General features: G+C 45.8%; 43 protein-coding genes and 1 riboswitch (1 of these 44 running past the window's edge). Of the genes, 10 read left to right on the top strand and 33 right to left on the bottom strand.

Features of this window, described 5'->3' with window-relative positions; translation table 11 throughout:
- Nucleotides 1-271: 271 nt before the first annotated feature.
- The 6 genes from SPL68_RS17200 to SPL68_RS17225 form a co-directional block, all read right to left on the bottom strand.
- Nucleotides 272-766, bottom strand: coding sequence for a hypothetical protein (locus tag SPL68_RS17200; protein WP_323816405.1), 495 nt, complete (start codon nucleotides 764-766; stop codon nucleotides 272-274).
- Nucleotides 767-2,946: 2,180 nt separating this feature from the next.
- Nucleotides 2,947-3,153 (bottom strand): hypothetical protein, encoded by a 207-nt coding sequence (locus SPL68_RS17205; RefSeq protein ID WP_323816406.1) that lies wholly within the window; start codon nucleotides 3,151-3,153, stop codon nucleotides 2,947-2,949.
- A gap of 187 nt (nucleotides 3,154-3,340) precedes the next feature.
- On the bottom strand, nucleotides 3,341-3,766 hold the full coding sequence (locus tag SPL68_RS17210; RefSeq protein ID WP_323816407.1) for a hypothetical protein: 426 nt from the start codon (nucleotides 3,764-3,766) through the stop codon (nucleotides 3,341-3,343).
- A gap of 141 nt (nucleotides 3,767-3,907) precedes the next feature.
- On the bottom strand, nucleotides 3,908-4,333 hold the full coding sequence (locus SPL68_RS17215) for a DUF4160 domain-containing protein (RefSeq protein ID WP_323816408.1): 426 nt from the start codon (nucleotides 4,331-4,333) through the stop codon (nucleotides 3,908-3,910).
- A gap of 165 nt (nucleotides 4,334-4,498) precedes the next feature.
- Nucleotides 4,499-5,164, bottom strand: a complete 666-nt coding sequence (locus SPL68_RS17220) for a hypothetical protein (protein WP_323816409.1) — start codon at nucleotides 5,162-5,164, stop codon at nucleotides 4,499-4,501.
- 168 nt (nucleotides 5,165-5,332) lie between these two features.
- Nucleotides 5,333-5,923: a metal-dependent hydrolase gene (locus SPL68_RS17225; protein ID WP_323816491.1), complete on the bottom strand. Its 591-nt coding sequence runs from the start codon at nucleotides 5,921-5,923 to the stop codon at nucleotides 5,333-5,335.
- A 296-nt stretch (nucleotides 5,924-6,219) separates the two neighbouring features.
- Between SPL68_RS17225 and SPL68_RS17230 the strand changes: the two genes are divergently transcribed.
- The gene (locus SPL68_RS17230) at nucleotides 6,220-7,206 is read left to right on the top strand and encodes an integron integrase (RefSeq protein WP_323816410.1); all 987 of its coding nucleotides are present in this window, start codon (nucleotides 6,220-6,222) and stop codon (nucleotides 7,204-7,206) included.
- A 73-nt stretch (nucleotides 7,207-7,279) separates the two neighbouring features.
- Here the strand turns inward: SPL68_RS17230 and SPL68_RS17235 are convergent, their stop codons facing one another.
- The 17 genes from SPL68_RS17235 to nhaD all read right to left on the bottom strand — a co-directional run bounded on the left by SPL68_RS17235 (nucleotide 7,280) and on the right by nhaD (nucleotide 31,006).
- Nucleotides 7,280-8,851 (bottom strand): aldehyde dehydrogenase (NADP(+)), encoded by a 1,572-nt coding sequence (locus SPL68_RS17235; protein ID WP_323816411.1) that lies wholly within the window; start codon nucleotides 8,849-8,851, stop codon nucleotides 7,280-7,282.
- A gap of 57 nt (nucleotides 8,852-8,908) precedes the next feature.
- Entirely contained in the window at nucleotides 8,909-9,826 is a 918-nt protein-coding gene (gene kdgD / locus SPL68_RS17240; RefSeq protein ID WP_323816412.1) for a 5-dehydro-4-deoxyglucarate dehydratase, read from the bottom strand.
- Between the two features lie 189 nt (nucleotides 9,827-10,015).
- A complete protein-coding gene (gene garD / locus SPL68_RS17245) occupies nucleotides 10,016-11,563 on the bottom strand; it encodes a galactarate dehydratase (protein WP_323816413.1) in 1,548 nt (515 codons plus the stop codon).
- Between the two features lie 17 nt (nucleotides 11,564-11,580).
- Nucleotides 11,581-12,951, bottom strand: coding sequence for an MFS transporter (locus SPL68_RS17250; protein WP_323816414.1), 1,371 nt, complete (start codon nucleotides 12,949-12,951; stop codon nucleotides 11,581-11,583).
- A 222-nt stretch (nucleotides 12,952-13,173) separates the two neighbouring features.
- A complete protein-coding gene (locus tag SPL68_RS17255) occupies nucleotides 13,174-14,508 on the bottom strand; it encodes a glycoside hydrolase family 28 protein (RefSeq protein ID WP_323816415.1) in 1,335 nt (444 codons plus the stop codon).
- A gap of 121 nt (nucleotides 14,509-14,629) precedes the next feature.
- The gene (locus SPL68_RS17260; protein WP_323816416.1) at nucleotides 14,630-15,832 is read right to left on the bottom strand and encodes a glycoside hydrolase family 88/105 protein; all 1,203 of its coding nucleotides are present in this window, start codon (nucleotides 15,830-15,832) and stop codon (nucleotides 14,630-14,632) included.
- A gap of 76 nt (nucleotides 15,833-15,908) precedes the next feature.
- Complete coding sequence (locus SPL68_RS17265) at nucleotides 15,909-18,821, bottom strand: TonB-dependent receptor (RefSeq protein WP_323816417.1); 2,913 nt, start codon at nucleotides 18,819-18,821, stop codon at nucleotides 15,909-15,911.
- 526 nt (nucleotides 18,822-19,347) lie between these two features.
- Nucleotides 19,348-20,250, bottom strand: a complete 903-nt coding sequence (locus SPL68_RS17270; protein ID WP_323816418.1) for a LysR family transcriptional regulator — start codon at nucleotides 20,248-20,250, stop codon at nucleotides 19,348-19,350.
- Between the two features lie 123 nt (nucleotides 20,251-20,373).
- Entirely contained in the window at nucleotides 20,374-22,257 is a 1,884-nt protein-coding gene (parE, locus tag SPL68_RS17275) for a DNA topoisomerase IV subunit B (RefSeq protein WP_323816419.1), read from the bottom strand.
- Between the two features lies 1 nt (nucleotide 22,258).
- Nucleotides 22,259-22,846, bottom strand: coding sequence for a YqiA/YcfP family alpha/beta fold hydrolase (locus SPL68_RS17280; RefSeq protein WP_323816420.1), 588 nt, complete (start codon nucleotides 22,844-22,846; stop codon nucleotides 22,259-22,261).
- Nucleotides 22,847-22,852: 6 nt separating this feature from the next.
- The gene (gene cpdA / locus SPL68_RS17285; protein ID WP_323816421.1) at nucleotides 22,853-23,635 is read right to left on the bottom strand and encodes a 3',5'-cyclic-AMP phosphodiesterase; all 783 of its coding nucleotides are present in this window, start codon (nucleotides 23,633-23,635) and stop codon (nucleotides 22,853-22,855) included.
- A gap of 290 nt (nucleotides 23,636-23,925) precedes the next feature.
- On the bottom strand, nucleotides 23,926-24,435 hold the full coding sequence (locus SPL68_RS17290; protein WP_323816422.1) for a DUF1249 domain-containing protein: 510 nt from the start codon (nucleotides 24,433-24,435) through the stop codon (nucleotides 23,926-23,928).
- Nucleotides 24,436-24,571: 136 nt separating this feature from the next.
- Nucleotides 24,572-25,198 carry an NUDIX domain-containing protein gene (locus SPL68_RS17295; protein WP_323816423.1) on the bottom strand — a complete coding sequence of 209 codons (627 nt, stop codon included), beginning with the start codon at nucleotides 25,196-25,198 and terminating at the stop codon, nucleotides 24,572-24,574.
- 63 nt (nucleotides 25,199-25,261) lie between these two features.
- On the bottom strand, nucleotides 25,262-27,172 hold the full coding sequence (gene thiC, locus SPL68_RS17300; RefSeq protein ID WP_323816424.1) for a phosphomethylpyrimidine synthase ThiC: 1,911 nt from the start codon (nucleotides 27,170-27,172) through the stop codon (nucleotides 25,262-25,264).
- A gap of 39 nt (nucleotides 27,173-27,211) precedes the next feature.
- Complete coding sequence (gene thiD, locus SPL68_RS17305; protein WP_323816425.1) at nucleotides 27,212-28,027, bottom strand: bifunctional hydroxymethylpyrimidine kinase/phosphomethylpyrimidine kinase; 816 nt, start codon at nucleotides 28,025-28,027, stop codon at nucleotides 27,212-27,214.
- A gap of 77 nt (nucleotides 28,028-28,104) precedes the next feature.
- Nucleotides 28,105-28,201: riboswitch (TPP riboswitch) on the bottom strand.
- A 124-nt stretch (nucleotides 28,202-28,325) separates the two neighbouring features.
- Nucleotides 28,326-29,567, bottom strand: a complete 1,242-nt coding sequence (locus SPL68_RS17310) for a cation:proton antiporter (RefSeq protein WP_323816426.1) — start codon at nucleotides 29,565-29,567, stop codon at nucleotides 28,326-28,328.
- A 182-nt stretch (nucleotides 29,568-29,749) separates the two neighbouring features.
- The gene (gene nhaD / locus SPL68_RS17315; RefSeq protein ID WP_323816427.1) at nucleotides 29,750-31,006 is read right to left on the bottom strand and encodes a sodium:proton antiporter NhaD; all 1,257 of its coding nucleotides are present in this window, start codon (nucleotides 31,004-31,006) and stop codon (nucleotides 29,750-29,752) included.
- A 627-nt stretch (nucleotides 31,007-31,633) separates the two neighbouring features.
- On the opposite strand from nhaD, the gene SPL68_RS17320 reads away from it, so the two are divergent.
- Complete coding sequence (locus tag SPL68_RS17320; protein WP_323816428.1) at nucleotides 31,634-33,001, top strand: TolC family outer membrane protein; 1,368 nt, start codon at nucleotides 31,634-31,636, stop codon at nucleotides 32,999-33,001.
- A 326-nt stretch (nucleotides 33,002-33,327) separates the two neighbouring features.
- On the top strand, nucleotides 33,328-34,557 hold the full coding sequence (locus SPL68_RS17325) for a pectate lyase (RefSeq protein WP_323816429.1): 1,230 nt from the start codon (nucleotides 33,328-33,330) through the stop codon (nucleotides 34,555-34,557).
- 77 nt (nucleotides 34,558-34,634) lie between these two features.
- On the opposite strand, the gene waaA is transcribed toward SPL68_RS17325, so the two are convergent.
- The 3 genes from waaA to SPL68_RS17340 all read right to left on the bottom strand — a co-directional run bounded on the left by waaA (nucleotide 34,635) and on the right by SPL68_RS17340 (nucleotide 39,500).
- The gene (waaA, locus tag SPL68_RS17330; RefSeq protein ID WP_323816430.1) at nucleotides 34,635-35,909 is read right to left on the bottom strand and encodes a lipid IV(A) 3-deoxy-D-manno-octulosonic acid transferase; all 1,275 of its coding nucleotides are present in this window, start codon (nucleotides 35,907-35,909) and stop codon (nucleotides 34,635-34,637) included.
- 139 nt (nucleotides 35,910-36,048) lie between these two features.
- Nucleotides 36,049-36,474 (bottom strand): GFA family protein, encoded by a 426-nt coding sequence (locus SPL68_RS17335; protein WP_323816431.1) that lies wholly within the window; start codon nucleotides 36,472-36,474, stop codon nucleotides 36,049-36,051.
- A 365-nt stretch (nucleotides 36,475-36,839) separates the two neighbouring features.
- Nucleotides 36,840-39,500, bottom strand: a complete 2,661-nt coding sequence (locus SPL68_RS17340) for a choice-of-anchor I family protein (RefSeq protein WP_323816432.1) — start codon at nucleotides 39,498-39,500, stop codon at nucleotides 36,840-36,842.
- A gap of 396 nt (nucleotides 39,501-39,896) precedes the next feature.
- Between SPL68_RS17340 and SPL68_RS17345 the strand changes: the two genes are divergently transcribed.
- Nucleotides 39,897-42,041: a methyl-accepting chemotaxis protein gene (locus SPL68_RS17345; RefSeq protein ID WP_323816433.1), complete on the top strand. Its 2,145-nt coding sequence runs from the start codon at nucleotides 39,897-39,899 to the stop codon at nucleotides 42,039-42,041.
- A gap of 90 nt (nucleotides 42,042-42,131) precedes the next feature.
- On the opposite strand, the gene SPL68_RS17350 is transcribed toward SPL68_RS17345, so the two are convergent.
- The 3 genes from SPL68_RS17350 to SPL68_RS17360 all read right to left on the bottom strand — a co-directional run bounded on the left by SPL68_RS17350 (nucleotide 42,132) and on the right by SPL68_RS17360 (nucleotide 47,368).
- Nucleotides 42,132-43,649: a family 16 glycosylhydrolase gene (locus tag SPL68_RS17350; RefSeq protein ID WP_323816434.1), complete on the bottom strand. Its 1,518-nt coding sequence runs from the start codon at nucleotides 43,647-43,649 to the stop codon at nucleotides 42,132-42,134.
- Nucleotides 43,650-44,404: 755 nt separating this feature from the next.
- Nucleotides 44,405-46,567: a TonB-dependent receptor gene (locus SPL68_RS17355; RefSeq protein ID WP_323816435.1), complete on the bottom strand. Its 2,163-nt coding sequence runs from the start codon at nucleotides 46,565-46,567 to the stop codon at nucleotides 44,405-44,407.
- Between the two features lie 63 nt (nucleotides 46,568-46,630).
- Nucleotides 46,631-47,368: a response regulator gene (locus SPL68_RS17360; RefSeq protein WP_323816436.1), complete on the bottom strand. Its 738-nt coding sequence runs from the start codon at nucleotides 47,366-47,368 to the stop codon at nucleotides 46,631-46,633.
- 367 nt (nucleotides 47,369-47,735) lie between these two features.
- On the opposite strand from SPL68_RS17360, the gene SPL68_RS17365 reads away from it, so the two are divergent.
- The 3 genes from SPL68_RS17365 (at nucleotide 47,736) to SPL68_RS17375 (ending at nucleotide 51,619) form a co-directional block, all read left to right on the top strand.
- The gene (locus SPL68_RS17365) at nucleotides 47,736-48,389 is read left to right on the top strand and encodes a GNAT family N-acetyltransferase (protein ID WP_323816437.1); all 654 of its coding nucleotides are present in this window, start codon (nucleotides 47,736-47,738) and stop codon (nucleotides 48,387-48,389) included.
- Nucleotides 48,358-50,436: an ATP-binding protein gene (locus tag SPL68_RS17370; RefSeq protein ID WP_323816438.1), complete on the top strand. Its 2,079-nt coding sequence runs from the start codon at nucleotides 48,358-48,360 to the stop codon at nucleotides 50,434-50,436. The genes SPL68_RS17365 and SPL68_RS17370 overlap by 32 nt, the downstream gene beginning before the upstream one ends.
- Nucleotides 50,437-50,644: 208 nt before the next feature.
- Nucleotides 50,645-51,619 (top strand): response regulator, encoded by a 975-nt coding sequence (locus SPL68_RS17375; protein ID WP_323816439.1) that lies wholly within the window; start codon nucleotides 50,645-50,647, stop codon nucleotides 51,617-51,619.
- Nucleotides 51,620-51,670: 51 nt separating this feature from the next.
- Here the strand turns inward: SPL68_RS17375 and SPL68_RS17380 are convergent, their stop codons facing one another.
- From SPL68_RS17380 to SPL68_RS17395, 4 genes are all read right to left on the bottom strand, one after another.
- Nucleotides 51,671-52,120, bottom strand: coding sequence for a helix-turn-helix domain-containing protein (locus SPL68_RS17380; RefSeq protein ID WP_323816440.1), 450 nt, complete (start codon nucleotides 52,118-52,120; stop codon nucleotides 51,671-51,673).
- A 287-nt stretch (nucleotides 52,121-52,407) separates the two neighbouring features.
- On the bottom strand, nucleotides 52,408-52,596 hold the full coding sequence (locus SPL68_RS17385) for a DUF4177 domain-containing protein (protein WP_323816441.1): 189 nt from the start codon (nucleotides 52,594-52,596) through the stop codon (nucleotides 52,408-52,410).
- Nucleotides 52,596-52,808: a type II toxin-antitoxin system antitoxin gene (locus tag SPL68_RS17390; protein ID WP_323816442.1), complete on the bottom strand. Its 213-nt coding sequence runs from the start codon at nucleotides 52,806-52,808 to the stop codon at nucleotides 52,596-52,598. The genes SPL68_RS17385 and SPL68_RS17390 overlap by 1 nt, the downstream gene beginning before the upstream one ends.
- A gap of 38 nt (nucleotides 52,809-52,846) precedes the next feature.
- Nucleotides 52,847-53,707 (bottom strand): SPFH domain-containing protein, encoded by an 861-nt coding sequence (locus SPL68_RS17395; protein ID WP_323816443.1) that lies wholly within the window; start codon nucleotides 53,705-53,707, stop codon nucleotides 52,847-52,849.
- Between the two features lie 236 nt (nucleotides 53,708-53,943).
- Between SPL68_RS17395 and SPL68_RS17400 the strand changes: the two genes are divergently transcribed.
- The 3 genes in view from SPL68_RS17400 to SPL68_RS17410 are tightly spaced (at most 30 nt apart) and all read left to right on the top strand, a layout consistent with a single transcriptional unit that may run on beyond the window.
- On the top strand, nucleotides 53,944-55,935 hold the full coding sequence (locus tag SPL68_RS17400) for a BCCT family transporter (protein WP_323816444.1): 1,992 nt from the start codon (nucleotides 53,944-53,946) through the stop codon (nucleotides 55,933-55,935).
- A 30-nt stretch (nucleotides 55,936-55,965) separates the two neighbouring features.
- Complete coding sequence (locus tag SPL68_RS17405; RefSeq protein ID WP_323816445.1) at nucleotides 55,966-56,955, top strand: HlyD family secretion protein; 990 nt, start codon at nucleotides 55,966-55,968, stop codon at nucleotides 56,953-56,955.
- 8 nt (nucleotides 56,956-56,963) lie between these two features.
- Nucleotides 56,964-57,671, top strand: the beginning of a protein-coding gene (locus tag SPL68_RS17410; RefSeq protein ID WP_323816446.1) for an ATP-binding cassette domain-containing protein. Its footprint extends 1,062 nt past the window's final position; the window shows 708 of its 1,770 coding nt (coding positions 1-708); it begins with the start codon at nucleotides 56,964-56,966; its stop codon lies beyond the right edge, outside the window.

The raw sequence follows: 57,671 nt of genomic DNA on the forward strand, positions 1-57,671 counted from the left end.
CTGCGCGTTTAACGGCTTCGCGACGAAACTCTTCGGTATAAGCCTGTGTTTTTTTACGTGCCATAGTGAGCACCTCCATATAGGATTTTCAACTATACAGGGTGTCTACAATTGGTGGGTAACTCGGACAACTAACGCCGAGCTAAGCGGCAGTTTTTAAGTTGCAGTTTTGTGGAATACTTTTGCGCAGCAAAACCACAAAACTGCGACTTAAAAACTGTCCAGCACACAAAGTGTGCGATGCTTGAGCGATTTGTTATAGGCCTTTTGATTACTCTAAAATATACCCTGATTTAATTGTAATAGGTATGTCAGTTCTATTTTTAAAGGTTTTATAAGACGCTCTCGGATTGCTTATAGTAATGTGATTTATGACCCCATTCTTTGCCACCAGCGTACAATTGAGTACTTCGCGATCTACTTCGATTTGAAAGTGAACGAGTTTTTCTCTTTCTCTTTCGTGATTGAAGTATAACTCCCCTTGAAATTCAAACCTTTTGGAAAAAGGCGTCCATTGTAAGAAGTATATTTCAATATCATGCTGGTCAAAACGCCTTACTATATTGAAGCAAGAGAATTGAGCTTCATATGTGCCCAAATATTTAGGCGAAATGGCATTCCTTATTTTATTTAAAACATGGTGCTCAAATTTCGAATATGGATCAAAAAATCGATTTACGGTAGAAGCTGCTAGCCAGCAAAGCCAATCAAGAGATTCAATAAACAACATAAAGATGCTCTCTTGACGATCTTGAATCTTATTCATATATTTTTTCATGGCACCCTATAACGCCGCGTACAACGGCAGTTTGTAAGTTGTAGTTTTGTGGGTTACTTTTGCGCAGCAAAACCACAAAACTGCGAATTACAAGCTGTCCAGCGCACGAAGTGCGCGTGTTGATACGCCTTGTTATGCAATACAACATTAATTCGATGCCGCACAACAAACCATTATTATTTCTGTGCACTGTATAAACAGCAAAAACTCTCCGCAGGCACTTCCTAAAACTTTACTTTCACAGAGCGAGACTTGCCAGTAAAGATTAAGTTTCAGTTCTGCTGCAAACCAATTTTAAAACACGTTTTCACAAAACCAAAAAGCGGCACCGACAACCAATAACTAAGCAAGCCACGGCGCTAATTTTCACCAACATTGAAACACTGCTTGAAAGCTTTCAATTTGCATAACGCCGCGTACAGCGGCAGTTTGTAAGTTGTGGCTTTGTGGATAATCTTTTGCGCAGCAAAACCACAAAGCCGCGACTTACAAACTGTCCAGCACACGAAGTGTGCGAGCTGCTACGCTTTGTTATGCAATACAACATTAATTCGGTGCTGCACAATAAACCATTCTAATTTTTGTGCGATGTATAAATAGCACAAACTTTCCTCACGCACTTCCTAAAACCTACCTTTCACAGAGCGAGACTTGCCAGTAAAGATTACGTTTCAGGTCTGCGGAAAAACCAATTTAAAAACGCGTTTTCACAAAACCAACAAGCAGCACCGACAACCAAGAACTAAACAAGCACAGGAGAAAATTTTACCCGTTTTAAAACACCGCTTGTAATGCCCTAAATTTGCATAACGCCGCGTACAACGGCAGTTTGTAAGTTGTGGTTTTGTGGAATGCTTTTGCGCAGCAAAACCACAAAACTGCGACTTACAAACTGTCCAGCCGCGCAGCGGCGTGTTGCTACGCTTTGTTATAGAGCGATTCAAAAAACCAAAACGCTCATTATTTTCAGAACCCGAAAACCTAAACAAAATTATTGAAGCCGATTTTCACCGAGATTTGGCTTAGTGGCAACGGAAAAAAAGCTACAAGACTAGAATTCCAATTTCACCAACCGAGTAAACCATTACTTCAGCAAACCCTGCCCTTTTAAGCCTGCCTATTTTCTTATTAGCACAAGGAACAACGCTACGAACCTGAATTTACTGCGAAGCTAAAAAGTAACTGCTTGCGAAAACCTTTCTACTTGCTCGATTAAAACAAACGAGCACCTATAACACCGCGTACAACGGCAGTTTGTAAGTTGTGGCTTTGTGGATAATCTTTTGCGCAGCAAAACCACAAAGCCGCGACTTACAAACTGTCCAGCGCACGAAGTGCGCGTGTTGATACGCCTTGTTATGCAATACAACACTAATTCGATGCTGCACAACAAACCATTATTATTTCTGTGCACTGTATAAACAGCAAAAACTCTCCGCAGGCACTTCCTAAAACTTTACTTTCACAGAGCGAGACTTGCCAATAAAGATTAAGTTTCAGTTCTGCTGCAAACCAATTTTAAAACACGTTTTCACAAAACCAACAAGCGGCACCGACAACAAAGAGCAAAACAAGCAACGGCGAATATTTTTACCAACATTGGAACACTGCTTGTAATGCCCTCAATTTGCATAACGTTAAGCACAACGGCAGTTTGTAAGTTGCGCGTTGTGGAATACTTTTGCGAAGCAAAACCACATAAGCGCGACTTACAAACTGTCCAGCCGCGCAGCGGCGTGTTGCTGCGCCTTGTTATGCAATGCAACATGAATTCGATGCTGCATTGCAAACCGTTCTATTATTTTTGCACCAAACAAAAACAGCACGTTCTTTCCGGCTAAATCCTATCCCCTACTTTCACAGAGCGAGACTTGCCAGTAAAGATTAGGTTTCAGGTCTGCTGCAAACCAATTTAAAAACACGTTTTCACAAAACCAACAAGCGGCACCGACAACCAAGAACCAAACAAGCACTGGCGACTATTTTTACTAGCTTTCGAACACTGCTTGTAAAGCTCTATATTTGCATAACGCCGCGTACAACGGCAGTTTGTAAGTTGTAGTTTTGTGGATTACTTTTGCGCAGCAAAACCACAAAACTGCGACTTACAAACTGTCCAGCGCACGAAGTGCGCGGGTTGCTACGCTTTGTTATGAATGCTTTTAAATTTAAAGGTCAAAATATTCGACTATTTTGTACAGAATAATGCCAACAAATAGCGCAACAATACCCCAATACATATATGGATCATCAATTCTTGATGCGCCACCACTGCGACCAATAGTTTTACCGCTATAAAGAAACCAACCCACAATAAGTAATAAGGGAATTACTACCTCTGATGGAAACTTTCTATTTTTGTTGCCTTGACTCATCCTGATTCCATTATTTAATTTCAAAGCGATTAAATTGCTCGCACTTCATAACGCCGAGTTCAGCGGCAGTTTTTAAGTTGTGGTTTTATGGAATACTTTTGCGCAGCAAAACCATAAAACCGCGACTTAAAAACTGTCCAACGTAGGCACGGAGTGCCGGAGTTATGCTGCAACGACTTGTTAGCATTTATTTTTGCTTGCGAGGTAATGATTCAATATATTTAACCACTTCACTCACTTTATCCTCGCTTCCTAGACAACCGTACGTAGTGTTAACAATAGATGAGCTAGACTCAAATTTACGTTTATATTTTGCGTACTCTTTGTCAGAAGTAACATATAGCCCCATAAGCCCATAAAGTTGGGCTGGCAAATTTCTTGAATTAACCAATTCTTTAAGAATATGAATAGAATTGCTCGCTTCCAATACACATTCGTAAACTACAAAATGCTCAGGCTTTGTGCCAGCGAACCCCACAGCAGAGTCAGTAAACTCATTTACCTTTCTTATAGTCTCATAGTTTTCTTTTCTATATTTAGCGCAGTCGACTGTTTCCGCGTAGGAAACCAACGAAAATATAGACAAAAGAATACATGATAATAAATATTTCATGGTGGTGCTCCATGCTAACGCCGCGGTAAACGGCAGAATTTAAGTTGTGGTTTTGTGGAATACTTTTGCGCAGCAAAACCACAAAGCCACGACTTAAATTCTGTCCAGTGGAGCGAAGCGGAACGATGTTTAACCGCTTTGTTAAGTGCCTTTGTATGGGCCAACAACACAATTTTCAGGGCGGGTTGAATTCCATTTTTGTATAAGCACATTTTTAGAATGGTTATGCCAATACTTTACCTTTTTATATTCTTGCGAGCTAATTTCACCCGCAATTAGCTCACATGACTCAATACTAAAACTAGCATTTATATTTGGTGATTTCACATGAAAATGCGGCGGAGCATGTTCGTCAGAATAGATTTCAATTTTTAACCCATTTAGGCGTTCGACAAGCTGACGTATTTCAAGAAGCTGAAGGCTGCCATCTTCGTTTTCCCAAACGGAGCAAGGTTCATGAAGAATGGCTTCTAGCCATTCTGTAAACTCTTCAATTCCAGCTAGATCATTGGGATTGGCCAAATGAAAACGATGAATCTTTCTAGCCAGCTCTTTAGTTATTTCCATGTAACCGGACCCACTTAACGCTAAGTTCAACGGCAGTTTGTAAGTTGTGAATTTGTGGATTACTTTTGCGAAGCAAAACCACAAAGGCGCAACTTGCAAACTGTCCAGCGCCGAAGGCGCGAGTTGCAACGCCTTGTTAGACTACGGCTTTACTAGCGGAAAAGGTTAAATTGGAGTATGTGAAATGTCATACATCATTGCCAATACCTCGGCATCCACCATGACCTTTATGTAATCAGGATGAATTCGAAAAGTTGCCTCGCTATATGAAACTTTTCTTCCCTTGCCAGATTGCTTCAGGGCGATTGCACAAACTTCTGTACCATTATTCTTAACAATATCCGTTGAATTTACTCGACTTCCATTATTAAGTATTTGTTCATTGGCTGGCTCATCACCACTTTTATAAGCTCCTTTTGCCCATTCCGGTTTTGTATACATATTGCTCTTAGATGCGCCCGTACATTTTGCATCAACTTTTTTTGGGCTCCCGCCGCTACTGCCTTTTGTGGCACTGTTACCAACTCCTCGCACCTCCGATACATTCGAGTAAGCTTCTGTTCGAGCATTTTTCACAAAATCTCGAATCTCTGTATATTTTCTAGCAATCTTCGCAGCTTTTTCATCGTCGGAATAACTTGTATTACTTAATACAATTACTCGAAAATTTTTATACTCAGCAGCTCTCTCTGGAACTAACTCTCGCCAATCAGATATACCATATGTAACATGGTATGTAGGTTCTACAGGTGGCGACTCAGCGGACACATTAAATGAAGCTCCCGTCAGTGCTGCAATAGAAAACACTAAATTTTTGATGATCGATTTCATAACTTCCTCTCCTATGGTTGTTACACATTTGAATATTACTGGTGGTAAATCATGTTTTTAGTCTAACGCCGCAATAAGCGGTGGTTTTTAAGTTGCACTTTTGCCATAAAATGAAGCGAAGCGGAATGGCAAAAGTGCAACTTAAAATCCATCCGTTTGATTGCTTTGTTAGGCCTTTTTTTTACAGAAGTATTTATAGTACATCTTAAATGCCTCTTCGTTTAACCGGTAGCTAAACACCTCTAAAAATGTAATTCTCTTAGTTGAAGCATAATAGAAAGAACCAAATAGGAGCAGCACCATTATTAGGATATTTTGCCAAGCATTTAACTCCCACTGATGTGCCCATGTAATGCTGTAAGAAGGATTTAACGGATACAGATAATATATTGGCCATTGGTACCCATCTGGCCCTTTAGAGCATGCAATGTCGCATAGTAAATGTAGGTGAACTACGAAAAACGCTGCACACCATACTGTTAGTTTTTGGGCTCTTGCGAATACAGCTGCAATGGAGGCAATTATTATTGCCGAAAAAACTGAATGACCTAAATAGTGATGGTACTGAAAAAAATAACTTGTGGTGCCTGATACTTTATCAGCAATGAGGCCAAGGCCGTCTAAGTCTGGAGCCACTCCTGCGATTGCAATTAAAGCACGCTCGCGGCGCGCTTTAAATATATTCACTCCAACTAACCAGCTAAAAAGTAAATGAGTTCCTGGTGCCATAGAAGTGCCTAACATTTGTATACCAAGCACGCTCAATATCTCTCCTTCAGAACCGTTTAAAACTTTTATTTAAGCCATTGAAAAAGCTAGGGCTATGAGAGTTTTTCGTCGGTTGTGTGGAAAGGAGAAGCACGCGTGCGCATTAATCCAACCAGCGCTGTTGAATTTATCGTATAGAGCTGGGTTTAAGGTATTGAATATAGGAGCCTTTTGGGAAAATGGGAAGAGATTATTGCGCAGTGTAAAGGCGATATTCATGCATTGTCATTCGCTAACAGCTGATATACTGTATATAAAACCAATCCATCACAAAAGGAGTATTGAGGATGACCGCTAAGCAGAGTCCGTTTTTGGAAATGGTGCGCGGCGAAATTCGCTTGCGTGGTTATAGTATTCGGACCGAAAAAAGCTATCTGTTTTGGATTCGACAATTCATTTTATTTCATCAAAAGCAGCATCCGGCTGAAATGGGAGCTAAAGAGGTTAAAGCCTTCCTGACATGGCTCGCAGTTACCCGCAACGTGGCTGCCAATACACAAAAGGTTGCACTTAATGCGGTGGTGTTTTTGTATGCAAAAGTATTGCAGCAGGAATTGGGCGAGTTGGGCTTTACACTCGAAACCAAACAGCGCCACTTACCGGTTGTGCTCACCCCCGACGAAATTATCCGCATACTCTCACAGCTGACGGGGCGCAATCGGTTAATTTTTGAATTGCTCTACGCCAGTGGTTTGCGTATTTCTGAATGTTTACGTTTACGCGTGCAGGATATAGATTTTGCGAATAGCTCAATTTGCGTGCGCGATGCGAAAGGCAATAAGGATCGACAGACATTGCTGGGTAAAACACTCGTCCCTGCCCTGCACACCGCTATTGAGCAATCACTCATAGTACAGCGCGAAGACAATAAGCGTGGTATCGGCCCTTCATTTCCCTTCATGCTTGGTAAAAAGCTTTCCAATGCATTTCGCTCACCGGCATGGATGTTTATATTTCCGTCTGCCGGGCTTTCAACTCATCCGGTCACTGGTGAAGTTTGTCGCCATCACTTGCACGATTCGGTTGCTCGCAAAATATTGCAGCGAGCAGTTGCCGAATCGGGTATCGACAAAAAACGAGTGACTTGCCATAGCTTTCGTCATTCGTTTGCGACGCATCTACTGCAAGCTGGCTGTGATATTCGCAACGTGCAAGAGCTGCTTGGCCATAACGATGTAAAAACTACCCAGATTTATACTCATGTGCTCGGGCAGCATTTTGCAGGTGTTAGCAGTCCATTGGATCGTTTGACAATGCAAGGATTCAGCAACTAAGCCGAACTTTTCTAGCGGAAAAAGTTTAAGCATGACGATAAAGCAGGCATCAAAACTGATGCCTGCTTTACGATTAAAAAATTAAACCATCAACAAGACGCTTCAGCCCAAAAGGATTATTCGCTTGCAACTCTGGTGGCAATAATTCATCGGGGATATCCTGATAGCAGACTGGTCGCAAGAAGCGCTCTATTGCAGCTGTGCCGACAGAGGTACTGCGCGAATCGGTTGTTGCTGGCCATGGGCCGCCGTGAACCATCGCATGGCAAACTTCTACACCGGTTGGCCAGCCATTCGCCAGAATACGACCGGCTTTTCGCTCCAGTACAGGTAAAAGTGTACGAGCAAAATTCATATCGGAATTGGCAAAATGAATGGTCGCCGTGAGCTGACCTTCCATCTTTTGCAGTACACGCAGAATGTCATTTTCATCGCAGCAACGAACTAACAAAGACGCTGCACCAAACATTTCTTCCTGCAGATTTACATCCGCCAAAAATGCATCGGCAGTGGTTGCATAGAGCGCAGCCTGACAAGTATTGGGCGCAGCAGAAGTTAATCCTCGAGCCAACAATTCAACGCGATTATTTTTGGCAATACAGCCAGTGCTATGTTGATAGGCATTGTGGATGCCCGGGCTCAACATAGTTTGCGCAGCAGATTCTTGCAGCGCCGATTTAGCGGCATCGATAAATGCACCCAGCGCTGGAGAATCCAGAGCCAACAACAAACCAGGATTAGTACAAAATTGCCCCGCGCCCATGGTTAGGGACGCAACAAATTGTCGGCCAAGTTCTGCGCCTTTTTCGGCAATAATTCCCGGCAAAAGCACCACGGGATTTAATGCACTTAATTCGCCATAAAATGGAATCGGCTGTGGCCGCGCCTGTGCAATGCGCATCAGTGCGATACCGCCAGCGCGCGATCCGGTGAAACCTACTGCTTGAATAGACGGATGTTCAACCAGAGCCGTTCCGACTTCACTACCTGCGCCAAACAGCAGCGAAAAAACACCTTCCGGTAATCTGCATTGACCGACTGCCAGTTGAATCGCTTGACCCACTAATTCCGATGTACCCGGATGTGCAGAGTGGCCTTTCACAATTACCGGACAACCTGCCGCCAACGCAGAGGCGGTATCGCCACCAGCAACCGAAAAGGCAAGTGGGAAATTACTCGCACCAAAAACAGCAACAGGGCCGAGTGGAATTTTGCGCTGGCGTAAATCAGCGCGCGGCAATGGTTTGCGATCAACAATACGCGGATCTATGCGCGGACAATGTTGCTCGCCGGATTTTAAGGTCGCGGCAAACAAACGCAATTGCCCACAGGTGCGCCCACGCTCGCCTTCAAGACGTGCGCGTGGCAATCCAGTTTCGGCCATCGCCCGCTCAATTAATTCATCGCCGATGGCTTCGATATTGCGCGCGATAGTTTCAAGAAAACTCGCGCGCTCCGCGGGTGATGTTGCGCGATAGGCATTAAACGCCTGCTCAGCTAATTCGCAGGCACGCGCGACATCTTCTTTATCACCAAGATGATACGCAGGTTCGATCTGCTCACCTGTAGCAGGATTAGTCGCATACAAAGTGCCTTTTTTTCCTGCAACCTGACTGGCACCAATCAGCAAATTTCCAGTTAACATAATGTCTTAAACCTTAGTAACTTGAATCTTATCTTAGTAACTTAAACCTTTAAAAATTTATTTAATTCGTGCAATCAATGCAGCCAAATCAGCCATTTCAGCTTCGGTGAGATCCGTCAGTGGTGTGCGCACTGGACCAGCATCGCGGCCAACCAATTTCATACCCGCTTTGACGATAGACACAGCATAACCCTGTTTACGATTGCGAATCGCAATATAGGGCAGAACAAATTTATTTAAATCTTCATACACTTTTGTGTAATTGCGCGCACGCACGGCTTTATAAAAACTCACCGCAAATTCAGGCACAAAATTAAAGATCGCAGAAGAATATGTTGTTACACCCATCTCCAAATACGGAAGAGCAAAGGTTTCTGCGGTAGGCAAGCCGCCAATATAGGTAAAGCGATCACCCAAGCGTGCATAAATGCGGGTCATTAATTCGATATCACCCAAGCCATCTTTATAGCCGACCAGATTAGGGCAGCGCTCAGCCAGCTTTTCCAGCTCGACTTCATCGAGGCGCTGATTTGCGCGGTTGTACACAATCACACCCAACTTAGTCGATTTACAAATGGCTTCTACGTGCGCAGCCACGCCGTCTTTGGCAGCTTCTGTTAAATAAGGTGGCAACAACAAAATACCATCTGCACCTGCCGCTTCTGCAGCCTGGCAATATTCAATCGATATCGCAGTACCACCGCCGGCAGGAGCAATTACCGGCATTTTGCTTCCGGTTTCTTCTACCGCTGCGCGCACTACACGATCAACTTCTTTTTGTGTGAGCGAGAAAAATTCACCGGTGCCGCCAGCCGCAAACATAGCAGCAGCCTCATGGCTGAATAACCAATTCAGGTTATCGCGATACGCGCCTTCATTGAATGAATGATCACTGGCTTTAAAGTGAGTGACAGGAAAAGAAAGTAAACCACTGCCGACTATTTTTGCGAATTCTTTGGGAGTATAACGAGACACGGATCATCGCTCCTGTAATGGATGTGTTGCTGAAATTTTTGCACCGCAACCTATACACGTAAAGCTTAATTAATGACTAAGTTAATACTGATTTTGTATTGATAAAAAGAAAAAATAAGCCCTAAAGCAATGCGGCGATAAATCACCATTTATCGCCGCATTAGAGGAAAAAATATACGAATCAGTTAATCAAGTTACTGGTGCTGGATTAAATAACACCAGTGCATTGTGCAACTTCCAGTGTTCAGCCCAGGTTTTTTTACCGCTCGCCACATCCAGCATTAATTGAAAAACTTCCCAGCCCATTTCTTCAATGGTTTTTTCGCCATCGGCAATACGGCCAGCGTTCACATCCATCAGATCATGCCAGCGGCGCGCAAGGTCAGAACGGGTTGCGACTTTAATGACTGGACATTCTGCCAAACCATAGGGTGTGCCGCGGCCAGTAGTGAAAATATGCAAGTTCATTCCCGCGGCTAATTGCAGTGTGCCGCAAATAAAATCGCTGGCGGGCGTGGAGTTATACACAAGGCCATGTGGAATTTTTTTATCGCGCAAACGCTCACCCGGCGATAACACACCCACAATCGGCGATGAACCGGATTTCACAATCGAGCCCATTGCCTTTTCGACAATATTGGACAGCCCGCCTTTTTTATTACCCGGCGTTGTATTCGCACTGCGATCAACCATACCGGCGGCGAGATAATTGTCGTACCACTCCATCTCTTTAATAATGGCGTCGGCGACTTCCGGTGTAGCTGCACGCGAGGTTAATTGATCAACGCCATCGCGCACTTCGGTGTTTTCAGAGAACATCACCGTTGCACCTGCGCGCACTAATAGATCCGCAGCAAAACCCAATGCCGGGTTTGCGGTAATTCCAGAAAACGCATCGCTGCCGCCGCATTGCATACCCACCACTAATTCGGATGCAGGGCAAGTCTCGCGCGTGCGTTTATTCAAGCGCGTTAAATGCACTTCGGCTTGGCGCATAATCGAATCGATCATACTCATAAAACCGACATTTTCTTCATCTTGCAAACATAACACTTGCGGGCCATCGACCACGGTTGCGGGAATAGAACCGGGCGGCATCAAACGTGTAGGCTGCAATTTTTCACAGCCCAAACTGATGACCATAATCTCGCCGCCAAAGTTGGGATTGAGTGCAATATTTCTCACGGTGCGAATTGGAATCGGCGCAGTAGGTGCATCGATTGCCACACCACAGCCGTAAGTGTGCGCCAAACCAATAACACCATCCACATTAGGATACTTGGGCAATAATTCTTCGCGAATTCGCTTCACGGCGAAATCAACCACGCCGGCAACACACTGCACAGTTTGACTGATCGCTAAGATATTGCGTGTGCCGACACTGCCATCGGCGTTGCGATAACCTTGAAACGTAAAATTAGTGAGCGGCTCACCCAGTGAGCCAGGTTGGGTTGCTATAGGTAAATTTTCCAAACCCAACGCATCGGGCATGATCAAACTGTTTTCACTCACCCAACTGCCTGCAGCTATATCATCTTTTGCATAGCCTATAGCAACGTTGTAGCGAATAACGGCTTCGCCTTTGCGAAGGTTTTGCAACGCCACCTTGTGAGCCTGTGGAATATTTTCAATGAGCTTAATGCCGGTTGAAATTTCAGTTCCCGCTGGCAAACCGCCATCAGTGACCACAACTGCCACATTATCGGCAGCATGCATTTTAATAACCGGTTGCGACATGCTAAAACCTCAATAATTTATTGCGCGAGCGGAGTGCGAATCGACTTGGTTAAGGTGATTCGTTTTATTTCGCCCACTACACAGAGATAACTAATAATTGCTACAGCAGCGTGAGCGCCCACATAGGCAAGCGCGCCTGAGAAAGAACCGGTTGATTGCACAATGTAGCCAATCACTATAGGGGTTACGATTCCCGCTGTATTGCCAAAAGTATTAAATAATCCACCAGACAAACCACCTGCCTCTTTCGGCGAAGTGTCTGCAACCACTGCCCACCCAAGTGCACCGACACCTTTACCAAAATAGGCAAGCGACATAATCGCCACCACTAGCATATCGGTTTCAACATAATTGCACGCGATCATAGTGGTGGACATCAACATGCCAATCACAATCGGCAGCTTGCGTGAAAAAGTTAATGAGTAACCTTTTTTGGTTAATTGATCCGAGAGCCAACCACCGGAAATGCCACCAAGAAAACCAGCGATTGCCGGTAGCGATGCAACAAATCCGGCTTGCAAGATACTCATGCCCCGTTCTTGCACTAAATAAATTGGAAACCAGGTCAGAAAAAAATACGTGAGCGAGTTAATGCAGTACTGACCGATATACACACCCAACAACATACGCGATGAAAGCATCTCTTTAATGCACGCAAAAGTATTTACGCAGCAGGCTGCCCCTTTGCCCTGATTGCGATCGAGATCAACCAGGGCGCCGCCTTGCTCGATATATTCCAATTCACTTTTATTTGCATGCGGATGTTCTTTGGGTGAATAAATTGTCTTCGACCAAATAATTGCCAACACAACTCCAAGCGCGCCCATCAAAAAGAAAATGCTTTGCCAGCCGTAATCATGTACCAGCCAGCCCATTAACGGGGCAAAGGCAACAGTAGAAAAATATTGCGCAGAATTAAAAATTGAGGCGGCCAATCCGCGCTCATGTGTAGGAAACCAGGCAGAGGTAATACGGCTATTTCCGGGAAAAGCTGGCGCTTCCGCAGCGCCAACCAACAAACGCAGAGCAATCAATAAAATAAATGCGGCACCACCAGTGACAAAGCCCACAAACCCTTGCAATAAAGTGAATACCGACCACAAAAAAATGCTGCAGCCATAGGTCACCTTGGAGCCAAACTTATCCAATAGCCAGCCGCCGGGAATTTGCGCCAGTACGTAACTCCAGGCAAAGGCTGAAAAGATATAACCCATCTCTACTGGCGAAAGCCCTAGATCTTTGGCGATATCTGGCCCTGCAATTGAAATAGTCGCGCGGTCGGCATAGTTGATCGTGGTGGCGAGAAAAAGCATCGCAAGAATGCCCCAGCGCGCGCGCGATGCAACCCGGGTGTTGGCGATGGCACTGGTTACAGATGCATTGGCCATAGGATTCTACTCCCACACTTATTGTTTGTTATTGTGTAGCTACTATTGATAAGGGTCTGGTCTGTTATTGATAGTAGTCAATCTGTTGTTTTGATTGTGCGAGCTTATTCTTATCAAATCAAACCAATGGATAAATGGATTAATCCAATTTGAGCATGAATAAAATACCCGGCCACATGGCCGGGTTTATTGGAGGATTTTTACTGTACACGCAATTCACTATTAATCGAATTGCACTGCCACTTTCTGGTCATTGATTGTTACATCGGTAAAAATCACGTTTTTAAGACTGGTAAACTCCATAAATTGTTTAGCTGACTTCACTTGGATATTTTTAAACAACACATTTTCCAACGGCTGCTCTTCTGGTGCATGACTGATAAAGAAAGTATCTATTTTTTCTGCGACGATATTTTCAAATACTATATCGTGATATTTGGAGGGGAAATTGCCGCCGAGATAACCCGCGACATAACTTAGATCAAACCAGAAAAGATATTTGGCTTCGCCAATTTTAGTATTGCGAATACGCACATGCTCTACGCTACCGCCACGATCCAGATTGGCTTTTAAGCGAAACACTGAGGTGCCTTTGATGTAGGTATTATCAGTAAAAAAGACATTCTTGATGCCGCCAGACATTTCACTGCCCAGACCAATACCATCTTCGCCATCGAGAATATTATTTCTAACTACAACATTTTCACTGGGGCGGCCAATTTTTCGGCCATCCAAATCTCGGCCAGATTTAATGACTATGGAATCATCGCCGGTTCTGAAATGGTTATCTTCAATCACCACCCAGCGGCCGGAATCCACATCGATGCCATCATTATTGGGCAACATGCTATCGACATTGACATTGCGCATTTGAGCGTGATCGACATAGACCAGATGGTTTACCCAAAATGGCGAGTTTGTCGCAGTATAGCCTTGTAGCAACACACGCTCGGCATTCACGATTTGAATGAGCGGCGGACGCAAAAAATGCCCTTCGCCAAATTGTCTTTTTTCCAGCGGTACACCATCAAAACCCATTTTGCGCAGACTAGCGATATCGCCCGCCTGTTGTTTGTGCCACGCATGGAATTCACTTTGTGCATTGCCATCAATCGTGCCGGTACCAGTTATCGCAACATCGGTTACTTTATTGGCATAAATCAGCGGTGAATAGCCATAAATTTCCGTACCTTCCCAGCGGGTAAAAACTGCCGGAAGATAATCTTTTGCTGCTGCCCCAAATAATAAGGTCGCACCTTCAGAGACATGCAAGTCAATAAAACTCTGCAAATGAATCGGACCATTGGAGATCCATTTCCCGGCCGGTATCACCACCCTACCACCACCCGCTTTTACGGCCGCATTAATTGCGCTCATAATTGCAGGGCGAGAATCATCAGTAGAATTTGCTTTTGCACCAAAGTCGGTGATCACAAAGCTTTTATCGGGAATTTTAGGGGATTCTACTTTTTTGAGAATCACATCCATTTGTTTCCAATCGGATTGTTTATAGAACTTGCTGTTCACCTGTGCAAAAGACAGAACTGATAGCTGCATTAAAAAAACGAGCAGAATGGACTTTTTGACATAATTTATCAGTTTATTTTTCATCTAATTATCTCTCACCTTATATTCTCTCATCACTAGTTCTCTAGTGATTTTTGTAGTTTTTACGTATTTATTTGAACGCTGAAATCTCTACACCTGCGAGGATAAATGGCCCTACACCGTGCGGATCGTCAGTGCGGATAGCTTCACTCACATAGTACTCAAAGGTGCCGGTGCGATAGGGTTCGTTGCCCAATCCCGCACTGCCGCAGGTGTTAAGTAAATGTAGACGACCCAGCTCATCAGTTTCCGTGTGTCTTGCTACCAAACTATTGAAAATATCTTTGGCGATAGTTTTATATTTTTCCGGCAAATACTGGTTGTTGTAGCCTTTGGCAAAGGCGTAGGCAAACATGGCGCTACCCGATGACTCCAGATAATTGCCGTAGCGGTTGCCGTGATCGGTAACTTGATACCACAGCTTACTTTCATCCTGCACTTTCAACAGGGCCTCAGCCAGTTGATTTAACAATCTAATTAATTCTTTACGTTTGGGGTGGTTTTGCGGGAAGTAATCGAGCGTATCCACTAATGCCATCGCATACCAACCCATTGAACGTGACCAGAAGTGTGGCGACAAACCTGTTTCCTTATTTGCCCAGCGCTGCAAATGACTTTCATCCCAAGCGTGATAAAGCAAACCGGTTTTTTTATCGAGAGTTTTGCTTTCAATTAACAGAAACTGTTGCGCGATATCATCAAATGAGGCTTTTGCTTCTTTGTGCTGCTGAGCAAACTGCGCGTAATAAGGCGCGCCCATATACAGGCCATCCAACCACATCTGCCAAGGGTAAATATTTTTATGCCAGAAGCCACCCGCAGTAGTGCGCGGTTGCCACTGCAATTGCTCGCGCAGGGATTTCATTGCAATCAAATAACGCTCGTCTTTATATTTTTGATGCAATAAAAATAATAATTTTCCGGGGTTAATCGCATCGATATTAAAATCGGCAGGATTGTAACCGTGTATTTTCCCATTCTTGTCAATCAATTGGTCAACAAAGGTTTTGCCATAGGCAAGGTATTTTTCATCGCCGGTTTTTAAATAGAGTTTTTGAAAACCGTAGAGTACTAATGAATAAGGGTAGCCCCATTCAGGCCCGGTTAGCTGTTTGAACTCGCGCATAGTCCAAGCTTGTGGATGCTGCTGCATAATGGAATCAGCCATTGCTGTAGTCCATTCGAGTGAAGTTTTTTCAGTTTGTTGTGCTTGCAAGGTGGGAATAAAAAGTAATGCGGATAAAAAACCAAACGATAACAATATTTTTTTCATGATGAACTTGCTTCCAGGTGTTAAAAAAAGCCATCGACTTGCGTCGATGGCCTGAGCAATAACTCTCATCAAGCCTTTAGAAGGTGGCTCTAATACCAAGGCTAACTTCGCGCCCGGTATTATTGATTTCACGCACTAGATCCAAATCACCGCCCGCATCCATTGTGCCCGTTGTATAAAGGCGCTCGTCTTCTTCAGTCAAGTTAATGACTTCAAGGCTTACTCTGATATTGTCATTGATGTTGTAAAACGCTGACATATCAACGCGAGTTGGACCTGTGGTATTTTCAGAGAAGTTTCTGTCACTACCCGGAATTGCGGTGACATAATCATCGCGACTATTAACCACTACACGAGCACCAAAGGTTTCTCTTTCGAAATACACACCATAGTTGTAGCTGTTTTCTGACAAGCCAAGCAATGGACCTTTAATATCACCAGGGTAAGTGATTTCAGAATCCACATAGGTGTAGTTAGCAAGTAGACCAAAACCTTCAAAGGCTGCAGGTAAAAAGCTAAAAGGTTGCTGATAGGAAATTTCATAACCTTCTACCGTTGCGCCCTCACCGTTTACGGGCGTGCTGATATTCCACTCGTCATTAATATTCAATCCGGCATTAGGATCATAAGCTGGCGAATTTGGATCGGTTTGCGGATAAGCAGTTGCAATAATTGCCTTCAAATCGGCAGGTAGCAAACCTGAATAGGTATCATTGAGAATGAAGCTGTCGATATCTTTGTAGAACAAAGTAAGAGCCAACACGGATTCTTCTGCAAAATACCACTCAAAGCCCAAATCAAATGAATTGGCAATAGTAGGGTCAAGACCAGGGTTACCAACAGTGACGTTGCCGTTAATTGGTGTAGCGTTAACGGTCGCCGTCATGCTGGATAAGTTAGGGCGCGAAAAGTTTTTGTTTGCACTGAAGCGAATCAGAAAATCATCAACCACTTCCAATGTCGCATTAAAGGAAGGCAACCACTCTGCATAATCACTGGAACGTTTAGAGGTGACATCACCTGCAACACCAACTGACTCAACCTCGGTTTCAACATAACGCAAACCTGCGTTGATCATTAACGGCATGCCTGCAATTTCTACATTGCGGCTATATTCACCATAAAGACCGGCAGTGTTTTCCGTTACATCAAAGGTTGTTGGATCATTTTTATTTAAGGTAAATGATCCGGCGTTGTAAGCCGCTTTGGTCGCTTCAAAATCAGCGATAACAAAATCGGTAGGGAAGCCCGCCGGTGGATTTATTGCGCTGCCATAACCTTTTGTTACAGCAGATAAGGTCGTAGTCAGATTTGTAGAAGCAGCAGTAATCGGCAGTATTGTGGAAGTTCCTGAACCAGTTGCAACTCGGGCAACGGGATCAGTTAAGGTCCCGGCGGTTGGATCGTGGCGCTCCGAAGTAATATTGCGTTCATTCCAGATAACACCGGTTTTAATCGTGGTTTCATCAAGATCCCAGGTTAAATCCGCACGGAAAGTATCGTTTTCACGCTCGACAATATCTTTACGAATGGTCGGTGTACTAAAAAAATAATTGAGCGGATTGGTGATATCAAAACCATAATTCATTTCGGCAATGTCGCCGTCTTTACGGAAATCATATGAGAAATAAGTTGGATCCATTCCATTGATCGCTTGGCGAGTCGGTGCAGCCGCGTTTGCATAACTTGGAGCCAATGCATCCATGTTAAAGCGGTATTGTTCTTCATCGTATTCAACTGCAGCGTTACCGAACATGACATCTAACTGCAAAGTGTCGGTCAATTCAAACTTGCTCGATAACACCACTTGTTCAAATGAAGTAGTACTGAATTGGCCACGGCTTTCGACGCGCGGAGTGACGCCGGTAAACTCACCTGCAACGGCAACACGACCCGCATCATCCAGTACAATACTAGTTGGTGTAATTGAGTTAAACGTGTTGCGGAACTGCGCAAAATAATTATACGAAGATACGTCGGTTTCCAGATCAGACTTTAAATAGTCCAAAGTGAATTCCATACGATCTGTTGGACGAAATTGAAATGACCCAGTAATACCAGTACGTTCCTGATCAGTATTAAAAGAGTCCATACGCGGTAAGCGAGGGAACATTACAAAATCCAGTTTTTCGTTACCGAGTTTTGGATTATTTGGATCAAGATCAGGATAGTTTCCGAACGGATCAGGTGTGCCGCTAATATTAACGGTTGAATCATTCCCTACAAAACTGCGATTAGCATTATCGTATGCTGATGTCCAGCGTACAGTACCAAAACCTTCTTGACGGATATTGCGCTCTGATTGCGCAAAGCTCACCAATACACCAAATTTATCATCAGCAAAGGTATTGCTGATCATCGCAAAAACGCGAGGATCATTTTCATCGGTAAGATTCTCAACCGCCATGTTGCCACTGGCGATCGCATGAAAGCCCGGATTATCAAATGGCTTCGCAGAATAAAGCTCTACGGTTGATGCAAGGCCACCTTCTTCAAGCGACCCTTTGGTGGATTTATTCAATACAATTTTATTGAACAATTCAGATGCAAATACGTTGAAGTCAAAATTGCGCCCGCGGTTTACACCGCCTGATGAATCAAGACCACCGGTACTGGAAGGAACCTCCATTCCATTCAAGGTTGTTGCCGAAAAACCAGGCCCGAGACCACGCACAGTAATATTGCGCCCCTCTCCACCTTCACGCGTAATAGCGACGCCGGAAATACGCTGCAAAGACTCAGCAAGATTGAGGTCCGGCATCTTGCCCATATCTTCTGCAACAATCGCATCAACATTGTTTGCAGAATTTCGCTTGGTGTTCAGTGCATTTGCCAAACTGGCGCGAAAGCTACCTGTAACAATGACCTCCTCTACGGAACCATCACTTTCAGTTGTTTGAGCAACCGGCGTTTCTTGCGCGTAGCTGGTGGCAGGAAAAACACTGGCAGCAATGGCTAATACCAACGGATTAACAGTGAATTTTTTCATGTGACTCTCCTCATTATTTATTATTACGTAAAGCATTTATTGGCAGAAAAGTAGAAGTCGCGGCAACAAGTAAAACATTTAACCGTTTTTATTTTTCCTTAACGGGATGCACCATTAACTTTTACTGAAATTTAGTATTGATTATTTTTTAATAATTTGTGCCGAAAATTTTTTACTTAAAATTTTTATTTTTATTAAGTTGAGTATTACTAATGATGATCCATAAAGATGTGGATCTGGTGCAAAAAAGGCCTGCGTTTCTTTTCAGAAACGCAGGAAATTGCTATGAGATAAAAACAATTTAAAACAACAACACTTGGATCAAAAACTAGCTGGATTACATATGTCAGTGAATCCATACAATCAACAGACTCACGCGAACAGCCGATCAACCTCATACGTGGGGTTGATATATTCCAATCAACGCGCATCTCTGTTGACTTGATTCTGCAAGCTAATCATTTACAGATCAAACCAATTGATATCTAAATCCATCTAATTTGTGTATAGAACAAACATATGAGATTTAACTGTCACTTTCATTTTTAAACTCCGGCAACACCTCATTCAGCAGGGTTTCAAGCGCAGGATTGTGGTTATCTTTGCGATAGCTGTAGACCATTTCCACTGGCCGAACCGGTGTGGTGTGCAACTTCCGCAGCAACAAACCTTCAAAATGCAGACTGGTTGCCGACTTGGGGATAAGCGCAACACCAATTCCCGATTGCACCAAGGCCAGCATGGTGTGGATCTGCGCCACATACTCCACTATCTGTGGTAACACTTCTTCTTGCTGAAAACACGCGGAGAGTAGATTGTGAAAGTAACGCGCTTCATAAGGGGAATACATCAGAAAAGGTTTTTCATGCAAGCTGGCGAGTGTCGGCTCCTCCGGCCATAACTCTGCGTCATGCTTGGGAATGGCGAGATACAACTCCTCGCTGCCTAAGACTCTGGTCTCCAACTCACCATCGTGGTTATGGGGACGAACCAAGCCTATATCCAACACATTGGAGTGCAGCGCTTCAAGCTGCGCTCCCGTCACCAACTCTTTGAGCGTGAGTGATACTTCCGGCGCCCGCTCGCGCAGGCGGCGAACAATTTCAGGCAGTAATTTATAGCCAAATGAGGCGGTAAATCCGATCGACAGCGAGCCCTTCTCACCTTTGGCATTGCGCCGTGCAGTTGCAGCCGCCTCCTCTGCCATGCGCAAAATCCGCGCAGCATCAGGGAAAAATGCCTTGCCTGCTGCAGTCAGGCGCACAGTGCGACTGGTTCGCTCCAACAACTGCGCGCCTATTTGATGCTCCAATAAGCGAATCTGCCGACTCAGTGGCGGCTGGGTCATATTCAAGCGCTCGGCAGCGCGACTGAAGTGTAATTCCTCTGCAACTGCGACAAAGCAACGCAATTGGCTTAGCTCGAACATTAATTCACCATCAATATCAATTATTAAAGATTAATTCCCTATTGATATTAGATGTTTTCCAGAAACGCGCAAGAAGGCAATCCTGCGCAAATCTATTCAAACTAATGTGACCACTTACAAAAATTAGACTTCAGCCAGATTTCCTTTTTCTTCCAACCAATTTTTGCGGTCGGCTGCACGTTTTTTTGCGAGCATCATATCCATTACCTGCATGGTGCCATCCTCTTCATCCATCGTGAGTTGTACCAAGCGGCGAGTGTCGCGTGCCATGGTAGTTTCACGCAGCTGTAACGGATTCATTTCACCCAAACCTTTGAAGCGTTGCACATTCGGTTTGCCTTTTTTGTTTTCCGCCGCGATGCGGTTTAGCACACCATTTTTCTCGCCTTCATCGAGTGCGTAATAGACCTCTTTGCCGATATCGATGCGATACAAGGGCGGCATAGCTACATACACAAATCCATTACGGACTAAAACAGGGAAATGTTTTACAAATAATGCGCACAATAGTGTGGCGATATGCAAACCATCCGAGTCAGCATCCGCGAGGATACAAATTTTGTGGTAGCGCAACTCACTTAAATCTTCACTGCCGGGATCCATGCCAATCGCGACAGAAATATCATGAACCTCTTGGCTACCTAAAATTTCACCTGAATCCACTTCCCATGTATTCAGAATTTTTCCGCGCAGCGGCATGATCGCCTGAAACTCGCGGTCGCGCGCTTGTTTTGCAGAGCCGCCCGCCGAATCACCTTCCACTAAAAACAATTCACTGCGTGCAGGGTCACCGCTCGAACAATCAGCCAACTTACCGGGTAAAGCTGGCCCTTGGGTAACGCGTTTACGCTCAATTTTTTTACTGGCACGCACACGTTTTTGCGCGTTGCTAATACAAAACTCTGCAAGCTTATCGCCATCTTCAGTGTGCTGGTTTAACCAAAGTGCAAATGCATCTTTTGCAATGCCTGATACAAACGCAGCCGCTTCACGCGAGGTTAAACGCTCTTTGGTTTGACCAGAAAATTGTGGGTCAGCGTGTTTATAAGAGAGAACATAACAGCAGGCATTCCACAAATCTTCCGGCGCGAGTTTAATTCCGCGCGGAATTAAATTGCGGAATTCACAGTAGTCGCGCAACGCATCCAACAAGCCTGTGCGCAATCCATTTACATGAGTTCCACCCTGCGCTGTTGGGATCAAGTTGACGTAGCTTTCCTGAATCAGCTCACCGCCATCTACCAGCCATTGCACCGCCCAGGTTGCCGCTTCGGTTTGGCCACTGAAATCACCGACAAAAGGTTGCTCAGGTAACGTGAGCCACTCTTGCGTTGCACCGGCGAGATAATCTTTCAAACCGTCTTCGTAATACCACTCATCTTTTTCGCCGGTCTGCTCATCTAAAAAGGTGACCATCAAACCCGGACACAAAACTGCTTTTGCGCGAAGTACATGGCGCATGCGAGTGACAGAAAATTTATTGCTGTCGAAATAAGTTGGATTAGGTAAAAAGTGAACGCTGGTTCCAGTTTGGCGCTTGGGGCAGGTATCGATAATTTCCAACTCACTGGCTTTATCGCCGTTGGAAAAACCCATCTGATAAACATTGCCATCGCGCTTGACAGTAACAATTAATTTTTCTGACAGCGCGTTTACAACCGACACACCCACGCCGTGCAAACCACCGGAAAATTGGTAGTTTTTATTGGAAAATTTGCCGCCTGCATGGAGCGTACACAGAATAACTTCTACACCGGGTTTACCCTGCTCAGGGTGAATATCCACCGGCATACCGCGACCATCATCAATTACGGTAATCGATTGATCTTTGTGCAAAATAACGTTGATGGTTTTTGCATGGCCTGCAAGCGCTTCGTCAACCGAGTTGTCGATAATTTCCTGCGCGAGATGGTTGGGGCGCGTGGTTTCGGTATACATACCGGGGCGCTTTTTAACGGGATCTAACCCCGTGAGTACTTCAATATCTTCTGCGGAATAATTAGCCATCTTATGTTCTATTTACCGAGTGATTAAAAAATGTCATGCAATCGGGAAGGTAACGTTCAAAGCCTTGAAAAGCGTGATCGCCGCCCTCTTCTATTGTTTGTTTGCACGCGTGATATTTTTGTACAGCGTGTCGGTAATCGAGGGTTTCATCACCCGTTTGTACCAACAGCCAATAATTCTCTGGATGTGCAACGGGCACATCGGCGGCAATGATTTCGTCGATATGCCCTGCATTTAAGCGGTAGCTATCATCGGTGTGATAACTTTTCAGGTCAACCTCTAAATAGGCAGGCATAAAATTTTGTGGGCGCACCGCAGGGTTTATCAGCACCGCAGGCAAATTGTATTTTTCTGCCAACCAGGTTGCCCAAAAACCACCCAGCGAGCTACCCATCAAATACACAGGTTCCGGCAGTAGGCACGCAATTAATTCATCAAGTTGCTGCTGTGTTTGGGCAGGATAAGGCGTTAATTGCGGGCAGAAAAATTTCACTTCTGGATGATTCACCGCCAACCAGTGCGCGGTTTGTTGTGCTTTAAATGAGAGAGGGGAACTCAGAAAACCATGAACATACAGCAGTGCAGCCATGAGCGATCAATAACCTGCTGATTTGTAATCAATCACGTACTGTTTGTTGGTCACGCGAGCGACGCCTGTCGCAAAAGAACCATCATCGTTCAAATCAAACCAACGATAACCGGGCATTTGAGTATCTACCGTAAAGTCGTCGCATTGCGGTTTAAATTGCACACAGGTTGATGGCGTAGCCAGCAGTGTTACGCCATTGCGCTGTGTTTGAAATTCCTGATGCACGTGCCCCCAGGAAATAATTTTTACTTGTGGATAAGCATCAACCAGCTGGAAAAATGCATCGGCATTACGCACAACGTACTGATCGATCCAGGCACTGCCGACCGGCACGATCTGATGATGCAATGAAATAAATATCGATTTATCAGGATGCTTTTTCAGCACAAACTCAAGAAAGTCCAACTCACTCGCGGCAAGCTGACCATACACCTGACCAGGAACGCTGGAGTCGAGCAATACCAAAAGCCACTCGCCAAAAGGAATCAGGCGGTTTTGCACATCAAGCGAAGCCTGTACCGACTCCATAATATCGGCAGAATCATGGTTACCGGCGAGCCAACTGACGGGTTGATTGAAATGATTGCGGATAATCTGAGCGAAGCGACGATAACAATCGACATGTGCGTCGCTAGCGACATCACCAGTGCAGAGAATGTGATCAAAACCAGATTCAGCCTGCTGGATAAGCTGTAGCACATCCTCAAGGCTCTGGTCGGTATTTAACCCCAAAAGAGTTTCGCTCTGCTGCGAGCCCAAATGGCAATCGGTTATTTGTATCAGGCGCACTGGCGGCTCTCGTCCCTCGATAGTCGGGTTCTGTAAGTCACAGACTGAATTCCACTCTCACTGACGCGTAGACTTAAGTGTCAAAATGGATAAGTTTCACTCGCAACGATATACGCTAATTTTGCTTTGCGCCACCCTGAAATGAAGGAAAAAAATACCTTTTCGTACAAAAAGTATGATTTTTGTGAGGGAGTTTAGAGTTGACAGGATAGTTTTTGACCGCTCTTTTCGGTCAAACCAAAAGAAAACTAAAGCGACAGACTCAGACGAGAAAGCAACTAGAAGAACAGCTATTCGAGACAAAAACCCGCATCAACCCCGTGGCCATGTTCAAGACACAGAGCCAACCACTCACCCAAAAAGCGATTGAGTTGATACTTTTCATCGCTTTGATACATGGCTTGGTTGGGATACTCGTAACGCGGACGCAAGCGCTTATGCCCTTCCCATGCCAGAACCTCGGCAAGTTTTGCATCGTGATACATGCGCAGGGTCAGTTTTGGCAAGGCTAACCAAGCTGAGCTTTCGCCAATCGCTGTACGACTTAATTCTAGGGTTGTGGTGTAAGGAGAGCGCTCAATAACTCGCAGCAAATGCAACCAATGTTGCTGACCGCGCGCAATCATAAATCGCTGCTCATTTGATGAGCTATCTGGGTTCTGTTGCTGATTAGCTAGTAGCTTTACCAAGCGCACATAATTCGCTTCACACTCCGCCATCTGTAACGGCAAATCCACCTTATAACGTTCTTTATAGGTAACGTAGGCTGGTTGTGCTGTGGCAGCGCGCAATGTGAACATAGAGGCCTTAAGTTTTGCCAATAAAAGAAATAAAACAGAGAAGTCGGTTAAGCAGTAGCAGGTCATTTTGATAAAGAAAAACGCCTGCTGTTGAAGTGTTAGCCAGAGTCGATGCTAAGTCAATGGCTGCAAAAAATTATTCATTGCTCGCGGCTTGGGACTGTAACCGTACGCGATTGATTTGCAACCATTGCAAACAGATAAGTGCCGCGGCGTTATTGAATGCCCCGTTATACAGCTCTGCAAAAACATCATTTGCGGCAAATAGGTGAACGCGAATATCTTCGCCTTCTTCCGGTAAACCGTAAATTCCGCCTGCCTCACTTAAATCGCACAGACCACAAAACAAGTGTAATTTTTCATCGCAACCACCAGGGCTGGATAAATAATTACAAATATATTCCATTGCATAAGGCGCTACATTTGCTTCTTCAATTAATTCGCGACGCGCAACTTCTTCAGGGGATTCCCCCTCTTCCAACATGCCCGCAACAACCTCAAAACACCAAGGGCCGTTAGGTTCATCCAGCGCGCCAATACGAAATTGCTCTACCATGCCAATCAAATCATTGACCGGATCATAAAGCACAACCGCAACCGCTTCACCGCGCACAAATAATTCGCGGCCGATTTCCTTACCCCAGCCGCCTTCAAACAACTTGTGCCGTAGGAATACTTTTTCTACGCGAAAAAAACGCTTATACATTTCTTCGCGGCGAATAATTTCTACATCAGCTCGGGTGAACCTTGGTTTTTCAATCATCAAACAATCCTGTTCGCAAAAGAACTAATCCCTTCAACTGAAGGGATTAGTATCATCGCTTTATTACACTTTATGGTACAACTCAGAACCTTGTTCCAAAAACTCTTTGGATTTTTGCTGCATTTCGGCTTCGACATCAATCATTTTAATAATATCTTGATCACCGATAACTGAAATATCCGTACCATTTTTAGCAGCGTAATCACGTACTTCTTGCGTGATTTTCATTGAGCAAAATTTCGGCCCGCACATAGAACAGAAATGTGCCACTTTTGCGGAATCTTTTGGCAAGGTCTCATCGTGGTAAGAGCGCGCAGTATCTGGATCCAAGCCAAGGTTAAACTGATCTTCCCAGCGGAATTCAAAACGCGCCTTGGACAAAGCGTTATCACGCAATTGAGCACCCGGATGCCCTTTGGCCAAATCAGCCGCGTGAGCAGCAATCTTGTAGGTGATGATGCCTTCTTTTACATCATCTTTATTCGGCAAACCCAAGTGCTCTTTAGGCGTTACATAGCACAGCATAGCGCAGCCGTACCAGCCGATCATAGCCGCACCAATACCGGAAGTGATGTGATCATAACCCGGCGCAATATCGGTGGTTAATGGGCCAAGGGTATAGAAAGGCGCCTCATCGCAAACTTCCAACTGTTTTTCCATGTTTTCTTTAATCATGTGCATTGGCACGTGACCCGGGCCTTCGATCATGCACTGCACGTCGTGCTTCCAGGCGATTTTGGTCAGCTCGCCCAAGGTTTCCAGTTCACCAAATTGCGCTTCATCGTTAGCGTCGGCAATCGAACCGGGGCGCAAGCCGTCGCCCAATGAAAAACTTACATCGTAAGCTTTCATAATTTCGCAAATTTCTTCGAAGTGGGTGTAAAGGAAGTTTTCTTTGTGATGCGCCAAACACCACTTGGCCATGATTGAACCGCCGCGCGATACAATCCCCGTTACCCGCTTGGCGGTAAGCGGAACGTAGCGCAGCAATACACCGGCGTGAATAGTGAAATAATCCACGCCCTGCTCTGCCTGTTCGATCAAGGTGTCGCGGAAGATTTCCCACGTCAGGTTTTCCGCAATGCCGTTTACTTTTTCCAGCGCTTGATAAATCGGCACGGTGCCAATAGGCACGTGCGAGTTGCGGATAATCCACTCGCGGGTTTCATGAATGTTTTTACCGGTAGACAAATCCATTACGGTATCCGCACCCCAGCGCGCGCCCCACGTCAGTTTTTCTACTTCTTCTTCGATGGATGAACCCAACGCTGAGTTGCCGATATTGCCGTTAATTTTCACCAAAAAATTACGGCCGATAATCATCGGCTCTACTTCCGGGTGGTTGATATTGGCAGGAATAATTGCACGGCCACGCGCGACTTCACTGCGCACAAATTCCGGCGTAATTTCATCGGGAATACTCGCCCCAAAACTCATGCCGGCATGCTGATCTTTCAGCACACCCAATTCACGCGCTTGAGCAAGCGCCATGTTTTCGCGAATCGCGATGTATTCCATCTCGGGCGTGATAATGCCTTTTTTGGCGTAGTACATTTGCGATACGTTCATACCCGGTTTTGCGCGACGCGGTTGGCGTGTCAGATTAAAACGCAGGTGATCCAGACTCGCATCGCTCAAGCGCTCTTTGGTAAATTCAGAATGGCTGTCTTGCAAAATTTCAGTGTCATTGCGCTCTTCAATCCATACAGAACGCACATCGCCCAAGCCAGCGCGCAGGTCGATAGTGACATTTGGATCGGTGTAAGGACCTGAGGTGTCGTACACACGCACAGGGGGATTTTTTTCGCCGCCAAAGTCGGTTGGCGTATCAGCAAGCATAATTTCACGCATAGGAACTTGAATATCCGCACGCGAGCCCTGCACATAAATTTTTTGCGAACCGGTGAAAGGTTGTACTGATGCTTTATCAACTTCAGCAGTTTGACTGAGGTTTTTTTCGACACTGGAATTCATAGTAATAGCCCTGCCTATAAAATGAGTCTGTAGATCGTTTTAATAAAAGGAATGGAAGTGATGCACCGGACCTGAGCCCTGCCCTATGTGCAAGCTTTCAGATTGCACTAGCGCTTGTTGTAAATAATTTTTTGCCTGTTTGACCGATTCGCTCAGCGATATTTTTTTTGCCAAACCGGCGGCAATTGCCGATGCCAAGGTACAACCCGTTCCGTGAGTATTTTTTGTTTGTAGGCGCGGAGTAGAAAAGGCTTCTGTTCCCGCTGCGGTGATTAATAAATCCGTCGCATTTTCGCCATGAGTGTGACCGCCTTTCATCAGCACAGCACGCGCCCCCAAGGCGAGAATTTTTTCACCTTGCGTTTGCATTTGCTCAAGATCAGTCGCGACCGAGGTGTTCAGTAAAACGGCAGCTTCATGCAAGTTAGGCGTAATCACAGTAGCAAGCGGCAATAGCTTTTCAATCAGCGTTTGGATCGCATCTTCAGCCAATAAACGATCACCACTGGTTGCGACCATTACCGGGTCGAGCACAAAAGGAATATGTGGGCAGTGACGCAAAGACTCAGCAACCGCCGCGATAATATCGGCAGTCGCTAGCATTCCAGTTTTAATTGCACCTACGTCAATATCGCTCAGCACCGAATGAATTTGCTGTTGCACAAACGCAGGCGGAATAGGAAAAACACCTTGCACACCGAGAGTGTTTTGCGCGGTCAATGAGCTGATAGCGCTGCAACCAAATACGCCCAGTGCGGAAAAAGTTTTTAAATCGGCTTGAATACCCGCGCCACCACCACTGTCACTTCCAGCGATGGTCATTGCGATAGGAGTTTGAGGTTTTGCTGAGCTCATTGCACATCCGCATATTATGAATTGCTAGCAATGGCGCGGTGTAAACGAGAAAAGATCCAGCATGGACTAGATGCTAAAAACGGAAGGCTCTCGTTCCCTACGCCGGTACTAACCGGATCAGGTCGACGGGTATATCTCAGCCAATGCAACGCATCAGCACCCCGACAAGAAAGTGGGCAGTCTAGTGAACTTGGATGATCGAGTAAAGGAACCTTTTGGATTAAGGCAAGCATGAAGACTGCACATAAAAAAACGCCCGGAGCTTAGCTGCGGGCGTTTTGACTTGCAGGAATGAATCTTATTCGGTCTTTTCTTGTGACTTCAACAATCCCAACTTGCCCGCAAGCAACGCGGTTGTCGGCGCTTGCAACAGAATGGTTCCCAAAATAAAGATAAAGGTAATCGCCCCTACCACATCGATACCCGGTACTTTCATACCCGCCAGAATACCGACCAAGGCCGCCGGAATCACACCGGTTTCGCGCGTCCAGCTCATAAATACCAATTCCTGCCAGGTCCACTTAGCGCGACGATCTGGCGCAGCACAGATAAACACTGTCAGCGGGCGTGCGATAAACACAAAGATCAATAGCAGCAGGATACCAACCCCCAGATATTCCTTGAGCAGATGGAAATCTACTTGCGAGCCCAACAAGATAAAAATAAACATGCGCATCAAGAGCGCGGTATTACCCACATAATCTTCCAGATATTCATGCTCGTGATGATCGAGCGGCAGGTTAAATGACTCTTTATTGCCAATCATCACCCCGCAGGTAAATACCGCCATAAAACCCGATGCACCAATTTCATCAGCCAGTAAAAATACTGTGATCACCGCCAGAATAATCACAAACGGTGTCACCTCGCGGAAAATACCAAAGCTGTTATGCGCCATCAGGAAGGCAGCGCTGTAACCCACAATCGCGCCCAACACCAAGCCCATGCCCGCCTCATAAACCAGCTCGCCCAATGAGTGGGTCAGACTAAAACCTTCGCCTGTGCCCATTACGTAAGCGACTACCGCGAAAGTGGCGATAGCGCCCATCGCATCGTTAAGTGCAGACTCACTCATCACCGTTTGCGATACGCGATCTTTAATCGGCACTTGTTTGAAGATAGGCACCAAGGTTGCCGGGTCAGTAGATGCCGTCAGCGCGCCCAACACCAGCGCAATCCCCAGAGGAATACCTAGCCAAACACCTGCAAAGGTAGTGATAGCACCAGTGATGAGCACGCCGATTGTCGCCATCACTAGCAGTGAAATCCAAATCTCTTTTAACACCGCAAAGCGCAGTGTCGCCCCACCTTCAAATAACAGGTAGCAGGCACCAATGGTGAGAATGAGCTGATTCATGGTGGAATCGGCACCCACATGCAAAATGCCACCGACAGTCGGCCCCAAACAAATACCAATTAGCAGGAATAAGACTATGTCGGGGACTTTGATTTTTTTGGCGATAACCCCGCCCAACAACCCCGTAAAAATAATGATCCCGACATACATTAGGTCGAGCTTGGCAATATCCAGCGATGACATGACAACTCCGGTTTAATAATGAAAAAGGGGAAGAGGAGGAATTGCGCGCATGCTGGCAGTAACCAGATAGAAACATTATAAATTGCGTGTAAATTTTATCCGCCAGAAACGCAAAAGCCGGGAAAATCCCGGCTTTTGTATCGCTTGAACACAATCGATTAGTTAAATCATATCGCTTGTAATTACGGAAAAATCGCTGTCGCGAGCAGCAGAGCCACCGTATAACCACTGGTGTAGGCAATCAACACCAAGGGGCTGTAACGCAGGAAAGCACCAAAGGTCAGACCTTGCACTTTGCTCATAGCGATAATACCTGCAGCCGAACCAATCGCCAGCAGCGAACCACCCACACCTACACCGTAGGTCAACGCTAGCCATTCAGAGGTTGGCAGCACCGGATCGGATTTCAGCAATGCAGCGGTCAAAGGCACGTTATCGATCAGTGCCGAGAACAGACCCATCAAATAGTTCGCATATTGCGGTGCGATTTGCGCGTAGAAACCAGTGAGCAAATCAAGGGTGCCGATTTCTTTGAGCATGCCTACCAGCAACAAAATCCCGAGGAAGAACAACAGGGTTTCGTATTCGATCTGGCGTACATATTCCAGGATGCGGGTTTCTTCCGGATCCATATCCATAAAGTGGCCGATGAAGAACATAATCGACAAACCAACCAAAAAGGTCAGTACCGGCGGAACACCAAAGAAGAAGTTAAACAACATGGTGCACAGGATGGTGCTGAAGAAAGTACCTACGATGGCCCAATCCATACCAGTAAAAGTGCGCGGATCTTTTTCGGTAGTCACCTGACCCGATACGCCAGGGAACATCAAACCCGCCAACACCATCACACCTACGATCGCCGGAACCCACAGCAGCAGCAGTTGCGGCATAGTCACGTGACCGGACAAGAAAATCATCAAGGTAGTAACGTCACCGGTAATCAAGGCAACACCACCAGAGTTCACCGCAAACACGACCAACACGGCCAGCTTGATACGGGTTTTCTGCTCCACATCAAATGCGTGCACCAAGCCTAGAGTTACCAAGGTCGCGGTCACGTTATCGCAGATCATCGATAACATCATGGCGAAGATCGCTACCATGATCATCAAGCTGCGTGTACTCATTTGCGCCGGACACAAACGTTGCACCACCGACTGCACAATCCCTTTGGCGTTGAGATAGGCTACGAAGGTCATAGTCGCCATCAGGAATAACCAGAGTGTGGCAATCTCCAGCAGGTTCTCGTTGAGCTTTTCCAGCATGACATCCTGTTGCGATTCACCACCGGAGAACATGAACATCACCAGCCATGAAAGGCTGCCGAAAAACAAGGTCGTTTTGGCTTTGTTGATATGAATGACTTCTTCGAAGACCACCCCGAGCAGTGCAAGCACGGCAAAGATGATCAGAATTACCTCAAGGGACATTGGCATATAAGACCTATAGAGAAAGTTAACGAAACCTTGCGGGAAAGATGGCGCAGCCACTGCGCTCACTGGCGCGAAAACCCGTCTTGAATTGGGCGCGCATGATAAAAGTTGCACCTCAATGAAGCAATCAAACACCGCGATAATCCGCGAGAAAATCGATAATTTGCGGCGATCCGTCGATATAAACCGAAAAAACACCCAGTTTCAGCGGATAAATTCACTTTGACAAAAACCCATTTGCGAGATATCACAAAACATCACACTGACAATTTTGTGCGCAGTGAATCTATATGCTGCGAGCCTGCATCTAAAGCTTTGCTGTCAGATAGATGTATTCATCTGCTGATGAACAATTTCTTAGGGTATATATCCTTATATATAGGATAGAGATAGAAGGTATAGAAAGGTAAACGCATCAGCTCCGCTTACATTTGTAACTTCACGTTAAGTGCGCTACGTTTTACCCTTTTTAACTACTGAACCCTCGTTCATTTCTCGACCCCAAGGCAGCAAGCGGCTAAACTCCACGCAACCTGTCGCTTAGTACTTACGCCCGCAAGATCAAGGTAGCTAGCATCATTGCTGCGGGTGTTGAACTGGAATTCCCAACTCTGGACTTTGGAAACCTTTATGAAAAAGACCAAGCTTTACCTGCTCGTCAGCCTCTTCTCCCTTACTCCATTTACTGCCAACGCCAACAGTTTGCTAGATGTATATGAGTTGGCGCTGCAAAATGATGCGCAATTAAAAGCCGATCAGGCCAAATACGAAGCTGGTCTGGCGAACAAAGCCATTGGTCGCTCCAACTTACTGCCGCAAGTAAATGCCGTTGCCCAGTACACCAACAACAACGAAGACACGGTTAACAACCTGAACAACGATAATGTGTTGGTTACCGACCGCGACAGAACTGGCTGGGAAATATCGTTAACCCAACCTCTGTTCAACATGAACGCTTGGTACACCTACAAACAAGGCGCAACACTGAGCGATCAAGCTGAAGCACAATTTGGCGCCGACCAACAAAGCCTGATTGTTCGCACTGCTGAAGCCTACTTCAATGTATTGCGCGCGATTGAAACGCTGGAAGCAACCAATGCCGAAGAAAAAGCACTGGAGAAACAGCTTGAGCAAACGAAGCAACGCTTTGATGTAGGTCTGACCGCTATTACTGAAGTACATGAAGCGCAGGCTGCATTTGATAGCGCCAGAGCAGCAACTTTAGAGGCACGCGGCAATTTGGGCATCAGCTATGAAGCGCTTGAAGTATTGACTGGCAAACCAGAGGATCAAGTTGCTCCTTTATCGCCAAAATTTCCGGTGGTTGCACCATCACCCGCAAACCGCGCTGACTGGGTTGAGTTTTCACTCAAAAACAACTACGGCCTGAAAGCATCCAAATTACAAGCTGATGCATCACTGCAAAACGCCAAAGCTAACAAATCCAACCACCTGCCAACGTTAGGCGCATCACTTGGCTATTCAGATTATGAATTGGAAGGCCTTACCAGTGGCGAAGATCAGGATCTTTCTACCGATGGTACATCGGTAAATATTCGCCTCGACATTCCTATTTATAGCGGCGGAGCTACTTCAGGCCGCAGCCGTCAAGCTTACGCGCAATACAATCAGGCACAAGAGCTATACAACAGCACTCAACGCAACGTAATTCAAAATACGCGCGCTCTGCATTTGTTAGTTGAAACAGATGTCGCCAGCGTACAAGCACGCAAACAAGCGATTGTGTCTGGCCAGTCAGCACTGGAAGCAACCCAATCAGGATACGAAGTGGGTACTCGCAACCTGGTAGAAGTATTGTTGGCGCAGCGCAATTTGTATCAAGCGCGCCGCGATTATTCTGATGCTCTCTATAACTACGTTATCGACACAATCAAATTGCGCGAAGTAGCCGGTATGCTGACCCCTGCTGACGTACAGGACATCGATAAATGGTTGTTAGACGATGCATTAGTTAGCCGCAGCCAATACGAAAATTAATTGCGATAAAAATATTTTTATTTATTTCAAAAATGCCGGGCCAAAACCCGGCATTTTTTATTGATAAAAAAATTCAATTTATTTCATGTCATGCAGCGGAAACGGTTACAAACCACGTCTCAAAAAAATAAATTGGCACATAAAAATATTCAACTGTCTAATTAATAGGCATATAGTCATTTTCGCTTTTCGCCGTATCAAGAGCACACATAACAATAAAATGTCTGCCCTTATCTTCATTGGAAAAAGCTGTACCTTCTGAATTTAGCAGGCACCCTATTCGGTCAATCCGTTCATTTATCCCAATAACTGACGAGATTGAAATCATGCTAAAGAAACTTTTTATCACTACTGCACTACTCGGCTGCGCTACCAGCGCATTTTCTGCATCCAATCGCCCGGATGGTTACGTCACGATTTGTAAAATCGGCGAGACCTGTTCGGTAAGCGGCTCCACCAATGTCGCTTTCGGTGCTGCCGATAAATTTGTTTATAAAATTTTAAGCGGCAGCTTCTCTTGTTCAGTCGCTACTTTTGGTTCGGACCCAAATCCAGCCAAGTCAGTAAAAGAGTGTTCCATTCCCTCTTCAGGATCGGGTAATTCCGGCGGCGGTAGCAGCAGCTCTTCAGGCTCCAACAATGGCAGCGTCAATGTCAGTGCATCAGCCGGCAATGGCAGCGCCTCATTGAGTTGGTCGAGCATCAGTAATGCAAATTCAATCGAAATATATATAGATACCGACTCAAATCCCACTGGCCGCGTGCGCATCGCAAGCTTGAGTGGCAGCGCCACCAGCTATTCCGCAACCAACCTTACCAATGGAACCACTTATTATTTCTGGGTGAAATATCGCCTCGCCGATGGCAACTGGTACAACTCCAATGTGGGCTCAGCTACACCTTCAGGTAGCAGCAGTGGCGGAGGTGGTAATAGCGGCAGTATTACTGGAGCTACTTGTGGTTCAGGCGGCAGCACAGTCAATGTAAGTTCAACCATTGTTGTTTCCAGCGGAACCTATGACGGCGGCTGTAAAGTATTTAATGCCACCAGTGCGCTAGGTGATGGAAGCCAAAGCGAAAGCCAAAAGCCAGTATTCCGCGTGGAGAATGGCGCAACGCTGAAAAACGTTGTGCTCGGCAATAATGCAGCCGACGGAATTCATTTTTACAACGGCGGCACCATCGATAATATTCGCTGGACCAATGTAGGTGAAGACGCGATGACGATTAAATCATCCGGCACCGTCAATGTAAGAAATATCTCGGGCTATGCAGGCTCGGATAAATTTATTCAGGTTAATGCCGCATCCACCCTGAATGTTTCAAATTGCATTGTGGATGACATGGGTAAATTCCTGCGGCAGAACGGCGGAACAACTTTCAAAATCACAGTGAATGTTGATCGCTGCCAAATCTCCAATATGGGCGAAGGTATTTTCCGCACTGACAGTTCTACCAGCGTGGCAAAAATTACCAACAGCCGCTTACATGATGCAGGCAGTATTTGTATAGGCAAGTGGGCTAGTTGCACCAGCTCCGGCATCACTAACTATTGATTGCTGCATAATTTCCACGCATAAAAACGCCGGAGAAATCCGGCGTTTTTTGTCACACTATTTGTAATAGCTGAGATTCAAATACAGTTTTTTATCAACGTCAGGGTTTTATCCAAAGCACCGCGATTATCCAGCGCAACCTGCAATGCTTTTTTCCCTTGCTCATTCCGCAGCGTTTCATCTGCGATCAATGTCATTAGTGTTTTTGCCAATGCAGACGCATCGCTCGCCAGCGTCAATGCAGCTGCATCCTGCAACAATTGGGAAACTTCTGCGAAATTAAACAGATGCGGGCCACTTAATAACGGCAAGCCCCAAGCTGCTGGCTCGATAAAATTATGGCCGCCGTTAGGCACGAGACTACCACCCACAAATGCTATATCGCTCGCACCAAACATCAACATTAATTCGCCCATGGTATCGCCCAGCAAAATATCCATATCACTTGATAACTGCCCACGGCTGCGGCGCTGAGTATTAAATCCACGCGCCGCACACAACTGCCCTACTCGCTCAAATCGCTCAGGATGGCGCGGAACCAGAATCAAAATAAATTGCTTTGCGCGCGCACCCAACTGCTGACGCACCTGCGCAAATGCATCCAGAATAATTTCATCTTCACCCTGGTGAGTGCTGGCAGCAATCCAGATTAATTTTTCGCCAGCTGCTGAGATTTGCTGTTTTAGCTCAACAGCCTTCTCGCGCAGTTCATCACTCAACGACAAATCAAATTTAATATTCCCGGTGATGTGTACGTTTGCTTCAGGTAAGCCTAACCCCACAAAACGCGCAGCATCGACTGAATTTTGAATTAACGCCAAATGCAAATCTTGCAGCATGGATGAGCTCAAGCTGGAAAAGCGCGCATAACCCCGCGCTGATTTTTCAGACAGTCGGGCATTAATTAATATTGCTGGGATATTGCGTTTGGCACAGGCTGCCAGCGCATTTGGCCAAAGCTCTGTCTCCATAATTAAATACATGCTTGGTTTGATGCGCCGTAAAAATCTGGCAACTACATCAGGCAAGTCATAGGGTGCATATACGTGAACAACGGCATCCCCCAACGTGGCCTGCACCCGCTCCGACCCTGTTGGCGTAGTCGTGGTAATCACTAATTGAATTTGTTCATCAGCAAGCAAACGGCGAATCAACGGCAATGCCGCGAGAAACTCCCCAACAGAAACTGTATGTAACCAGATCACTTTTTTGGAGGTATTTAACGCAGGAAAAAAACCAAACCGTTCCGCCCAACGCTTGGCATAAGCTGGCGCAGCGATTGAACGCCACAACAAGCGCAACAAGATGAAAGGCAAAAAGAGATAAAAAATGCAGGTATAAATGAGGCGCATAGGGTGATCATTGTTGTTGGTGATTAACCGTCAGAATAACAAATCACCCGCCCTGAGCACAGCTGCAAAGTTTTTTGCCTACAACCGGCTATCAAATGAGCTACACAGTACACATAACCCGTCTAGCAACAATACTTGTTTAAAACTTATCCGGATGCGCGGCAAACTCAGGGCTACCTTGAATATGCGCAACCCAAGCACATCGCTCCTCACAAAAAATTCTATCGTCCGGATTAAGGTGTAAGTCTTCATTGAGGCTTCCGGCTGGAACCACTAAAAATGTTCCTGACCGATTTATATAGGGCACACCAGAACCACAAACTTTGCAAAATTGCTTAGCCCAGCTTTTAGCGGACGCAAGCTCAAACCGTTGAATAAACTCTTCACCGGATTTCCACGCAATATTCTCAGGCTTTGTAAAAATATTCGAAGCATGTGCAGAACCTGTAGAGTGCCTGCACCGTGAGCAATAACAAATATGAAACGAAGAAATTTCCCCATTTACTTCATAAGTGATAGCACCACATAAACACTGACCTGAAGCTCGCTTAAATTCTTGACTCATATTCTGGCCTCGAAATTTTTAATGCCGTTGGGTTGCGATTTTGTCGATTGCCTTTTCGCAGAAAACTTGCAGAAACGCATTGCTAAAACTTAGGTTTACCACCAACCGATATTGAATTTTTATTCTCCATGTAGGTTGGGCTATGAGCCTTTACAGAATATCACTTCAAGATCAGCCTTGGATTCTTTCTTAACTTTACATGCCGAGGTTCGCAAGTTGATTAACAACTCACGGAAAATACTCAATTAACTCGAAGATCAATTTTAGCCATTAACCCGCCAATAACAAAAAAGCCGTGCAGACTTAAACCTGCACGGCTTTTTATTTACTTGATTTTCAGCCCTTTATTCAAGAGCTGGTATCAATTATTGCGGTAAGGCGATGATCGATACGGAACCGATTGGGTCGTAGGAGTAGTCGTCTTTTGCTTCGCCTTCGTCGGCGGTCAAAATAAATTTGCCGTCTGGGGTGAAGGTGAGCATGTCGGGCAATGCGCCTACTTTGGCAATACCAATCAGCTTGTCGGTTGCGGTATCGAATACTACAACTGTGCCTTGCTGGGTTTTGTCGGTTGCTTGCAGTGCACCGGCGAGCATTCCGTTTTTAACGGAAACACTGTTAATGCCGCCACCGTATGGACTCAGGTCGATTGATTTTACAAACGCGAGATTTGCAGGCACGGCAAGGTTAAATACATCGATGCGCGAGTTAGGTAACAGTTCACCGTTGTTCAGCACAAACAATTGTTTGGTAGCAGGATCATAAGCACTGATTTCTGCTGCCGCTGCGCCGCCTTCCAACAGACTGCGCGCAACAAAACTGAATACACCTTCAGCATCGCTTTGGTACACAGTGATGTTGCCGCTGTCTTCGTTTGATACGACCAACAATGGGTTGCTGTTCGGGCTATCCTCAGCGCTGATAAATAAAATGCCTTCTGGTGCATCATCACCTGCGGTTTTCAGGAATTGTTTGAAAGTGACGTTGCTGATGTCAGTGATGTCGTACACCGCTACTGCATCCGCACGTTCCAAACCGATAAATGCATAACGCTTGGTACCGATCATACCGACTGCGATATTTTCCGGCTCTACACCTTTGGCATCGCTGCGATCATCTGGATAAGCGCTCGCCAGATTGGATTGCACTTCCAAATCATTGCCGCTGTCGTAAACTTGTTCACCGGTTGTTGCATTCCAGATACTGAATGAGCGCGCACCAAAGCTCAGCAATTCACTATAAACCGTTTCGGCGGTAGATGATTTACCAAATTGTGTCACCACTAAACGGCCTAATTTTTCATCGGTTTTCAACTCGGTAGCGTTCGGGAAATCTGACTCATCCAAAGTGAGGCTAGATACTTTTACACCCTCAACAAAGTTATCGTAATAGTCGCGCACATCACCTTCGTTAGCGGTGATTACATAATCCATTCCGCCTTCATTAAAGGTAGCAATGCCATCTGGTTGATACATACCATAGACTTTTGGATAAGCAGCGAATTCAACTTTATCGTCTTTATCGCTCGCATCAATTTCATTTCCAGCTACGCCATAATCTTTGAAACCCAATGGGAAAATATTGGTGATAGCAGGAGTGCCATCCAGATTAATACGTGCGATGCCGTTGTTTTCTTGCAGAGTTACCCATGCAGTTTTTGAATCAGCAGAGACGGCGATGTATTCCGGTTCAACGTCGCGCGCCAAATCAGCATTCAAACCAAACACGCGGAAACCGCCTGCTTCCAAATCGGTTTCATCGTTATTGAACGATGTGAAATTCAAGGTGGTAACAGTCAGATTCAGTTCTGGCGTCATATAGTTTTTCATGCCGGGCGATGCGTAGAGCTGGGTAGCAGTACCATCGCCCAAATCGATCCATTCACCACCATCAGGTAGACGACCGTTGGCGTTCACGTGGAAATCGCCGTGGCTCACTTGATCTTTAATCGCTTCAAAAAGAGTGAGTCTGATGGTTTCGTTTTTGCCGATACCAAAAGTTTCAGCTGTATTCAAAATTACATTTGCTGGTGCGTTAGCTGGTAGAGTTGAACCAGCCGCTAAATCTGGCAGCAATACCAAAAAACCTTTACCGGGAATAGTAGTGCCGCCGGGAATTGGCATGCCGGGGTTTTCGCTATCGCTCAGCGCCCACTCACCTTCAGCAAAGGTGTAAGGCTCGGAAGATTTGTTGTACAGCTCAACATAGTCGAAATCGATATCGGTACGGCCTTTTGATACCACTTCGTTAATGACGATATCACCTGCAGATGCTGGTGGGTTTACCACCGGCAATGCGTTGAGCGCACCGGGTGATGCAACCAAGGCTTCATCTTGCGTGTGCCACTCGCCACCATCGGGCAAACGACCAAAAGTATTTACGTGGGTGCCAGCTGCCCAACCTTTTTCATCAACAATTTCGCCTTTGTAGGTCAGCAATGCGGTATCGCCCTTGCCCAAACCAAACTCGCCTGCGCCACCAATGATGGTGCCTGCAGGTGCATCAAACGGCACTGTGGTTTGATCTACTGCGATCAACAGAAAACCATGCGCTTCAATCACAGTACCCGCAGGAATCACAATGCCGGGAACCTTGTCTTCAGTCAGACCTTTCAAATCATTTACTGCCCACTCGTCAGCAGCAAAAGTGTAAGCCGTGTTATCTGCATTGTAGATTTCGATGTAGTCGTAACCGCCGCCGTCTGAACGCATTTCATTTAATACCAGTTGCGGCATTGCAACTGAAGAAGATGATGACGACATATTTGATGATGATTCACTGGACGAAGACAGGCTTGATGCTGAATCAACCGATGAAGAAGCCACAATCGATGAAATAACAGAAGAAGCAACAGAAGACGATGCTGATGACTGAACTGACGATGAAACACTGGAGCTCACCAGTGATGATGACACAGAGCTGGATGATGAATTGTTTGAGTTGTCGTCGCTACCGCCACAGGCGGCCAGCGTTAAGGATACAGCGGCAAGCGTCGCCAGCTGTGGAAGCTGTTGCATGATTTTCATAGTTATTCCTATCGCTTAAAAATAAAAAACACCTGCACTTGGCTCAATACAGAGTCAGGAAACAGGTGATGTGTACTTTTCGGCGACAAGGCTAACCAGCGATTGTGACAATCGCGCAACAGATAGATGACAGAGCAATGACAAGGTAATTGCGCATCCCCCCATAAGATTCCAGCAACACGAACGCACCAATATCGACCACAAACCTTAGCTACACCCCAAAATGGTCATTCAGACTTATAGATTGAAATGCCACTTGCCTAATGCCCCTAATAACCTCAAGATCGCGCGCCCATTTTGAGACATGGCTCACATCCTGCATGGCGTCAAATACAACAACTAAAAGTATTACCACACTAAAACACTACAAACTCTAGAAACAGGTGAAGAAGACCTATGCAACATCTAGTAAGCGACACTATGCAATTGTCGCCCACGGAACGCGGCTGGCTGAATTGGTACGGAAAGACAGGAAAAATCGCGATGGGTTGGTCCTGCTGGTTAAATCGCAACCGCTACCCGGTGATGGAACAGGCGTTTGAAAGCATCGCCAACACTCGCATCAAACTCTTACAACAATGGGTCAAACGCCAATGGGCGCAGCTGGAATCTTGCCGCAGCCAATTGCATCTGCTCGATGACAACTACGAAAACATTCTGCGCAAAGCTTGGCAATCAATGAGTGATTGCACCGAATTATTTGTGATCGACCAACAGGGTAAGGTCATCAATTCAACCTACACCCGTCGCGCAGGCGCGACGGATTTAAACCCGCGCGCAGTACAAACCGGATTGGAAAAACCGTTTTTGCATGGGCCTTATAGCGATACCGAAACATTGCATATCGGCAAGCGCAGCTCGGCATTTCACGATCAAGTTACCTTGATGTTTTATTTGCCCATCGAACTAAGCGATGGCAAAAAAGGTTGCTTGTGCGCACGCATCCCTAACGATGTGCTGGGCGATTTAATCCAGCGCGAAGCCGGACATATTTTTACTGAATCCGGCGATAACTATTTATTTATGGTGAAATCCATTTTTGATCCACAGATCAAAAGCGGTACCGCCCTCTCCCGCTCGCGTTTTGAAGACAACACTTTTTCCCACGGCGAGAATTTAAAATCCGGCATTCACACCGACTGGGGCACAGTCAAAATTCAACAACATACGGAATTTGAAATTCGTTTTACTGATCCAGCTACAAACGAACTCCACCCGGGTGTACGCGAAACGATTCGGAAAGGCAATAATTTATTTGTCACCTACCCCGGCTATTCCGATTACCGCCATATTCCCGTTGTCGGTAAAGGCGTGACCTTTAGCTTGCAAGGCTCACTCGATACTTGGGGCATGATGTGTGAAGCAGACTTGGAGGAAGTTTATCGCCATCGCTCGCTCAATTTTAAATTGATGCGTTTGTATAGCTTGTGTGTGGGCGGTAGTTTTTTAATTAATGCAGCGCTACATGAATACACGAGTTTTTCAAACAGCGTTATTAGCGCAATCACACTGCTCAGTTTATTTATTGGCGGCAGTATTTTTAAAGCGCGTGGGCCGCGTAAGCTGTCGCGTCGCTTAGGCAAGATGACCGAAGTGATTCACACTATCGCCGAAGGTGGCGGCAATTTGCAGCAACGTTTGGATACACGCAAATTAGCCAATGATGAAACGGGCGATTTAGGCCGCTGGACAAATAGTTTTATCGACAACCTTGATCACATCGTAGGTGAAGTGATTGGGGCAGCCGATGAAGTGATGAAAAATAGCGACTCGCTGCTCAAACGCAACTCAGAGGCCAATCAATCATCCAACCATGTTTCCAACTCGATGGAAAAAATGCTGGAATTGGTACACACCCAATTGCAGGAAATCAGCAATGCCTCTGGCACCGCAAGTGATATGAAACGCATTATGGAAGATGTAGTGCAGCAGGCGCGTAGTCAATTTGAATCGGTGCGCACCGGCACCCAAAGCATTCGCGATGTAGTAGAAACCTCGGCGCGCACTATTCATACGCTTAACAATCGCACCAGCGAAATTGGCAACATGGTGTCGCTCATCAGTGACATCACCAGTCAAACCAATTTGCTTGCGCTCAACGCGGCAATTGAAGCGGCGCGGGCGGGCGAACATGGCCGTGGGTTTTCAGTTGTTGCCGAAGAAGTGCGTAACCTTGCCGGAAGAACCGCCAGTGTTGCACAGGAAATTGGTGAGAAAATTGAAGCAATTCGCAGCGAGTCACAAACTGCTGCCGCGTATATGGAAACCAGTGTTGCCGATGTGGATCGCGGTTTGCGTTTGGCGGAGGAAGCATCCACTGACAATTCGCAGCTGCACCATATTGTTGAGCGCATGTTCGATATCATTCACCACATTGATACCAACAGCCAACAACATGGCCATCATGTGCGTGAAGTCACCAGCGCCAGTCACACCATGAATAAAGTTGTACGCGCATTGCATACGAGTTCTGACAGATTAAAAAATACTGCGACTAAATTGCATCAACTTGCCGGTGTATTTCAGGTGACAGCGCGTTAATTTCTTACACTTTCCCGCAATAAAAAACGGCAGCCGCAGCTGCCGTTTTTTCTTCAACATTCGACCTTCAAAATTCAACACGCAACAAATTTATTGATACACGCGAACATAATCCACATACATACGCTGCGGGAATACACTGCCTGCATCCGGGCTGCCTGGCCAGTTTCCGCCTACTGCTACGTTGAGCAATAAAAAGAATGGCGAATCAAATACCCAGGCACCATAACCTTGTACTTGCGCGCGAGTCACTGAGTAGAACTGCACGTTATCGCGGAACCAGCGAATGCCATTTGCATCCCACTCCACTGCATATACGTGATAATTCACATCCACATATTCACCCAGATTGTGCGTGCCCATAAACGGCGTATTGCCTGAATAACCCGGGCCATGCAGAGCGCCGTGCGTGGTTGTAGGTTCATAACCCACGTGTTCCATAATGTCGATTTCACCGGACTGCGGCCAACCCACAGAACTGATGTTATTGCCCAACATCCAGAATGCCGGCCAAATACCTTGGGTTTGCGGCAATTTCAAACGCGCTTCTACGCGGCCGTGGGTAAAGGTTTTCTTGTTCTGCGAGATCATGCGTGTAGATGTGTATTCGCAGCGACCATACCAGCAATTGTAGTTCGCCGGATTTTCGCGGCGCGCTTCCAACACTAATACATTGCTGCCTGCTTGCGTATCGTATTGCACGTAAGCATTTTGCCCGCCAGTGTAGTACTGACGCTCGTTATTGCCCCATCCTCCGCCACCGGTTTCAAACGTCCAATTCGCAGAATTGATACTGTTGAACTCATCGGCAAACACTAATGGGCGGCTACTCGATGCAGTGCGAATCACAATAGAGGTGACGTTATCGTTAAAGCCTTCGTTGTTGAGGCAATCATCATCGGCAGTGACTACGCGTGACGCGCCGGTAAAATTATCGCCTTGATACAACACAGCTTCATAACCCGCACTCACGCGAAGGGATGACATATCGTTATCGATAAATCCACGCGCTTGCAGTGCCGCCAAATTGTATGAGCCGACATCCAAGCCAACCGACCATCCAGTGTAAGGACAGTGTTGATAGACAGTAGCGCGCGCAGTGCCAGAACCGTTGGATACCACTTCAATCCAATTGAAGTTCCAATCAGCTGTTTGTGCAAATACCCCGAGAGCGTAAGTACCTGCATTTAAATTCATGGTACGCGACACTGTTGTCCAAGTTTGCCAGCCACCCGTTGCGGGAATAACAAAATTGCCCAGTGGAATTGCGCCGCCATTTAAATCAACGGAAGCTGTTGCACCATTGGGAGCGGCAACACGCATACGAATAGTGTAGCTACCCGTTGCAGGAATATTTAATCCGTTATAGGTAAGCCATTCGCCCTGTGCAATCCAGCCAACGTTGTAACCACCACCAGTATCGGTAGTTGCTTCTATATCCACTGCATCACCGCGAAATACACCGCCGGTGTTGCCCGGTGTTGTATCGTAAAACGCGTTGTAATTTTCTGCTTGATAAACCACTGCATTGCTGAGCGATGAAAAACCCAAACCGGCAAATAACAATGCCGATAAGAGCGCCCAGCGCATGGATTTTTTATTTTTCATATCCGACTCCGTTGTTATTAACAGTAAATAGTGATCATCATTCCCGACTGCCGATACCTGTAATCATCCTCAACATTTGTGATTACCAAACCGCCGATAAAGCTTCGCCAACTCGCGACATAAAAACACCGCAAAGGAAGGGTTACATCAGATGATCAAACCGAAAAACGTGCGCACAGCAATCAAAAATGCACACCGATTTGTAAGTGCGTTAGTAGCAAGAGCTGTAGTTATTGTTGAGCACTGCCGCAGCACGCAAGGAGTATAAGAAAAAGTTAACGCGACTCAAAGATGGGTAAAACGCAGGAAAACCCTATCAACCAAGAGTTTTTCAGCAACAGGTAGCAACAGAAAAAAATCGCACCTCATATCACCGATGTTCCCACTTTATTTTGCAAAAAATGAAACGATTCTAGCGAAAGACGAATGAAAAAGTGACGATGAGTGAGAACCAATTAAACCTACCTGCGGAAATAAGTAACACTTTTTAATTCACGCACAGACGCCGTAGATAGATGCGTCAATGCGTGTGAATGTGACACAGTTAATGTGCCATGTTGCATTCAAACTGAATCGGCACACGAATTAACCGCGCAATGCCTTTTCGATAGTTGCTATATCGATTTTGCGCATGGTCATCATGGCATTGAAGGCGCGCTTTGCCGCTGCGGGATTAGGGTCGGCAAAAGCGCGCATCAATAACGCTGCGCTTTAAGGGTGAAGATAGCGACGAAAACGAAAAAATGAACTAGACGCTAGTCAAATGAGTAATTAACTGAAGCTCCGTACATCCTCGGGGGGTTATAGAGACCTCTTGGAACCCCAATAAATGAAACTGAACGCTGACGCAGATTGGCTTCATCGGTAAGGTTTTTCACCCACAAGGAAAGATCCCAAGTCGAACCTATATTTAGACCAACGCGCGCATTCGCAGCAAAATAATTGGGAATACTGTTATCTGGCGTATTGTTGGGATTTGAAAAATAATCCCCCGTATAACCATAATCTATATGCCCATAAAACTCTGTTTGCTGAAATACCGGCTGGCGATAATCAAGACCTATAAAGTAAGTGTGCTCTGGAGCATAAGGCAAATAATTATCATCGTAATCAATTCCCGAGCCGCCGCCATTTTTAAAGCTATCAAACTTGGCTTGAGTGTATGCAGTATTAACACTAAGGCTGAGCTGATCCGTAATGTGCGCCGTTAAATCCAATTCAATTCCTTGGCTTGTGACTTTTCCGGCGTTAGTGAGCGATAGAACCGTTCCAGACGACTGTGTAGGTACAAACTGAAAAACCTGAAAGTCATCAAACTTAGTCACAAATCCAATCAGATTCAGCACCAATTTTTTATCTAAGAACTGTGTTTTTGCACCTATTTCATAGTTAGTTGCGTATTCAGGATCAAACTGAAAATGCTCTAACGTAGTAATGAAATCGGCATTCCACCCTCCACTCTTATAACCACGGGCAACACTGGTATAGAGCAGAACATCGGAATTCAATTGAAAATTTATGCCCGCTTTTGGAAGCCACTCATTAAACGTTTTCTCATCAATATAATGATCTACGTTAATAAACAACCCGGAATTATCATTGCTTGAGTAGTCAATGTTTTTTACTTCATGCACGTAGCGAACACCCGCAGTCACACTCCAGCGAGAATCAAAATAATAATTACCATGAAGATACAAGGATTGCGACTGCAACCCTGCAGTCGCAGGCGTTTGTAAAAATGAGTTGGGAGCAGGCGCAAATAAAGGACCTGTAGTAGCACTACGCTGGGTCGAGCTGTCTTGATCTAAAAAATACAGACCGACCACATAATCCACTTGCCCACCTTGCGGTGAAGCTAGCCTCATCTCTTGAGAAATTTGATCACTTTTTTCATCAAATATACTGAAGGCAACATCCAGCGGAGAATAATCTTCCTCGCTTAACTCACTAAACTCATTTGATCGAATACCCGTGATTGATGTCCAGCGAAAATCTTCTGGTGTTTCATAAACTGCCTCAATCGTTGCTCCTTTCAACTCTCGCCACTCATATTCATCCGCATTGTGCGCAACCACAAAGGGTTCAGGCGCCAACGCAAATCCATTGAGCGCACCGCCCGCAAGCGCTTCGGCGTTAGTAGACTGATCATCATCTTTCAAATAATCAAAACCTATATCCAGCTGTAAACTCTCAACTCCTAAATAACGGAGTTTCAGTTTTGCAACATCACGGTTAACGCCCTGCAGCTCCCGCTCCAACGTCTTATTGTAGATATAGCCATCTTGTCCGGTAGAACTAACTAGCAAGCTCGCATATAGATCCGTTGTTAGTGGCAGATTGATTTTCCCGGTAAGGGATTGCAGATCAAAATTACCTACATCACTGCGCAACTCGGCAGAAAAATCTTCCTCTGGTTTTTGAGTAACTATATTGATCGAACCAGCCAGCGCATTAGTTCCCGCTAAAGTACCCTGAGGGCCGCGCAATACTTCAATATGTGCAACATCCAATAGGCTTTGATCAAAACTTGATGAGCGGCCAGTTAAAACCCCATCGATATAAACGGCAACACGCGCATTGGTGCCGATATTACGGGCGTAATCACCAACACCTCTGATAGCAATCTCACCCCGTGTGTTTCTATCGCCTCGACCAAAGTTGATATTGGGTATGGCCGACTCCATTTCTGTCAGCGAACTGGCACCGATCTTCTGTACGAATTCTTTATCGTAAGCACCTATTGCAAGCGGTACTGACTGTACATTTTCATCACGCATCTGCGCGGTTACTAAAACCTCTTCTAGTTCAGGAGAAGTTTTATCTTGCGCATAGGTGTTGATGCTGCCGCTATAGCTTCCTGCAACTATTAATAATTTTCCAATGAATAACGGCAGATTATTTTTAATTTTTATTGCCATGAAAAATGACTCAGGATGAAGGAAAATGGAGATAAAATCAGGTTAGGCTAATAATTATGTAATTCAGGCATAAGCCTTTAAAGCATCTTGTAGTCGCTTTAACGTTAATGGCTTCTCCATAAAGCCAGTAAACCCTTTTGCAATCAGGCCTGATTGATTGGCTCCTAATGGCAAACTGGTTAATCCAATAATGATGGTGTCACTACCAATGCGACTGCGTAAACCTATCGTCGCCTGTTCTCCGTTCATTTTAGGCATATGCAAATCCATCAAGATCAAATCATAGCGCTTCTGCTCACACTTACGAATTGCTTCCATGCCGTTTTCGGCGTAATCCATTTGATAAAAAGGCGACAGCAAGTTTGCTGCTATATCTCGATGAATATCCTCATCATCAACCAATAAAACGGTTTTTATCTCCATTGTTTTTAATGATGAGGCAAGGGAATCATTCCCGTTATTAGCCTGCTGACGAGCTGCATCACCACCCAAGCTTTGGCGCACGCCGTAAATATTAGATTGATGAAGGACAGACATTGACAGTAGGTTTATCTTTTTTTGCACCACCTCCAGATTGGAAACCATAATCTCTGGCGCACTCACCAGCGCATCAATAAGCTTTTCGTCCTCAGGCAAAAGATGGTGTAAATCCGGCGAGTCGATGAGCTGTTTCATTAATTGAGGCAGATAGTTCGCCAATATCCCAGCTTTCATTTTAGAAATGAGTAATGGGGTAGCTATGTCATGAAATAGCGTTTCTGCGCTATGCGGATCGATTTGATTGTTATTTTGCTCTGTCATCACTCGCCAACCTTAGATTCTCAACAGCCTCACTCTTTAACCTTACTCCCTTCATTTAAGACACCTAGTTATTTCGCAACACAGCCATCTTTTATATATCCAGGCACATTTATTCTTGCGCTAATCCATCGCAAAAGTCGTCGACACTCTAAATGCCAACCCACTCGCAGCATTCAACCACTTAAAGCAGAAGCTTTAAAGTCCTGTTTTAGATTGAATACTTTTTGAGCATAATTGAATTCGACGCCACGCTGATTCTTGGCAAGGAGTCTAATCACTTTAGATGGCACATAAACCATCTTTTTTAATTTTCTGCACATTTATCCCTCCTTTTCAATTTAATCCGAACTTAACCAAGAGGTATCATATGTTAACCACTGCCCTTCAAACTCAAGAAAACCAATCAAGCGATTACTACAGTGTAGTAGCCAAAGGGCCCATGTTAGACAGGGTGTACTCCATGCGCTATAGAAGCTATAGCGCTGAAGGGTATATAGAAGAAAATTCTTCACTGAAGTTTATTGACGAGTACGATAACAAGCCAAACAGTACTTGTTTTCTCTTGCATCACCAAAACAAAGCTATAGGTTCAATGCGAACTTGTGTATTTGACTCCAAAGAGCGTCTCGCGGTACCTGTCATGGAAGTGTTTGATGAAGAACTCAGAAACAACATTGGCTATGACAATACTTTTGTAGAGGTTAATAAGTTTGTCATAGATCCTACATTTCAACGGAAAGGCGGTGTTGAAGCTCGCATGTTGCTTGTAGGAACAGTTGTAGAAGAAGCTATTCGTAGGGGCTCTGCAAGCATTGTTTTAGCAGTCAGACCAGCACATATACGTTTTTATAAAATGCTAGGGTGCAATCCGATCTCGGATATAAAATCTTACCCTCATCTATCATTTAAAACCGTACTTATGGCCTGCACTGACATTCAATGGTCAAGAGACTTCATTAGAAGCAAAGTCAACGTAGTAGAGAGACACGATGATCCAGTACTTAATTACGGCTCTTATTGATATAGCCGTTGGATTTTTAGCACTTTCTAAAAAAGATAACCCTGCGGCAAAGGCCCTGGCTCTTACAGTATTTAGCTTGGGAGCTTGGTCGTTAGAGTTATATTTATTAACTGTGATAAAGAACTTAGATGCTTTAACCGTTCTTTTTCATGTCACTCGCTGGGGGATGTTTTTCATCCCCTCCGCGTTTGCTTTTTTGACATGGAGGCTAATCGGTAGCCGCTCAAAAAAATTTAAAAACTATATCGTAGTTCCAAGCTTTGCATTGAGCATCGCACTTTGTATAGGCAATACATTTATTTTCCCGTCAACTCTTAGGCTAGTCGATGGCGGTTATCTCCCAAATACAGATGCTATTTTCTATTTTTTCCTCGTCAATTTTCTTTGGTGCTTTGTCGGATCCATTGGAATGGTGCTCGCCTCTTACAAAACATCCCCCAAAAGAGAAAAGCAACGATTAAAGTGGCTACTCATTACATTAACCGTAAGTTTTGTTGGTGGAACACTTGGAATTTACTCTATGCCAAGTGAATTTTATCTTTCACGATTTGTTGGATCTATCACCAACATAGTATTTGTTGCATTACTATTTTATTCAACGATTCAACATAACTTGATGGATTTCAGACTGGCTATCAGCTTAGGCTTATCAAAAGCAATTGTTCTCGGTTTTTTTGTTTGGTTATATTTTGTTGTTTCATCTGTGATAGGTGACCACACCGAACCCGTAGGTGGCGTAATTGTCCTGTTGCTTTTTGTGACTCTAATGTTAGAAGCCTATCCAAGATTATTGAAATGGCTTATCCCAAATGCAAAAAAAATACTTGCTGGGCACGACTATGATTATCAACGTGTAAAAGAGGAAACTGAAAAGGCTCTGGGTGGATCAATCAATTTTGCTAACTTAATTGATATTTTAGACAAGCTCTTCTTAAAAACCCTGCGCATTACCAATTATAAAATACTATTAATAAAGCAAAGTGTTGATTCGGACAGCAGAGAAAACATCTACAAACAAAACAATCTGATATTTGAATTCGTCTCTGATTCTGACCCACTTGTCAATCACGCCACACACATCAACCAGCTACTAATGGCAGATGAAATGCCAGAAAGCTTACAGATAGAAATGAAAAAGCATGACGCAGCCCTGTGTTTTCCCGTGTCATCAGAGCATCAAGTTATTGCTATTGTAATGATTGGCACCCCCACCAATCTGTCTTACTACCGTTATGACGATATCAAAATATTTGAATGGATAAAAACCGAGCTCGGTCAAGCACTGGAGCGTTTGATACGCCTCAACAGTATGCAAGACCAATTGGGAGAAGCTAAGAAAACCTTGTCCATGCTTAGCCTTATGAACCACTATCATCATGACATCAAAGCTCCGTTCGCTATCATCGACGGAGTTCTATCCAATGACATCTATGACCGCGACAAACAAAAAGACATCGTTTTGGCTCAGGTTGAACGCGGCTCTAAACTGATTGCAACCATGGCCGGCATTCTGGGTGGAAATCACAAGCGCCGCATTCAATCCTGCTCACTGGAGGCGTTAATTCAGGATTGCTTATTTTTGTTTGAAAAGTCGTTTGACAAAATCGAATACAGTTTTGGTGGAGTACCCAATATTAGAGGTGACGCGGAAGACTTGAAAATTCTGTTCATTAATCTAATAAAGAATGCCACTGAAGCTCGACGAGGCGATGTAGAACTGCGCATTTCAGTGAAGTCCTGGTTGAATCACGGTAATGTTTATCTTTCCATCTCCGATAATGGAACCGGAATGACAGAACAGCAGTTAGCAAATCTATGGGAACCCGGTTTTAGCGTCAAAAAATTTGGCAATGGCATTGGCATGCAAGCAATTAAACGTATAGCGGATGAGCATAATGCGCATATCAGTGTAAAAAGCGAGTTTCTTCAAGGCTCCGAATTTACACTTTGTTTTTTTTCATCCCAGATTGCCCATCAAGATGGCGGCGCTACAGATGAACTTGCAGAAAGACGCGCAGGCCTGCAAGAAAAGCGCAATACACTGTAAGCTTCATAGTGCTCACAACATAGCCCCTTGCTGAACTTATAGGATAATTGCTCAGGCAATAACGTGCGTTTGTCGCCAGAATGGCGCTTACGATTCTTCATTTTGATCATGCCACCTCGTATAATCTCTGCATCATTTTTAGTAACGCGGCGCCAGATTCGGGGAGTCTCCAGCTAAAATTACCGTTAAATAAAACTGGATTTGTAGCGTGAAATCAAAAATTCCTCTTTGTTTTTATCCAACTCAGATCGTATTTGTCGATGACAACCCAGAATTTCTGGATGCGCTTGCTACGACATTTTCCAAACAATTCAATATAAAGACTTTCAATAACACAGCTTCAGCGCTGGAATATATCAATGAATACCAGCGTGAAGCAGATTTAATTGCTCAGGATGAAAAGCCGAAGCTTCAGGGTGATTCGGACGCTTGGGTAAAGCAGGTGCTCACGCACAAAAACGTCAAACGCTTTGATGAGATGCGCGTTAAAGAAGTATCGGTATTGATTGTTGACTACTCGATGCCCGACATGAATGGAATTGAGTTTTGTGAAAAAATTAAAAATCCTGCCATTAAAAAAATTCTTTTGACTGGATATGCAACCCCAGCAGATGCAATAAATGCATTCAATGACAACGTCATTCATTATTACTTGAAGAAAAACGATTTGAACATGCTTCAGGATTTGGAAGCGGCAATTAATCGCTTACAACACGCTTACTTTAACGAACTTTCAAGTAGCTTGAAGGCAGCAGCTATTGATAGCGGAACACCATTTTTTGCTGACCCACAATTGGCAAGCTATTTTCAAGAAACCTGTAAGTCACTGGGTGTTACTGAATACTATTACCTAACCAACCCCTCCCGATTTGCATTGCACACACGCGGAAACACAAATTATTCATGCGTGATTTATACAGAGGAAGATCTAGCAGAACACCTGCAAATCCTGCAGGAAGAAGGAGCTCCAAGCGCGCTTTGTCGCGCAATAGAATCGCGCCAGTTCGTACCTTTATTCAAGACAGCAGATGGTTATTATGAGCCGGGGATCGAAAATGCGATTAACTATACCCACCCCGCTACACATGTTTCAGGGCGAGTAGATTACTATTGCGCAGTTATAACAGATGAAAGCACAGCTGAAGCACCTAAACCAAAACCTTCGTCAGGCATGCTTCATTAACATTTTTCATTCAATGAGGGGCGGGAGATTTGCCCCGCCCCTCATACTTTATTAAGCAAAATCTCTAAACAATTTACGAAAGGTACTGGGAGACAATCCAGTCCAGCGCTTGAATGCATTGGTGAAACTTGTTCTATCAGAGAAGTCCAATGAACGCGAAACAAGATCCACACTGAGATTATCATCAATTAAATATTTAATAGCGTAATGAAAACGCAGATCATCGCGCAACTGGGCAAAGTTAGTATTATAACTTTGCAGACGACGCTGCAAGGTTCGCTTTGTGAGATTAAGATCTGATGCAATCTGCTCAATGGTCAGCTCGGTGCGACCAACACGCAAATGTAACGCACTCATCACGCGAGCAGGAACACCATCGAGATGTGGAATTCTTGCCAGAGCAACATACTCTTCATAACTGCGAGTATAGGGCTGACTTAGTTCCCCATCGCTGAGGGAGTTGTTGTAATAGGTATTATAATTACGCTGTAGCTGTATCATTTACGCCGCTCCTTACACTATTAGGCACTTACAGAAGTTAGTGAAATCCCTGCAGCGACACCAAAACATTTCAGGTCATGCGCGCTGCTTTTAATTGATCATAACATACCCAATCTCAAGTTCACTTATAAAGCTATAATTTGAGCGACACACCGCAATTTTGCCAAAATTTACACTCAGATTGATCGCTACTGCAAAGATAGCAAAAATTATTACAAATGCTTTTTTGATCTAAAAACTTAATTTATATGCAAGCATGCATCTAGCTTCTTCTTTTTATAACACGACTATCGTTGCCGTTTGAGTATCGCAATTACCCCTGATGGCGTTCCCCAAAAAGTGCCGGGGCAAACACTGACCAACTCCCATCCTTCTCGCCCTAAACCATCCAGCTGTTGATTAAGCGCTTCTGCATCTATAGCGCCGGAAAAGAAACTACGCTTTTTGAATGAAATGGTTTTGTATTCCCAACGCATTATGTATCTCCATCTTCATTATCATCACCATCAAGCTGTTCAAGATCAGTGACGACTTTTTGAGTTAATTTGACGCGCCCACTTTTTACTAACGCATCGCGCAACACAAATTCGATTTGTGCATTCAAGCTACGCAAGTCATCGTCCGCCCAACGCTGCATCGCGGCGATAACTTGCTCATTAATTCGCAATGGAAAAGATTTTTTACTCACCAGTAGTACCTGTTAATAGTCACCGATTAGTAGCCATTTTATGAATAGAGAGTACCGGCATTAATGACCGGTTTAGCCTGCTGATCACCGCAAAGTACGATCAACAAATTACTTACCATCGCGGCTTTACGCTCACCATCCAGTTCCACTACGTCCTGCTCTTTTAATTGTTCAAGCGCATCAGCCACCATACCCACAGCACCTTGTACGATAATTTTACGCGCGGCTAATACAGCACTTGCTTGCTGGCGCTGCAACATCGCTTGCGCAATTTCAGGCGCATAAGCCAAATGGCTTAACCGCGCTTCCAGCACATCTACACCTGCTTTTTGCAGGCGATCCTGTACTTCGCTTTTTAGCTTTTGTGCGATGGTGTTGGAATCGCTGCGCAACGATAAACGTTCATCGTCCGCATCATGCTCGTAGGGATAAGAGGTCGCCAGATTGCGTAGCGCAGCTTCACTCTGGATGGTGACGTAATTTTCATAGTCATCTACTTCAAATACCGCTTCGGCGGTATCCACGACTTTCCACACAATTACTGCTGCGATTTCGATTGGATTGCCGTTGGCATCGTTTACTTTCAAGCGGCCGGATTCAAAATTGCGCACACGCAAACTGACCGACTTCTTGCTGTAGAGTGGATTGGCCCAGCGCAAACCGTTATTGCGATCCGTACCCGCATACTGGCCAAACAATTGGAGCACCTTACCCTGATTTGGCTGCACCATATAAAAACCAAACCAACAGATAAACACCACAATTGCCGCCAGAATCGTAAGAATCTTGATCATTCCCGGCATAAAAATAGACGCAGCGATGGTAGCCACCTGCAACACCAACAAAACCACCAACAGGAAATACCCTGAACCGCTACGTGCTTCCACTTCATGAACCATGACTTGCTCCTTTATTCTCAGTTAGACAAAAATCAATTTGATATCATTTAGATATCAAATTACTCCAATGCGTGACTCCTGTAAAGCAACTTATCCGAATAAAAAGTTACTACTTAGTCGCGACAAATTTCCCGCCATAGCAATAATCTGCTCAAAATCGGGATAGCCCTTTCCTTGGTAGATAGCGCTTGCGTTGTTAGACTCTAAATTCTTGCAATAACGAAAAAGGAAGGAGAATGACAAACCCAACCCCACAAAACAGTTGGAAACCCGTAATTCTTGCCCCGGTTTTTATCCCCGCTATGATTGTGGCGGTCTTGTTAGTACTGGGCACCTTAGCTAACCCTCCCCAAGCGCAAGCGCTCTTCTCTCACTGGCTCACCGTAATGACGCGGGATTTTGGCTGGTTCTATATGTTGGCGGTAGCCGCCTTTTTGGTATTTGTGGTCGGACTATGTCTTAGCCCCTATGGCAGCATTCGCTTAGGGCCGGATCACGCCGAGCCGCAATACGGGTTCTGTTCCTGGTTTGCCATGTTATTTGTCGCTGGGTACGGTGTAGCGCTGATGTTTTTCGGCGTTGCCGAACCTGTTCTGCACTACGCCAGTCCGCCTTCTGCTCAGCCACAAACCGTCGCGGCAGCAAAAGAAGCTATGCAGATCGCCTACTTCCACTGGGGCTTCCATATTTGGGGGATTTACGCGCTGGCTGGTTTGGTACTGGCGTATTTTGCCTATCGCCACGGACTGCCGCTGACCATGCGCTCGGCACTTTACCCACTGATCGGTGAACGCATTCATGGTCCGATCGGCCATACGGTCGATGTGGTCGCCATTCTTGGCACCTTGTTCGGGGTGGCCACCACGCTTGGTTTATCTGCCCAGCAAATTAACACCGGTATCCATCACCTGTGGCCGGACATTCCCGTCAACACGACCGTACAAATTGTGGTGATTATTGTGGTGTCATTTCTGGCGCTGCTTTCAGTGGTGTCCGGGCTCGATAAAGGGATTCGCTTTCTGTCGATGTTCAATGTCGCACTGGCCAGCGCTCTGCTGCTGTTTGTATTTGCCGCCGGGCCGACGCTGTTTATTCTGGAAACCTTTCTGCAAAATACCGGCAGCTATCTCAACAGCATTGTGGAGCGGACTTTTAATTTGCAGGCGTATCAATCCAGCGATTGGATCGGCAACTGGACGCTATTTATCTTCGGCTGGACCATCGCCTGGGCGCCCTTTGTCGGGCTGTTTATCGCCCGCATCAGTCGCGGCCGCACCATTCGCGAATTCACTCTTGGCGTCTTACTTGCGCCTACTTTAGTGACCTTTTTCTGGTTTGCCGTTTTTGGCGATACCGCCCTGTATATGATCATGCATGAAGGATATACCCAGCTGATCAGCACTGTGCAAGGCAATACCGCCATCGCACTTTTTGGCCTGCTGGAGTTACTGCCCTGGAGCACACTGGCATCAACTCTGTCAGTTATTTTGATTACGCTCTTCTTTATTACCTCGTCGGACTCCGGCTCGCTGGTGGTGGATTCACTGGCCTCGGGCGGGCGCCCAACTCCGCGCCTGCAACGCGCCGCATGGGCAACCTTGCAAGGTGTGATAGGTGCAGTGCTGCTGATGGCGGGCGGATTAAAAGCCCTGCAAAGTCTCACATTGGTGATGGCGCTGCCGTTTGCCATCATCATGATCATTGCGGCGGTGGGCATGTTCCGCGCCTTGCGGATTGAAAACCTGCGCGAGCAATCGCTGCGTTGGCGCATTCCGCAACCATCAAAACGTGTGCCTTGGGAGCAGCGTCTGGAAGGCGTAATGGCCTTCCCCGATGGACAGCAAGTGCGCCAGTTTATTCAGGAGGTGGCGACCCCCGCGCTGCAACAACTGGCGGGGCGTTTGGATAAAGAGCACTGGAGCGCCAAAATTGAAACCGGCGATCAACCCAGTCGCATCTGCCTGACCGTGAAGTACAGTGATGAGATGGATTTCATGTATGAGATTCGCGCCATCAGCTGTACCCGCCTTGCAGGCAGCCGCAGCCAGAACACGGGAAGCGATTACCAGCGAGCAGAAGTGTTTCTAAAGCGCGGCGGATTGGGCTACGACCTTTACGGTTTCCGCCACGAAGACATTATTCAAGACGCGCTGGATCAGCTGGAAAAGTACTTCCACTTCCGCCATATCGCGCCGGGAACACTGCCGTGGAATATGAGCGAGCATTAACACCAACTTTATTGTCACGGAAGCTATCCCATGAAAAAACCGCTTGTTATTGCTGTCATTCTTGTCGTTCTGCTTATCGCTGGGTGGATGTTTTGGAAGACACGCTCCGCCAGTGATTCCTCCGCCATTGTAGTCTACGGCAATGTGGATATCCGCCAGGTATCCCTCGCCTTTGACGCCAGCGGCCGGGTGACGGAACTCCATGCCGAAGAGGGCGACAAGGTTGCCGCAGGTGATTTGCTCGCCGTGTTAGACACCCGCACGCTGGCACTGCAAGCCGAACAAGCCAGTGCGCAGATACAAGTGCAAGAGCAAAACCTGCTGCGATTACGCAACGGCTCGCGGCCAGAAGAAATCGAGCAAGCGCGCAACCGTTTGGCTGCCGCTGAGGCAGATGCCAAACGTGCCAATCAGGATTTGGTGCGCGCCGCAGGTTTGGCGGCACAAGCGATCAGCAAGCAAGAGCTGGATCGGTTAAGAAGTGCGGCGCAAATTGCCAAGGCCCAGCGCGATGAACTGCAAGACGCCTTGCAACTGGCCGAAAAAGGCGCGCGCGCTGAAGATGTCGCTGCCGCCGAAGCCCAGTTAAAAGCCTCGCAAGCACAGCTCGCGCTGCTGCAACATCAAATCGGGTTGGGCCAACTCTATGCGCCCGCCAATGGCGTAATTCGCTCGCGCCTACTGGAACCGGGCGATATGGCAAGCTCGCAACGCCCGGTGTTCGCGCTGGCACTGACTGATCCCAAATGGATTCGCGTGTACGTCAGCGAGGTGGATTTGGGCAAGGTCAAACCCGGTATGGCGGCGCGTGTGACTACCGACAGCCACCCAAATGACACCATCACCGGCAAGGTTGGCTACATTTCTTCCGTCGCTGAATTCACCCCTAAATCCGTGCAAACCGAAGAGTTGCGCACCGCACTCGTTTATGAAGTGCGCGTGTTGGTTGAAGACGCGAATAACCAATTGCGCTTGGGGCAACCCGCCACAGTGACCTTTGATTCGGCATCCACTAAATGACAGCGCCAATGGCCGCGACAGTTATTGCACAGGGGCTGAGTAAGCGGTTTATCGGCCCGATGGGCGAGCCATTTAACGCAGTTGATAACATCAACTTGCAAGCGCGCGCTGGTGAGTTAACCGCGTTGGTCGGCCCCGATGGCGCAGGCAAAACCACCTTGTTGCGTATGGTCGCCGGTTTGCTTGCGCCGGACTCCGGCAGTTTGCAGGTGTTGGGTACGGATGTCGCGCGCGACCCACAAACAGTGCAGGATCGCATCAGCTATATGCCGCAGCGCTTCGGTCTTTATGAGGATCTCACGGTGCAGGAGAACCTCGATCTCTACGCTGACCTGCACGGCGTGGCGCAAGAAGTTCGCCGTGAGCGCTATGCGCGGCTATTGGCGATGACCGATCTCGCGCGTTTTACTGATCGCCCGGCGGGCAAGTTGTCGGGCGGGATGAAACAAAAACTCGGCCTCGCCTGTACGCTCGTTCGCTCGCCGGATCTGCTGTTACTCGATGAACCCAGCGTCGGTGTTGACCCTCTCTCGCGCCGCGATCTGTGGAAAATCATCCAGCAGCTGGTCGATGACGAAAACCTCAGTGTGATTGTCAGCACTGCTTATATGGATGAAGCCGAGCGCTGCGCACAGGTGTTTGTGATGCATCAGGGCAAGGTGTTGGCCGAAGGTACGCCGCAATCCCTGCGCGAACGCGCGCGCGGCCTGACTTAC

Source organism: Cellvibrio chitinivorans (genome assembly GCF_035117775.1).
Lineage (GTDB): Bacteria > Pseudomonadota > Gammaproteobacteria > Pseudomonadales > Cellvibrionaceae > Cellvibrio > Cellvibrio chitinivorans.

Bases quoted from the DNA above. Each gene is read 5' to 3' on its own strand.
- SPL68_RS17355 (WP_323816435.1), bottom strand. From the start codon at position 46,567: ATGGCAATAAAAATTAAAAATAATCTGCCGTTATTCATTGGAAAATTA.
- SPL68_RS17340 (WP_323816432.1), bottom strand. From the start codon at position 39,500: ATGAAAATCATGCAACAGCTTCCACAGCTGGCGACGCTTGCCGCTGTA.
- garD (WP_323816413.1), bottom strand. From the start codon at position 11,563: ATGTCGCAACCGGTTATTAAAATGCATGCTGCCGATAATGTGGCAGTT.
- SPL68_RS17205 (WP_323816406.1), bottom strand. From the start codon at position 3,153: ATGAGTCAAGGCAACAAAAATAGAAAGTTTCCATCAGAGGTAGTAATT.
- SPL68_RS17395 (WP_323816443.1), bottom strand. From the start codon at position 53,707: ATGGTTCATGAAGTGGAAGCACGTAGCGGTTCAGGGTATTTCCTGTTG.
- SPL68_RS17200 (WP_323816405.1), bottom strand. From the start codon at position 766: ATGAATAAGATTCAAGATCGTCAAGAGAGCATCTTTATGTTGTTTATT.
- thiD (WP_323816425.1), bottom strand. From the start codon at position 28,027: ATGAGCTCAGCAAAACCTCAAACTCCTATCGCAATGACCATCGCTGGA.
- SPL68_RS17320 (WP_323816428.1), top strand. From the start codon at position 31,634: ATGAAAAAGACCAAGCTTTACCTGCTCGTCAGCCTCTTCTCCCTTACT.
- waaA (WP_323816430.1), bottom strand. From the start codon at position 35,909: ATGCGCCTCATTTATACCTGCATTTTTTATCTCTTTTTGCCTTTCATC.
- SPL68_RS17370 (WP_323816438.1), top strand. From the start codon at position 48,358: ATGATCCAGTACTTAATTACGGCTCTTATTGATATAGCCGTTGGATTT.
- SPL68_RS17260 (WP_323816416.1), bottom strand. From the start codon at position 15,832: ATGAAAAAAATATTGTTATCGTTTGGTTTTTTATCCGCATTACTTTTT.
- thiC (WP_323816424.1), bottom strand. From the start codon at position 27,172: ATGAATTCCAGTGTCGAAAAAAACCTCAGTCAAACTGCTGAAGTTGAT.
- SPL68_RS17400 (WP_323816444.1), top strand. From the start codon at position 53,944: ATGACAAACCCAACCCCACAAAACAGTTGGAAACCCGTAATTCTTGCC.
- SPL68_RS17365 (WP_323816437.1), top strand. From the start codon at position 47,736: ATGTTAACCACTGCCCTTCAAACTCAAGAAAACCAATCAAGCGATTAC.
- SPL68_RS17380 (WP_323816440.1), bottom strand. From the start codon at position 52,120: ATGATACAGCTACAGCGTAATTATAATACCTATTACAACAACTCCCTC.
- SPL68_RS17325 (WP_323816429.1), top strand. From the start codon at position 33,328: ATGCTAAAGAAACTTTTTATCACTACTGCACTACTCGGCTGCGCTACC.
- SPL68_RS17230 (WP_323816410.1), top strand. From the start codon at position 6,220: ATGACCGCTAAGCAGAGTCCGTTTTTGGAAATGGTGCGCGGCGAAATT.
- SPL68_RS17235 (WP_323816411.1), bottom strand. From the start codon at position 8,851: ATGTTAACTGGAAATTTGCTGATTGGTGCCAGTCAGGTTGCAGGAAAA.
- SPL68_RS17250 (WP_323816414.1), bottom strand. From the start codon at position 12,951: ATGGCCAATGCATCTGTAACCAGTGCCATCGCCAACACCCGGGTTGCA.
- SPL68_RS17350 (WP_323816434.1), bottom strand. From the start codon at position 43,649: ATGAAAAATAAAAAATCCATGCGCTGGGCGCTCTTATCGGCATTGTTA.
- SPL68_RS17360 (WP_323816436.1), bottom strand. From the start codon at position 47,368: ATGACAGAGCAAAATAACAATCAAATCGATCCGCATAGCGCAGAAACG.
- SPL68_RS17210 (WP_323816407.1), bottom strand. From the start codon at position 3,766: ATGAAATATTTATTATCATGTATTCTTTTGTCTATATTTTCGTTGGTT.
- SPL68_RS17405 (WP_323816445.1), top strand. From the start codon at position 55,966: ATGAAAAAACCGCTTGTTATTGCTGTCATTCTTGTCGTTCTGCTTATC.
- SPL68_RS17270 (WP_323816418.1), bottom strand. From the start codon at position 20,250: ATGTTCGAGCTAAGCCAATTGCGTTGCTTTGTCGCAGTTGCAGAGGAA.
- SPL68_RS17335 (WP_323816431.1), bottom strand. From the start codon at position 36,474: ATGAGTCAAGAATTTAAGCGAGCTTCAGGTCAGTGTTTATGTGGTGCT.
- SPL68_RS17345 (WP_323816433.1), top strand. From the start codon at position 39,897: ATGCAACATCTAGTAAGCGACACTATGCAATTGTCGCCCACGGAACGC.
- SPL68_RS17220 (WP_323816409.1), bottom strand. From the start codon at position 5,164: ATGAAATCGATCATCAAAAATTTAGTGTTTTCTATTGCAGCACTGACG.
- SPL68_RS17385 (WP_323816441.1), bottom strand. From the start codon at position 52,596: ATGCGTTGGGAATACAAAACCATTTCATTCAAAAAGCGTAGTTTCTTT.
- nhaD (WP_323816427.1), bottom strand. From the start codon at position 31,006: ATGCCAATGTCCCTTGAGGTAATTCTGATCATCTTTGCCGTGCTTGCA.
- parE (WP_323816419.1), bottom strand. From the start codon at position 22,257: ATGGCTAATTATTCCGCAGAAGATATTGAAGTACTCACGGGGTTAGAT.
- SPL68_RS17215 (WP_323816408.1), bottom strand. From the start codon at position 4,333: ATGGAAATAACTAAAGAGCTGGCTAGAAAGATTCATCGTTTTCATTTG.
- SPL68_RS17280 (WP_323816420.1), bottom strand. From the start codon at position 22,846: ATGGCTGCACTGCTGTATGTTCATGGTTTTCTGAGTTCCCCTCTCTCA.
- SPL68_RS17310 (WP_323816426.1), bottom strand. From the start codon at position 29,567: ATGTCATCGCTGGATATTGCCAAGCTCGACCTAATGTATGTCGGGATC.
- SPL68_RS17255 (WP_323816415.1), bottom strand. From the start codon at position 14,508: ATGCAGCTATCAGTTCTGTCTTTTGCACAGGTGAACAGCAAGTTCTAT.
- SPL68_RS17295 (WP_323816423.1), bottom strand. From the start codon at position 25,198: ATGATTGAAAAACCAAGGTTCACCCGAGCTGATGTAGAAATTATTCGC.
- SPL68_RS17290 (WP_323816422.1), bottom strand. From the start codon at position 24,435: ATGTTCACATTGCGCGCTGCCACAGCACAACCAGCCTACGTTACCTAT.
- SPL68_RS17265 (WP_323816417.1), bottom strand. From the start codon at position 18,821: ATGAAAAAATTCACTGTTAATCCGTTGGTATTAGCCATTGCTGCCAGT.